General features: G+C 53.9%; 37 protein-coding genes (2 of these 37 running past the window's edge). 15 read left to right on the top strand and 22 right to left on the bottom strand.

Annotated features, from left to right (window positions below):
- Together BLX24_RS14325 and BLX24_RS14320 are read left to right on the top strand one after the other, a co-directional pair.
- Window positions 1–66 carry the end of a YicC/YloC family endoribonuclease gene (locus BLX24_RS14325; RefSeq protein ID WP_071503826.1) on the top strand. Its footprint begins 825 nt before the window's first position, so 66 of the gene's 891 nt are visible here — the last part of the coding sequence; the start codon falls outside the window, past its left edge; the stop codon is at window positions 64–66.
- An 8-nt stretch (window positions 67–74) separates the two neighbouring features.
- The gene (locus tag BLX24_RS14320; RefSeq protein ID WP_071503825.1) at window positions 75–716 is read left to right on the top strand and encodes a DNA-3-methyladenine glycosylase; all 642 of its coding nucleotides are present in this window, start codon (window positions 75–77) and stop codon (window positions 714–716) included.
- A 33-nt stretch (window positions 717–749) separates the two neighbouring features.
- Here the strand turns inward: BLX24_RS14320 and BLX24_RS14315 are convergent, their stop codons facing one another.
- From BLX24_RS14315 to ispF, 4 genes are all read right to left on the bottom strand, one after another.
- Window positions 750–1,307 (bottom strand): GNAT family N-acetyltransferase, encoded by a 558-nt coding sequence (locus BLX24_RS14315; RefSeq protein ID WP_071503824.1) that lies wholly within the window; start codon window positions 1,305–1,307, stop codon window positions 750–752.
- A 92-nt stretch (window positions 1,308–1,399) separates the two neighbouring features.
- Entirely contained in the window at window positions 1,400–2,506 is a 1,107-nt protein-coding gene (locus tag BLX24_RS14310; protein WP_071503823.1) for a mandelate racemase/muconate lactonizing enzyme family protein, read from the bottom strand.
- Between the two features lie 39 nt (window positions 2,507–2,545).
- Window positions 2,546–3,664: an amidohydrolase family protein gene (locus tag BLX24_RS14305; protein ID WP_071503887.1), complete on the bottom strand. Its 1,119-nt coding sequence runs from the start codon at window positions 3,662–3,664 to the stop codon at window positions 2,546–2,548.
- Between the two features lie 199 nt (window positions 3,665–3,863).
- Window positions 3,864–4,343: a 2-C-methyl-D-erythritol 2,4-cyclodiphosphate synthase gene (ispF, locus tag BLX24_RS14300; RefSeq protein WP_071503822.1), complete on the bottom strand. Its 480-nt coding sequence runs from the start codon at window positions 4,341–4,343 to the stop codon at window positions 3,864–3,866.
- Between the two features lie 116 nt (window positions 4,344–4,459).
- On the opposite strand from ispF, the gene BLX24_RS14295 reads away from it, so the two are divergent.
- On the top strand, window positions 4,460–6,343 hold the full coding sequence (locus tag BLX24_RS14295) for a DNA polymerase III subunit gamma/tau (protein WP_071503821.1): 1,884 nt from the start codon (window positions 4,460–4,462) through the stop codon (window positions 6,341–6,343).
- A 142-nt stretch (window positions 6,344–6,485) separates the two neighbouring features.
- On the opposite strand, the gene BLX24_RS14290 is transcribed toward BLX24_RS14295, so the two are convergent.
- Window positions 6,486–7,595, bottom strand: coding sequence for a tetratricopeptide repeat protein (locus tag BLX24_RS14290; RefSeq protein WP_071503820.1), 1,110 nt, complete (start codon window positions 7,593–7,595; stop codon window positions 6,486–6,488).
- A 165-nt stretch (window positions 7,596–7,760) separates the two neighbouring features.
- Between BLX24_RS14290 and BLX24_RS14285 the strand changes: the two genes are divergently transcribed.
- The 8 genes from BLX24_RS14285 (at window position 7,761) to BLX24_RS14250 (ending at window position 19,069) form a co-directional block, all read left to right on the top strand.
- Window positions 7,761–9,005 carry a M16 family metallopeptidase gene (locus BLX24_RS14285; protein ID WP_071503819.1) on the top strand — a complete coding sequence of 415 codons (1,245 nt, stop codon included), beginning with the start codon at window positions 7,761–7,763 and terminating at the stop codon, window positions 9,003–9,005.
- Window positions 9,006–9,080: 75 nt separating this feature from the next.
- Window positions 9,081–9,461, top strand: a complete 381-nt coding sequence (locus BLX24_RS14280) for a RidA family protein (RefSeq protein WP_071503818.1) — start codon at window positions 9,081–9,083, stop codon at window positions 9,459–9,461.
- Window positions 9,462–9,622: 161 nt separating this feature from the next.
- On the top strand, window positions 9,623–12,079 hold the full coding sequence (gene thrA / locus BLX24_RS14275) for a bifunctional aspartate kinase/homoserine dehydrogenase I (protein ID WP_071503817.1): 2,457 nt from the start codon (window positions 9,623–9,625) through the stop codon (window positions 12,077–12,079).
- A gap of 123 nt (window positions 12,080–12,202) precedes the next feature.
- On the top strand, window positions 12,203–13,363 hold the full coding sequence (locus tag BLX24_RS14270; protein ID WP_071503816.1) for an alpha/beta hydrolase family protein: 1,161 nt from the start codon (window positions 12,203–12,205) through the stop codon (window positions 13,361–13,363).
- Between the two features lie 713 nt (window positions 13,364–14,076).
- Complete coding sequence (locus BLX24_RS14265; RefSeq protein ID WP_071503815.1) at window positions 14,077–15,504, top strand: Gfo/Idh/MocA family protein; 1,428 nt, start codon at window positions 14,077–14,079, stop codon at window positions 15,502–15,504.
- Window positions 15,505–15,519: 15 nt separating this feature from the next.
- Window positions 15,520–16,905: a putative oxidoreductase C-terminal domain-containing protein gene (locus tag BLX24_RS14260; RefSeq protein ID WP_071503814.1), complete on the top strand. Its 1,386-nt coding sequence runs from the start codon at window positions 15,520–15,522 to the stop codon at window positions 16,903–16,905.
- 112 nt (window positions 16,906–17,017) lie between these two features.
- A complete protein-coding gene (locus tag BLX24_RS14255) occupies window positions 17,018–18,145 on the top strand; it encodes a Gfo/Idh/MocA family protein (RefSeq protein WP_374755006.1) in 1,128 nt (375 codons plus the stop codon).
- Window positions 18,146–18,253: 108 nt separating this feature from the next.
- Window positions 18,254–19,069 (top strand): ThuA domain-containing protein, encoded by an 816-nt coding sequence (locus BLX24_RS14250; protein ID WP_071503886.1) that lies wholly within the window; start codon window positions 18,254–18,256, stop codon window positions 19,067–19,069.
- Window positions 19,070–19,171: 102 nt separating this feature from the next.
- Here BLX24_RS14250 and BLX24_RS14245 read toward each other — a convergent pair whose 3' ends face one another.
- From BLX24_RS14245 to BLX24_RS14235, 3 genes are all read right to left on the bottom strand, one after another.
- Window positions 19,172–20,950 (bottom strand): RagB/SusD family nutrient uptake outer membrane protein, encoded by a 1,779-nt coding sequence (locus BLX24_RS14245; RefSeq protein WP_071503812.1) that lies wholly within the window; start codon window positions 20,948–20,950, stop codon window positions 19,172–19,174.
- Window positions 20,951–20,982: 32 nt separating this feature from the next.
- A complete protein-coding gene (locus tag BLX24_RS14240; protein ID WP_218160696.1) occupies window positions 20,983–24,204 on the bottom strand; it encodes a SusC/RagA family TonB-linked outer membrane protein in 3,222 nt (1,073 codons plus the stop codon).
- A gap of 110 nt (window positions 24,205–24,314) precedes the next feature.
- On the bottom strand, window positions 24,315–24,953 hold the full coding sequence (locus BLX24_RS14235) for a DUF3826 domain-containing protein (protein ID WP_229201804.1): 639 nt from the start codon (window positions 24,951–24,953) through the stop codon (window positions 24,315–24,317).
- A 407-nt stretch (window positions 24,954–25,360) separates the two neighbouring features.
- On the opposite strand from BLX24_RS14235, the gene BLX24_RS14230 reads away from it, so the two are divergent.
- Window positions 25,361–26,239 carry an AraC family transcriptional regulator gene (locus BLX24_RS14230; protein WP_071503809.1) on the top strand — a complete coding sequence of 293 codons (879 nt, stop codon included), beginning with the start codon at window positions 25,361–25,363 and terminating at the stop codon, window positions 26,237–26,239.
- Here the strand turns inward: BLX24_RS14230 and BLX24_RS14225 are convergent.
- From BLX24_RS14225 to BLX24_RS14210, 4 genes are all read right to left on the bottom strand, one after another.
- Entirely contained in the window at window positions 26,232–27,161 is a 930-nt protein-coding gene (locus tag BLX24_RS14225; RefSeq protein ID WP_071503808.1) for a dihydrodipicolinate synthase family protein, read from the bottom strand. The two genes, BLX24_RS14230 and BLX24_RS14225, sit on opposite strands and share 8 nt — an antisense overlap.
- Window positions 27,162–27,192: 31 nt before the next feature.
- Window positions 27,193–29,232, bottom strand: a complete 2,040-nt coding sequence (locus tag BLX24_RS14220; protein WP_071503807.1) for an aceric acid hydrolase — start codon at window positions 29,230–29,232, stop codon at window positions 27,193–27,195.
- 148 nt (window positions 29,233–29,380) lie between these two features.
- Window positions 29,381–30,457 carry a winged helix DNA-binding domain-containing protein gene (locus BLX24_RS14215; RefSeq protein WP_071503806.1) on the bottom strand — a complete coding sequence of 359 codons (1,077 nt, stop codon included), beginning with the start codon at window positions 30,455–30,457 and terminating at the stop codon, window positions 29,381–29,383.
- A gap of 106 nt (window positions 30,458–30,563) precedes the next feature.
- Window positions 30,564–32,558, bottom strand: a complete 1,995-nt coding sequence (locus tag BLX24_RS14210; RefSeq protein WP_083421980.1) for a heavy metal translocating P-type ATPase — start codon at window positions 32,556–32,558, stop codon at window positions 30,564–30,566.
- A gap of 18 nt (window positions 32,559–32,576) precedes the next feature.
- On the opposite strand from BLX24_RS14210, the gene BLX24_RS14205 reads away from it, so the two are divergent.
- Complete coding sequence (locus BLX24_RS14205; RefSeq protein WP_218160695.1) at window positions 32,577–33,209, top strand: Uma2 family endonuclease; 633 nt, start codon at window positions 32,577–32,579, stop codon at window positions 33,207–33,209.
- 38 nt (window positions 33,210–33,247) lie between these two features.
- On the opposite strand, the gene BLX24_RS32710 is transcribed toward BLX24_RS14205, so the two are convergent.
- The 3 genes from BLX24_RS32710 to BLX24_RS32135 all read right to left on the bottom strand — a co-directional run bounded on the left by BLX24_RS32710 (window position 33,248) and on the right by BLX24_RS32135 (window position 38,190).
- Window positions 33,248–34,522 carry an efflux RND transporter periplasmic adaptor subunit gene (locus tag BLX24_RS32710; RefSeq protein ID WP_229201803.1) on the bottom strand — a complete coding sequence of 425 codons (1,275 nt, stop codon included), beginning with the start codon at window positions 34,520–34,522 and terminating at the stop codon, window positions 33,248–33,250.
- Complete coding sequence (locus BLX24_RS14195) at window positions 34,519–37,764, bottom strand: efflux RND transporter permease subunit (protein ID WP_229201802.1); 3,246 nt, start codon at window positions 37,762–37,764, stop codon at window positions 34,519–34,521. The genes BLX24_RS32710 and BLX24_RS14195 overlap by 4 nt, the downstream gene beginning before the upstream one ends.
- Window positions 37,765–37,857: 93 nt before the next feature.
- A complete protein-coding gene (locus BLX24_RS32135; protein ID WP_143092672.1) occupies window positions 37,858–38,190 on the bottom strand; it encodes a DUF6660 family protein in 333 nt (110 codons plus the stop codon).
- A gap of 121 nt (window positions 38,191–38,311) precedes the next feature.
- Here BLX24_RS32135 and BLX24_RS14190 point away from each other — a divergent pair, with 121 nt between their 5' ends.
- Window positions 38,312–40,384: a glycoside hydrolase family 97 protein gene (locus BLX24_RS14190; protein WP_071503805.1), complete on the top strand. Its 2,073-nt coding sequence runs from the start codon at window positions 38,312–38,314 to the stop codon at window positions 40,382–40,384.
- Window positions 40,385–41,562: 1,178 nt separating this feature from the next.
- Here BLX24_RS14190 and BLX24_RS14185 read toward each other — a convergent pair.
- The 3 genes from BLX24_RS14185 to BLX24_RS14175 all read right to left on the bottom strand — a co-directional run bounded on the left by BLX24_RS14185 (window position 41,563) and on the right by BLX24_RS14175 (window position 48,588).
- The gene (locus tag BLX24_RS14185) at window positions 41,563–44,952 is read right to left on the bottom strand and encodes a glycosyl hydrolase (protein WP_071503804.1); all 3,390 of its coding nucleotides are present in this window, start codon (window positions 44,950–44,952) and stop codon (window positions 41,563–41,565) included.
- 69 nt (window positions 44,953–45,021) lie between these two features.
- Entirely contained in the window at window positions 45,022–47,475 is a 2,454-nt protein-coding gene (locus BLX24_RS14180; RefSeq protein ID WP_229201801.1) for a glycoside hydrolase family 2 TIM barrel-domain containing protein, read from the bottom strand.
- 12 nt (window positions 47,476–47,487) lie between these two features.
- The gene (locus BLX24_RS14175; RefSeq protein ID WP_071503802.1) at window positions 47,488–48,588 is read right to left on the bottom strand and encodes a glycoside hydrolase family protein; all 1,101 of its coding nucleotides are present in this window, start codon (window positions 48,586–48,588) and stop codon (window positions 47,488–47,490) included.
- Window positions 48,589–49,007: 419 nt separating this feature from the next.
- On the opposite strand from BLX24_RS14175, the gene BLX24_RS14170 reads away from it, so the two are divergent.
- Complete coding sequence (locus BLX24_RS14170) at window positions 49,008–49,970, top strand: phytanoyl-CoA dioxygenase family protein (RefSeq protein WP_071503801.1); 963 nt, start codon at window positions 49,008–49,010, stop codon at window positions 49,968–49,970.
- A 151-nt stretch (window positions 49,971–50,121) separates the two neighbouring features.
- Here the strand turns inward: BLX24_RS14170 and BLX24_RS14165 are convergent, their stop codons facing one another.
- From BLX24_RS14165 to BLX24_RS33395, 4 genes are all read right to left on the bottom strand, one after another.
- Window positions 50,122–52,875, bottom strand: a complete 2,754-nt coding sequence (locus BLX24_RS14165; protein ID WP_071503800.1) for a family 78 glycoside hydrolase catalytic domain — start codon at window positions 52,873–52,875, stop codon at window positions 50,122–50,124.
- Window positions 52,876–52,901: 26 nt separating this feature from the next.
- Window positions 52,902–55,067: an alpha-L-rhamnosidase-related protein gene (locus BLX24_RS14160; RefSeq protein WP_071503799.1), complete on the bottom strand. Its 2,166-nt coding sequence runs from the start codon at window positions 55,065–55,067 to the stop codon at window positions 52,902–52,904.
- Between the two features lie 24 nt (window positions 55,068–55,091).
- On the bottom strand, window positions 55,092–55,979 hold the full coding sequence (locus BLX24_RS14155; RefSeq protein WP_071503798.1) for a sugar phosphate isomerase/epimerase family protein: 888 nt from the start codon (window positions 55,977–55,979) through the stop codon (window positions 55,092–55,094).
- Window positions 55,980–56,178: 199 nt separating this feature from the next.
- A protein-coding gene (locus tag BLX24_RS33395; RefSeq protein WP_218160694.1) for a sodium:solute symporter family transporter crosses the window boundary here: on the bottom strand, window positions 56,179–57,671 show its 3' portion. The gene runs 1,462 nt beyond the window's last position; 1,493 of the gene's 2,955 nt are visible here — the last part of the coding sequence; the start codon falls outside the window, past its right edge; it ends in the stop codon at window positions 56,179–56,181.

The following is a 57,671-nucleotide window of genomic DNA, read 5'->3' as shown; positions in this document are numbered from 1 at the left end:
CGGTTTGTGGTGCAGATGAAAGATGAGCTCGAAAAAATCAAGGAGCAGACCATGAATGTCATCTAACGTAATTCATGACAAATCAGCTGACAGGTGGTGGTGCGGTTACCCGTGCCACCACTTCTTTTTATGAGGAATACGACACGCTCACCCTTGCCCAACGGCTGCTGGGCTATGAGCTTGTCCACGAAAGTCCGGAAGGGACAACGGCCGGTATTATTGTTGAAACGGAAGGCTATCTGACCGGTGATCCGGCCTGTCATGCCTATCGCCGGAAAACGCAGCGGAATGCGGCCATGTTCGGCCCTGCCGGTACGGTTTATGTCTACCAGATTTACGGCATGTATTACTGCCTGAACGTAGTGACCGGCCCCGAAGAGGTCGGCGAGGCCGTTCTGATCAGGGCCTTACAACCAACCGAAGGGATTGACCTGATGGCCATGCGCCGGAGCGAGGCCGCCGGCCGCCTGTTCGACCCGGCCACACGGAACGGGCTGCGCGATTTGTGTAACGGCCCCGGTAAGCTGGTCATCGCCATGGGCATTACGCAGCCGGCTCATAACTTTTCGTCGCTGGAAACCGGTACGCTGGCCATCCGCGGCCCCGTCCTGACCGGTTTTGACATGGTTACGACCACCCGCATTGGCATCACCCAGGGCGCTGACCTGCCTTACCGGTATTATGTTAAAGGCAACCGGTTTGTCAGTAAATGGTAAAACGGAATGGTCGTCGCGCGATGATAGTTCATTTTACAGCGTCCAGTCCCAGACAACGATAATCCAGGTCTCGTTCAGGTTTTCGTCGTAGAAGCGGCTGATGGGCCTGAACCCGACCCGCTCGTGCGCACGCTGGCTGCGGGTATTCCGTTCTGAGATATCAGTCACAAACACATCAAACCGGTCGCTGTAGGTTTCGCGGTGAAACTGATACAACTTATCAAAAATGCCCTGCCCCCGATAGCCTTCACCGACACAAATCTGCCCCATAACATAATACCGCTGACTGCCCAGCGACCGGCCATTGTATTCCAGCGAGTCCAGGCGGGCAAACAAGGGCACCAGTTCGGGTACGGATTCACCAAACTGCGACAGCATGGTGATGGCATACCCCACAACCGTATCGCCGTCTTTGGCGATTACATGGGGAGCAGCCTCGTTCATTTTCCGGAGCACATCAGGATCGTGCTCCACCGTCACAAAGCCTTGCTGGCTCTGGATATCGGCCGGTAAATTTTTGGTCAGGTTCTTCTGTTGCAACGTCAGAATACCCTGTAGGTCAGCTTCCGTTCGGGCAAGTGTAATCTGCATGGTTGTTACGGGACATATATCATGGACAATGGAAAACGAATAATGGCTTGGGGGCCCGTTATGCTTTCACATTGTCTATGATACATTTTTCATTATTCACTAAAAAACGTTTCTTTTTCGCAATTGGCCACGAAGGCAGGATCGACGGTAGCACCCAGACCCGGCACGTCGGGTAGAGTAATATGGTAACCGGCGTAGGTTGCCCCGCCAACGACGGGGTCGATGGCATGTTCGAAATGGGCGTCCAGATCGTAGAATGTCACATTCCGGCGCGCAGACGCAAGGTGAGCCTTAGCGGTAATACCCAACCGCGACTCCGACATACAACCGATCATGCAGCGGGTCGCGGCGGCTTCAGCAATACCGATGATCCGCAGCGCATCCAGAATACCGCCGCTTTTCGACAGCTTGATGTTGAAGTAGTCAACGGCTTCTTCGCGGACCAGCCGAATGGCATCGACCGCGTCGAAAAGCGATTCGTCGGCCATAATAGGGACGGGCGAAGCCTGCCGCACCTGCCGCAGACCACGGATATCATGCCGGCGGACGGGCTGTTCGCAGTATTCTACGTTCAGGTCGCCGATGGCCTTAAGCACCGCCGAGGCCGTGACCACATCCCACCCCTGATTGGCATCCGTCCGGACCGGAATATCGTCGCCGATGGCTTTCCGGATGGCTTCGACCCGCCGGATATCGTCGCGGCGGTTGGTGCCCAGCTTAATTTTAACGGCTTCTCCCCCGTTCGCCTTGATCCGCAGCGCGTCTTCCACCATGCGTTCGGGCGTATTGATGTAAATCGTTTCGTCGGTAACCAGTTCGCGTTTGCTACCGCCCAGAAACCGGTACAACGGCATGTTGGCTGCCTGTGCCGCTACGTCATACAGCGCCATGTCGAAGGCCGAGCGGGTCGTCGGATGGCCGGGCAGGTAGCGGATTAATGCTTCCAGGCAGCCTTCTATATCGAGCGGATCGCGGCCAACGAGCAGTTTCGCCATGTCGCGGGCAGCGGCCAGTCCCGACGCCTGGGTTTCGCCGACAATCATCCAGAACGGCGACCCTTCGCCCCAGCCGGTAATGCCTTCATCGGTTTGTATCTGTACCAGCATATTGCGGGCCGAGTCAATGGTACCCAGCGAAATGGTAATCGGCGCTTTCAGCGGAATATCGTACCGATAAAGCGAAATCGCGGTAATTTTCATAAATCAATCGGGTAGGTTGCCGTAGTAACAAACCTATAATCAGTCAGGGAACTGGCTTTTGTCGATATTCGGGATGATCCGCAGTGCGTTTTTGTAATACACTTTTTTCAGGATACTGTCCGGCAGCCCCATCCCGTACATGCGCCAGAACGCATGGTATTTTTTGTGGTACGGGAAGTATTCATCTTCGGTCTCCAGCACGCGGAAATACGTGGCATACTCCGACGGCACCCATGAGTCTTTTCCGAACAGAATCCGGTCCTGATACTTCTCAAAGAATTTCTTTGCCGCCCGTGGCTGACGGCCCAGTTCGGCAATTACGGCCCCGATTTCGACCAGTGTATTGGGGTAAACCTTCATCACACTGTCTAGTTTTGCCAGATCGTTCGGATACCAGCCCATGTGCGCGTTGATAAACGTCGTTTTCGGGTGTTTGCGGAACACACTGTGCTGCTCCGTCAGCAGTTTCTCCCAGGGCACCGGATCATTCGCTCCACGGCGGCGGCCCGGATGCAGTTTCAGCTCCAGCCAGCGCTCGTTGTAACGATCCATCGGGTCCCAGAACGACTTAGGGTCGGCCGTATGAATCAGAACCGGAATACCGAGTTCGCCGCATTTGGCCCAGATCGGGTCGAGGCGCGGGTCATCAACGGCCACCCGCTTACCGTTGCTGTCTTTTACATTCAGACCCAGGCTTTTGTAGATTTTCAGGCCCTGTGCACCGTTTTTCACATCGGCTTCCAGCTGCTTCACGGCCTCTTCTGTCCAGCCGGGTTTGCCAATGCCGCCAAAGAGAATGTTGGTAAACAGGATAAACCGTTTCGGGCTGTTTGCACGAATACTGCTCACCGCATCATTAAAGAACTTCGTACTCGCTTCTTCGGCGCCCCAGCCCCGCCCGCTCAGGTTGACCATTACCTGCAGGTTAAGTTTGTCCATATCCTGAAGCAGGTTTTTCAGGCTCGCGGCGTCCATGTTACCCTGATGATTATGCACATCAATAAACGGAAATTTGGCCTTTGTGAGCTTATGCTCAGGCACTTTCAGGGTCGAGACAGGATCGTATTCTTCAAAGCCAAGGGGTTGTTCAATCGGCTGTTGGGTCGTTTGAGCCGAGCAGGCTGCCGACAGTAAGCAAAGCAGCAATAGACGGTACATCATGTTTTGAGCAGTTAACAAGGAGCAAAATACTACTTTTTTCGTTTTGAAGGGCGGTATCTGCCAGAGGTATATTAGTCTCTACGTATGGGGTTAGTGGTGGCACGACTGGTCCGTGGCTGGCATTTGGCCAATAAAATACCAGTCGTGCCACCACTCCCTCAGTATCCAGTATCAGCCATCCAGCACCATCCAGCCGTTATCCCTTCACAATCAATGCGACGCAATGCGCGGCGATGCCTTCTTTACGGCCGACGAAGCCCAGGTGCTCCGACGTGGTCGCCTTAATCGAAATATCGTCTTCCGGAATCTGCATCACCCCCGCCAGACAGGCTTTCATCGCCGGAATATGCGGATTCAGCTTCGGTTCCTGCAAAACAACCGTTACGTCAACATTTGAGACCTCGTAGCCCGCTTCCCGAACCATCCGCAGCACTTCGGCCAGCAGCACTTTACTGTCAACCCCTTTCCAGCGCGGATCCTTATCCGAAAAATGGTAGCCGATATTGCGCATATTAGCAGCCCCGAGCAACGCATCACAAATAACGTGACAAACCACATCCGCGTCGGAATGGCCGTATGCCCCGTGTGTATGTTCAATCTGAATGCCGCCCAGCCAGAACGGGTGGCCTTCTACTAACTTATGGACATCATATCCCTGTCCGACCCTTATTTTCATGTTAAAATCTGTATGCAATGAATATGCGGTAAAAATACACATTTCCCTACCCCTCCGTTCACCTCCACTATCCAATCTGATTTGAAAAGCCGCCCCCAAAGTATTAATTTTGATGTATGGAAAATTTCGTGGTCTCCGCCCGCAAGTACCGTCCAGCCACCTTCGATACCGTAGTCGGGCAGGAACATATTACAACAACGCTTCGTAATGCTATCCGTACCAATCACTTAGCTCAGGCGTTCTTGTTTTGCGGTCCACGGGGCGTCGGCAAAACCACCTGTGCCCGGATTCTGGCCAAAACCATCAACTGCCAGAACCTTACCCCCGACATTGAAGCCTGTGACGAATGCGAATCTTGTGTCAGTTTCAAGCAGAATGCTTCGTTTAACATTCATGAGCTCGATGCTGCTTCCAATAACTCCGTCGAAGATATCCGGAACCTGATCGATCAGGTCCGTTATCCGCCCCAGTCGGGTCAATACAAGATCTATATCATCGATGAGGTGCACATGCTGTCGCAGGCGGCCTTCAACGCCTTCCTGAAAACACTGGAAGAACCGCCATCCTACGCTATTTTTATTCTGGCCACCACAGAAAAGCACAAAATCCTGCCGACGATTCTGTCGCGCTGCCAGATTTTTGACTTTAACCGGATTCAGCCGAAAGACATTGCCGACCACCTCGGCCGTATTGCGCAGAAAGAAGACATTTCGGTAGAGTACGACGCTCTTGAGCTGATTGCCCAGAAAGCTGACGGCGGGCTCCGGGATGCGCTGTCGATGTTCGATCTGAACGTTACGTTCTCAACCGACCGGACCCTGCGCTACAAGGAAGTGCTGGATAACCTCCACATTCTTGACTACGACTACTATTTCCGGCTCACGGATGCGCTCCTCGAAGGCAACCTGACCAAGACCCTGCTGACCCTCGACGAGATTCTGCGTAAGGGCTTCGATGCCCATCAGTTTGTGGTTGGCCTTAGCCGGCACTTCCGCGATTTGCTGGTCTGCAAGGATTCCGCTACCGTACAGCTGTTGCAGGTGACCGAAACGGTCAAGGCGAAGTACCTGGCCCAGTCGGCCAATGCCCCGATGTCGTTTCTGCTGTCGGCGCTGAGCATCGGCGGGCAGTGCGACATGAACTACAAACAGGCAAAAGACCAGCGTCTGCACGTTGAGTTGTGCCTGATGAAGCTGGCCAACCTGCGCCACGTACTCAACTGGGATGCCATGCCTGAGCTGCCGCTCAACGGCTCTTCGGGCGGCACAACGATACCGGCAGCCGATCTGTCGACGGTAGCTGTTCCGGCAGCGGCCGAAAAAAAAAATGACAATGGTCACGCCATAGCCCGGCCAACGCCTGTAGAAACGCCTTCGGTTCTGCCACCCGGCGGCTATACCAGCGAACCGGTTAATGGGTATGGCCGGTCAACCATACCTGCTCCGGAGAAAACGACAGCGGGTAGTGTGGTGGCAACCAGCGTTGCCGTGACCGACAGCGTGGTTCTGGAAAAGCCGGTCATTCAGCGTCCGGCCAGCAGCCGGCTGCGCTCAACGGTCAGCCTCAACAGCAAACCGCAGGCCGCAGAGCAGCAACAGGCCGAACAACAAACCATCAGCAGCAGCCGTCCCGATAAGCCGTTCAATTTTGACGCGCTTCAGCGCACCTGGCATGCTTTTGCGCGTCTGCGCAAGCAACAGTTCGATTCTATGTCGGAGGAGTTGATGTTTAACCGGGAGATCACGCTCGAAGGGACAACGGTTCACATTGCGCTGGATAACAACATTCAGGCCAACCTTATGGTCGACCTGAAACCGGAATTACTCGCCTACCTGCGCGATCAGTTGCAGAATAAGCAGATTCAGGTTGAACACCGTGTGGTGGTGCCCGACACCAAAAAAATGATTTATACGCCCCAGGATCGTTTTAATTACCTGGCCGCTAAAAACCCGGCTCTCCTCGATTTACGCAATGCCCTGAATCTGGACGTGGACTTTTGATTAAAGAGCGAGTGAGTGAAAGAGCGAAAGAGCGACTTGTAAAGCCGGCATTAGCAACACCGCGCAGCGGCCACCCTTTCTGCGCTGCGGCGGGCCGCTCTTTCATTCTTTCATGCTTTCGCTCTTTATCTCTTTCATTCTTTCACTCTTTAATAAAGCCTTTCGCTTCGCGGATGGTTGATTTGTATTCGGCGTAATCGAGGGCTTTTTTGTAAAAGGCTCTGGCTTTGCTGCGGTCGCTGGCCCGGGCGGCAATACGGGCTAAACCGGCATTGGCAAAGGCATAATACTCTTTTGTGTAGTTGTCGTAGTACGGCATTTTAAGAGCAGCCTGATAGAGCGCAGCGGCCTCGGCATCTTTCCGCTCCTCTTTTTCAAACAACATGGCTTCCAGCACCTTTACCGGCATCGGCACAAACTTATGGTGTAATCCTTTCAGCCGATCCAGCCATTGCGCTGCCTCGTCATACCGGCCGGCCAGTATCAGACTCTCGGTGTAACGGATAACAAAAAGTGCATTCTGCGGGTGCTTTTCTGCCAGTTGCTTCGCATAAACGGCCGCCTTCGCAAACTGACTTTCATGTTCCAGATAAATATGTGACAGATAAAAGCACGTCTCAATCCGTGTAAATATAGCCCGCTTACTGGCTACGTCCATTTGCCGGAGCCCGAGCGCCGTATCACCGTCCTGAAAAAACAGCATAACCGGCTTTACAATCGGATGATCCATCGGAAAACGTTCAACATAATAGTTGTACAGCCCCGTCGTAAAGTAAAATTCAGGATTTTTCTCCATGAGTCTGAATCCCTGACGCATATAGCCATAGGCTTTTTTGGCCTCATTGACCGCCTTCATCGTTTCCCCCTCATTGTATAGTTTCAAGGCCAGATAGCTATGCGCGGTAAGGGCAAAGAACACCCCTTCCGGATCGTCGCTGTCCTTTTCCAGCATTTTCTGCGCGCTGGCCAGCGCCTGGTTGCAGGATTGAGTAAACTGACCGGCATAGACCGGATTATCTTTCAGCGGCATGTATTGCCACTGTAGTTTGGTAGCCTGTAGAATCGGTCCGATCGGATGATTGGGATAACGGGCACGCAACTGCTTCATATACAGATCAGCCTCCGCAAAATCATAGCTGTAAATGTTGTCCAGCGTTTTCTGAATAGTCTGCTGAAGGTAAGTATCGGTCGTAATCTGTCCGTATGAAAGAACAGGAAAAAGGAATAATAAGAAGAGAAAAAATCGTTTCATTAGTTATTGTTTAATCCAACCGGACCAACAGGGTATTTTATTCAACAACCTGCCTTCCGGTCTTAAAAGAAGAGAACCTTCCGGTATCGTTTTCAGAACTGGCGGGAAGGCTTTACATTTGCTGACTTCGGTTTTAGTAACGACACCTTTGTCCGAATAGTTTAGATGATTCATTACGAACATTTCGTTTTAGCAAACGGCTTGCAGGTGTATGTCCACGAGGACGCCAGTACACCGATGGCTGCTGTCAATATTTTATACAATGTCGGGTCACGCGATGAAGACCCGGCCCGTACGGGATTTGCCCACCTGTTTGAACACCTGATGTTCGGCGGATCACAGCATATCCAGAGCTACGATGAGCCGCTGCAAAAAGTAGGAGGCGAAAATAACGCATTTACCAGCCCCGACATTACCAATTACTACATTACGCTGCCCGCCGCCAACCTGGAAACCGCTTTCTGGCTCGAATCGGACCGGATGCTGAGTCTGTCGTTCGACCCGCAGGTACTGGATGTGCAGCAGAAGGTGGTCATTGAAGAGTTCAAGCAGCGTTACCTGAATCAGCCATACGGCGATGTGTGGCTGAAACTCCGGCCTCTTGCCTACACCCAGCATCCCTACCAGTGGGCAACGATCGGTAAAGACATCAGCCATATTGAAAACGCGACCATGGACGACGTTAAATCGTTCTTTTTCAAATACTACCTGCCCAATAACGCCATTCTGGTGGTGGCTGGTAACGTTACCGTCGAAGAAGTAAAGCAGCTTTGTAAGAAGTGGTTTGAACCGATTGCGGCCGGGAATCCGTATGTGCGTCAGCTGCCACAGGAACCGCGCCAGACACAGGCCCGTTTTCTGGAAACAACCGCCGACACGGTTCCGCTGAACGCCCTGTATAAAGTATGGCACATGCCTGGCCGCTTCGATACCGGCTTCTATAACGCCGACCTGCTGAGCGATATTCTGGGCCGTGGAAAATCATCACGCCTTTACCAGAAACTCCTGCGGGATCAGCCGCTGTTTAATAACATTTCGGCCCATATTTCGGCCTCACTTGACCCCGGGTTGATGATCGTCCAGGGAACCCTGAACGACGGCGTATCGCTTGAGGAAGCCAATGCCGCCGTCGAAGACGTCATTAGCACCCTGGCACAGGAATCAATCGCGGAAGAAGAAATAACGAAAGTAAAAAATCAGGCGGAGGCTACGCTGGTCTTTTCGGAAGTCGAGCTGCTCAACCGCGCCATGAATCTGGCATACGCCGCCAATGCCGGTGATGCCGCCATGGTCAACGAAGAAGCAGCAAAAATTCAGGCCATCACACCGGACACGCTCCGCAGCATGGCTCAGGAAGTGCTCCGGCCCGACAACTGCTCTACGATGTTCTACCGCCGGTCGGCCAACTAACGATAAATCCTTCAGGCATTTTTTGACAGGATTAATTAATTGGGTTAATCCTGTCAAAAAAACAATTCCCGCAATATGAAAGCCATCTACCTGCCCGATCAGCCCCGTCCGAAGGGGCATTATGCACCGGCAATGGTGCATAACAACACGGTTTATGTCTCCGGCCAGCTGCCTGTCGACAAGCAGGGCGCTATTCAGTTGGGTACGCTGGAAGAACAAACCGAGCTGTGTCTGCGCAATATGGAAGCTGTCCTGAAAGCGAGCGGCAGCGATTTACAGCACGTCCTGAAAACAACCATTTACATCAGCGACATTACTTACTGGCCCTCCGTCAATGAGGTCTATGCCCGCATCATGGGCGATCACCGGCCGGCCCGTGCCATCGTACCGGCAGGCCCGCTCCACTACGGCTGTCTGGTCGAAATTGAGTGTATTGCCGCTTTATCCGGAAACTAACCGCCGGTTGACGAACCTACCTCTCCTTTTTCCGCTATCTTTGCGCACCAAAGTTTTGAATGCCGGTGATTGCCAACTCTCTGGTTTAACAACCTGACAGACCTATTGAATCGCTTTGCCCGGCCATTCTATCATTCAGTCATTCTATCATTCCCCACTGCATGAACGTACTTAAATTTGGCGGAACATCGGTAGGCTCAGTTGAGAGCATTAAGCAGGTTATCAATATCATTGAAGAGCATCGCCGGAACGATACGGACATTGCCGTGGTCTTCTCCGCCATGGGCGGCGTTACCAACCAGCTGATTGAAATCGGCCGTATGGCTACCAACGGCAACACAGACTATTCGGAGCTGGTGCGGCGGATTGAAGACCGCCACTTCAATGTCGTGAAGGCGCTCATCCCTGTAAAAGAACAAAGCAAGGTATTTGCCGGTATTCGGGGCGTAATCAACGAACTCGAAGATTTGCTACGGGGGGTGTCTCTGATCCGGGAACTCTCGGCCCGGACACTCGACCTGATTACGAGCTTCGGTGAGCGGCTGTCGACCCTTGTCATCACCGAATGCATCAAAAGCCGTGGTCTGGCGGCTCAGTTCTGCGACGCCCGGACAATCATCAAAACCGATGACCAGTTCGGTCATGCCGAAGTAAACTACACGCTGACCAACCAGCTGATTCAGGATTATTTCGGCAAATCAACGGCGCTGCAACTGATCACAGGCTTCATTGCCTCGACAGAAAAAGGAGAAACGACCACCCTCGGACGCGGTGGTTCTGACTATACAGCCTCCATCATCGGTGCGGCCCTGAACGCCGATATTATTGACATCTGGACGGATGTCGACGGCATGATGACGGCCGACCCGCGCAAGGTGCCGAACGCCTTTAATATCCCGACTATTACCTACGCCGAGGCCATGGAACTGAGTCATTTCGGAGCCAAGGTGATTTATCCGCCGAGTTTACAACCGGCCTTTGCCCGGAATATTCCGGTTCGGGTGCTGAATACCTTTAATCCGACCCACGAAGGTACGGTAGTCAGCCGCACCGCCGAGCGCCGGCAATATACCATCACCGGTATCAGTTCGATTGATGACATTGCACTGGTTAACGTACAGGGGTCCGGTATGATCGGGGTGGCCGGTGTATCGGCCAAACTCTTCGGCGTTCTGGCCCGCTACCGCATCAGTGTTATCCTGATTTCTCAGGCCTCGTCGGAGCACTCGATCTGTTTTGCCATTGACCCTAAATCGGCCGAACGCGTCAAAGCCATTCTGGACGATGAATTTTCGGTGGAGGTGACACACGGCCATATCGACAACATTACCATCGAACGTGACCTGTCGGTAATTGCGACCGTTGGTGAGGGGATGAAAAAGTCGTCGGGTATTGCGGGTAAGCTCTTCTCGGTACTGGGGAAAAACGGGGTTAATATCGTGGCCGTTGCCCAGGGTTCGTCGGAGATCAATATCTCGGTCGTTATCAATAAGAACAACCTGTCGAAGGCGCTGAACGCCATTCATAACGTGTTTTTCCAGTCAGAAGCACGGGTACTGAACCTGTATCTGGTAGGTACTGGCCTGATTGGCAGCACGTTGCTCCGGCAAATCCGCGATCAGTTCGAGTACCTGCGCACTGAGCGGTTGCTGAAGGTTTGTCTGGTAGGCGTATCCAACACAAAGAAAATGCTGCTGGCGCCCAAAGGTATCGGACTCGACGACTGGCGCGAGCGCGTACTGACGGAAGGCGTCACTACCTCACTACCGGCTTTTGTTGAGCAAATCAAATATTACAACCTGCCGAACTCGGTTTTCATTGACTGTACGTCGGACAAAGACATTGTGCAGTTCTACGAGTCGCTGCTCGACGGCAATATTTCGGTGGTTACTCCGAATAAAGTCGCTAACTCCGGTCCCTACAGCGAGTACCGCCGCTTACAGCGGACGGCGCTGAACCGGGGTGTCAAGTTCCTGTACGAAACCAACGTAGGTGCCGGTCTGCCGATTATCAATACGCTGCAAGGCCTGATGACCGCCGGTGACCGCTTCCTGAAGATCGAAGCAATTCTGTCGGGTACGTTATCCTACATTTTCAATACCTTCCGATCGGGCAGCAAGTTTGTTGATGTCGTACGCGAAGCGAAAGAGAAAGGCTATACCGAACCGGATCCGCGCGAAGACCTGAGCGGTATGGATGTGGCCCGTAAAATCCTGATTCTGGCACGTGAGGCCGGTTTTGCCCTGGAGCCGGAAGACGTTACCATTAAAAATCTGTTGCCACAGGCGTGCATCGATGCCCCGTCGATTCCGGCGTTTTTTGATGAACTGGAAAACAACAATGCCTACTTCGAAAGCCTGCTGACCGAAGCCGAAGCCCAAAACGAGAAACTTCGGTATGTCGCTACGTTTGAAAACGGCAAGGTAGAGATTGCCCTGAAAACCGTCGGAGCCGACCACCCGTTCTATAGTTTGTCGGGAGCGGATAATATTGTGTCGTTTACTACAGAACGCTATAAAGAGCGGCCGCTGGTGGTAAAAGGCCCCGGTGCCGGTGCCGAAGTAACGGCTGCCGGTGTCTTCGCCGACGTAGTCAGTATCGGTAGCTATCTGGCCTGACCGGCTTAGTTTCCGTGGAGAAGCAGTCATTCTGAATGACTGCTTTTTTTATGGTCTTAATATCAGGATTATCAGTATTACGTAAAAGCAACGGCCTTTTTGCATTCAGACTATGTGCACTTTATGAAACTGATCCTAACCCTACTTTGCCTGCTGCCCCTGGCAGCGTTTGCCCAGACCCCTCCCGCCCGGACCGACTTATGTCAGGGGGCTTACTTTACGGAAGCACAGGGAGACAGCGCCCTCAAGGCATTTGCCAAAACGTATCATGATAAAAAAAGCTGGGAAAAGCGGGCCGCACTGATCCGGCAAGGCATCCGCGAGGGCATGGGTTTACCCGATAAGCCGAATTTTGCTCCGCTGAAACCCATTCGGCATAGTGTCAGGCAGATGAACGGATACACGGTCGAAAATGTGGCATTTGAAAGCGTCCCTGGCTTTTACGTAACCGGCAACCTGTATCGCCCCACCAACAGCAAGGGAAAAACAGCGGGAATTCTTTGCACTCACGGGCACCTGGGGACCATGGACAGCCGTTTCCGCGACTATGTCCAGCAACGCTGCGCGACACTCGCCCGCATGGGGGCTGTTGTGTTCACGTATGACATGTTAGGCTACAGCGATTCGAAGCAGACCGAGCATAAGATTCCGAATGCCCTGAAACTCCAGACGCTGAACAGCCTCCGTGCGGTTGATTTTCTGGTAAGCTTGCCGGATGTAGATCCGAAACGTATAGCGGTTACGGGTGAATCAGGCGGCGGCACGCAATCGTTTATTCTGACGGCTCTGGAACCGCGTATTGCGGTGTCGGTACCGGTTGTGATGGTATCTGCTCATTTCTTTGGAGGCTGCACCTGTGAGAGCGGCATGCCGATCCACAAACGGCCTACCCACCAAACCAGCAATGCCGAGATTGCCGCCCTGGCAGCCCCCCGCCCCATGCTCCTGGTATCCGATGGCAAAGACTGGACAAAAAATACGCCCGATGTAGAGTATCCGTATATTAAAAACATCTATCGTTTTTACCATGCTGACGATCGTATTGAGAACGTCCATTTGCCAACGGAAGGACATGACTATGGGCCCAACAAACGTGAAGCAGCTTATCGCTTTCTGGCCAGACACCTTAAGCTTAATCTGAACCGTGTGCTGACAGATGGCCGGATCGATGAGGCACCGAATTCGGTGCTGACTGCCGCTGACCTTCAGGTTTTTGACAGCAATCATCCCAGACCCGCCAATGCTATCATTGGCAACAATGCCGTAAATAATTTACTTGATTAATTATTTCATTAACACAATGTGACACTTGTCGATAAAGTACTTACATATAACACAGTTAGCGACATTAGATTTTTTTTTTGAAAAGTCTTTATCCCTTAAATTGGAGCATTGCATACATCCGATTAAGTACAATAGATAAATTTCGCAGAAATACGACAAAATAGAATTAACTAACAATCAATCATTTACTGATAAATAAAAAAAAGTACGCTATTTCCCTGTAGCTTTTTAGGGAAATATGTACTTTCTTAGAAGTGCAATCCGGCTGTAACCGGCCGGGTAGTCATAAACGTTATAGTTGGGAAACAACCACCAGTCTTTAGGTGGTTGTTTTTTTTATAAAACTATATGATTTCAAATAGGGTGCAAATATTTTTTTTCAGTCAGAAAAAATAGACCATTATCCGGTTTATAGTTTACTCATAACCAGTGTTTCACAAAAATCAGGCCACTTTCTTTTTGTAATAAATGTACAGCACCTGCCGCATGGCATTAATTTTGCTAAATGGTCGTTTTTCAGCATCAGGTATACGTACTTTTTTTTTCCTGACTAATTTCCCGCAATCCGTTAACTATACGTTTTTACATTGCCGGCGGATTTATCGCTGATCTGTATTTTTAACAAATAATGGCAGATAGTAAATCCGCTCATTTTTCGTCTTTTCGGAGCAAATAGAGTATGCAACGGTAAATCCCTCTATTTCCCCTTACCGATGAGTCTGAATGAACAACCAACCTCTATAAACCGGCGGAAATTTCTGGATCTGAGCACAAAAGGTGTGCTTGTTTCAGCAGCAGCCCTTACCGGTTTTCCAACAATTGTACCGTCGTCCGTTTTCGGGAAAAATGCACCCAGTAACCGGATTAATGTTGGCGCCATCGGGACAGGCCGTATTTCCCGCGGGCACGACATACCCGGCGTCTGGCAATACGATAATGCCCTGATCATGGCCGTCTGCGATGTCGACAGCCGCCGTGCCGATGATGCGAAAAAACTGGTGAACGGATATTATGCCAAAAAGACAGGTAAAGACGCGTATGACGGCGTAACGGCTTACACTGATTACCGCGAACTGCTCAATAACAAAGATATTGACGCGGTACTGGTCAGCACACCCGATCACTGGCATGCCCCGATTGTGATTCATTCAGTAGGCGCCGGAAAGGACGTTTACATGCAGAAACCGGCTTCGCTGACCATCTCAGAAGGCCGTATGATGGCCGATGCCGTAAAACGCAGCGGCCGGATTGTGCAGGTTGGCAGCCAGCAACGCTCATCAAACCAGTTCCGGTATGCCGCTGAGCTGGTACGAAACGGACGGATCGGTCAGTTAAAGACCGTGTATGTCGGCCTGCCCGGGGATCCCTCCGGTGATGCGGAAGCCGAAATGCCGGTCCCCAAAAATCTGAATTACGATATGTGGCTCGGCACAACGCCCGAGGTCTACTATACCGAAAAACGCGTTCACCCGCAGGTTGGTTACGACCGGCCCGGCTGGTTACGCTGTGAGCAATTCGGGGCCGGGATGATTACCGGCTGGGGCTCGCACCATATCGACTGTGCCCACTGGGCCATGAACACCGAACATACCGGCCCGATTGAAATCTGGGGCAAGGCCGATTTCCCGAAAAGCGGCCTGTGGGACGTTCACGGTATTTTCCGGACGGAAGCCCTCTACGAAAACGGTGTCCGCATGGTTGTCAGCAATGAATTGCCGAACGGTATTAAATTTGAAGGAACAGATGGCTGGATTTTTGTTTCGCGGGGCGATGCCTCAGTAACAGCCAGCGACCCGGTTGCCAAACAACAGGCCGCCAAGGCCCTGGATGCCAGTGATCCTAAACTGCTCACGTCAGTGATTGGCCCGAATGAAACCCATCTGACGGTCAGCAAGGAACACCACGGCAACTGGCTCGAAAGCATTGTGAGCCGTAAAGAACCGATCGCCCCGGCAGAGATCGGTCACCGCTCCTGCTCGGCCTGTTTGCTGCATCATGCGGCGATGAAACTAAACCGGAAACTGTACTGGGATCCGAAAAAAGAGCAATTCAAAAATGATCCGGAAGCGAATGCACTGCTGTCGCGTCCGCAACGGAAAGCGTACGCCATTCACCCCCTGGCATCTGCAAAAAAACGATAATTTAATACAACCAAGATGAAGTTTTCCCACGTAATGGGCGGCATGGTATTAGCTGCTCTGTTTGCTGCCTGCCAGTCGTCGAAACCAGGCGATGAAATGACGCATTTAATTACCCTCGACCCCGGCCATTTTCATGCGGCGCTGGTTCAGAAAACCATGTTCGACGGTGTTGACCCGGTCGTACATGTCTATGCGCCGGACGGACCGGACCTGCAGATGCACCTCGACCGCATCAACGGCTATGATACCCGGGCCGAGAATCCGACACACTGGAAAGAAGAGGTCTACCGCGGCACCGACTACCTCGAAAAAATGATTGCCGACCAGGCATCGGCCAACAAAGCGAAAACGGTCGTGGTGATGGCGGGCAATAACCGGCTCAAAACTGATTATATCCAGAAAACCATCGACGCGGGCTTTAACGTACTGGCCGACAAGCCAATGGCGATCAACGCTGAAAACTTCGACAAGCTGAAAAGCGCCTTTGCTACTGCGGAGAAAAACAAGGTGTTACTGTATGACATCATGACCGAGCGCTACGAAATCACGACCATGTTACAGCGCGCGTTTTCGATGCAGGAAGCCGTTTTTGGTACGCTCGAAAAGGGTACGCCCGAAAACCCGGCCGTAACGAAGGAAAGCGTACACCACTTCTACAAAAACGTATCGGGCAGCATCCTGACGCGGCCGGCGTGGTTTATGGACGTGGCGCAGCAAGGCGAAGGCATCGTTGATGTTACTACCCACCTGGTCGACCTGGTGCAGTGGGAGTGCTTTCCTGAGCAAACGCTCGACTATACGAAAGACATCAGCCTGACTACGGCCCGCCGCTGGACAACCGACATGACACGGAGCCAGTTCTCGGCCATCACCAAGCTGAATGCCTTTCCGGATTACCTCAAAAAAGACGTCGTAAAGGACAGCGTGCTGCAGGTATTCTGCAACGGTGAGATCAATTATCAGATCAAGGGAATTCACGCAAAAGTGTCCGTTATCTGGGCCTACAAAGCCCCGGAAGGTACCGGCGATACCCATTATTCGATCATGCGCGGCACAAAAGCCAACCTGATTATCCGTCAGGGAGCAGCCGAAAAGTACAAGCCAACGCTGTATATCGAACCGGCCAACGGCAACAAAGACCTCGATGCCTCGCTGAAATCCGCAATCGCCGCCATTCAGAAGGAGTTTCCGGGTGTTGACGTAAAAAAGAATGCACAAGGTTTTGAGGTAATCATTCCGGAGAAATACAAGGAAGGCCACGAAGCCCACTTTGGCCGGGTAGCGGAGAAATACCTCCAGTATCTGAAAGAAGGCAAACTTCCTGCCTGGGAAGTCCCCAACATGCTCGCCAAATACTACACAACTACGCAGGCGTTAACCTTAGCAAAAAGCAAAAAATGATTAAATGATTGAGTGATTGAATCTGCCCGCCTGTGCCTTTTATTCAATCACTCAATCATTTATTCACTCAATCACTGTAATGGATAACCGTCGGAAATTTATAAAGGAATCAATGGCTACGGCTGCGAGTCTGGCCATGTACGGGGCATTGCCGCAGCAGGCGCTGAGTGCTCCGAAAATTACGGTTGAACGGCCGGAAGCCTCTTTGCTGACGGCACCGAAAGCGGGGCGTATTAAGTTTGCCGCTGTCGGGCTGAACCATGGCCACATTTACGGCCAGGTGGAGGCCGTGATCCGGGGCGGCGGCGAGCTGGTTTCGTTCTATGCGAAAGAAGCGGATCTGGCCGACGCCTTTGCCAAACGCTATCCGAAGGCAAAACGGGCCGCCAGCGAAGAGGAAGTCCTCAACGACGCCTCACTGCAACTGATCGTCAGCGCCGGTATTCCCGACGAGCGCGCGCCGCTGGGCATCCGCGTCATGAAAGCCGGTAAAGACTACCTGGTCGATAAACCGGGCATTACGACGCTCGACCAACTGGCCGAAGTGCGCAAGGTGCAGAAAGCGACAAAGCGCATTTACTCAATCATGTACAGCGAACGGCTCGAAAACAAGGCTACCGTTAAGGCCGTAGAACTGGTGAAAGCCGGCGCCATCGGAAAGGTAATCCAGACAATTGGGCTGGGGCCGCACCGCATGAATCCGAAAACGCGGCCGGAGTGGTTTTTCGACAAGAAGCGTTTCGGCGGTATTATCTGCGACATTGGCTCACACCAGTTCGACCAGTACCTGATGTTTACCGGTTCAACACAGGCCGAGGTGGTCGCGTCGCAGGTTGGCAATACGCACTACCCGCAGTACCCGAACTTCGAAGATTTCGGGGATGTGATGCTGCGCGGCAACGGAGGCATGGGCTACATCCGCGTCGACTGGTTTACCCCGGACGGGCTTAAAACCTGGGGCGATGGCCGTCTGACCGTCCTTGGTACCGATGGGTTTATTGAAATCCGGAAGAACATCGATATCGGCGGCCGCGAAGGGGGCAATCACCTGTTTATTACCGACCACAAGGAAACGCGCTATATCGATTGTAAAGACGTTGATCTGCCGTTTGGCCGGTTGCTGGTCGATGACATCCTGAACCGGACCGAAACCGCAATGGCGCAGGAGCACTGCCTGCTGGCGACCGAGCTGGCGCTGAAAGCCCAGAAAAATGCGCAGAAAATTCAGTTAAAAGCATAATCAAACCACGGAGTTTCGCAGAGTTTTTACACGGAGTAGCACAGTTTTTCCCTTTGTGTCACTCTGTGCAAAACTCAGTGTTACTCCGTGGTTTTCAACTTTTCTCCCATGATCCGTCTCATTCTCCTGCTCTTTGCCCTCCTGTTGTTTCAGTCCGCTTCCGCTCAGGTAAACTGGAAGAAAGTACAGGTGCTGGTATATACTAAAAACGGTAAAGGCTATGTCCACGATAATATCCCGTCGGCCGTTAAGGCGCTTCAGAAACTGGGCACTGAACACGGGTTTGCGGTCGATGTGTCGGACCAGCCCACTGTGTTCACCGAAAGCAACCTGAAGCAATATACCCTGCTGGTTTTTCCCAGTACAAACAACGATGTCTTCGACACCGATGCCCAGCGGCTGGCGTTCCGGCGGTATATCGAAGCGGGTGGCGGCTTTGTGGGCATTCACTCCGTGATGGGTACCGAACGGAACTGGACGTGGTTTAAACGCATGATTGGCGGAACATTTGCCTGGCATCCGAAATTTCAGAAAATCCGGATTGAAGTCCTCGACACAAAGCATCCGTCAACGCAGGGAATACCACAGTCGTGGGAGAAAGAAGATGAGTTTTATTTTACCAAAGAAATGTATCCCGGCCCGACCGTCATCATGGCCAGTGACCTCACTTCGCTCAACGGTGATGAGCCGGAAAAGGTCAAGGCATTCGGTGGTAGCTTTACGCATCTGTACCCATCAGTCTGGTACTACAACTACGACGGTGGCTATACCTGGTGCACCACTCTGGGCCACGCCAAAGAAGATTATGAGAAGCCAATGTTTATGAAACACATTTTCCAGGGCATTCAGTACGTGGCTTCACAGGTTAAAAAAATTGATTTCAGTAAGGCCTATGCCGACTCCCGCGACACCCCGCTGCACTAAACAAAAACAGATAACGTCATAATAGCCTGACGAGGCAAATAAAAAAGACCCCTACGGCGAGCGCTGTAGGGGTCTAACGTTATGAATATACCAGAATCAAACTTATTTCAATGGGTCAAAGGCACCGCCCCAAACATCATTCTGCACCAGTTTAGGGTTGTTATCAATCGCCTGCAACGGAATCGGGAAGAAATAATAGGCCGGCTTCCAGTTGATGGCATATTTCGTGTCCATCTGCTTGAAGGTAATCGTAAAGTAGTTGGCATACACATCATCCAGTTTTAATCCATCACGGGTTGTGGCGAAGTCAGCCGGTACACCGGTTGTTTTCAGGTTGATGGTCACCCCTGTACGGCGCTTGCCGTTCAGGACCGTTTCAATCTGTTTCCAGCGGCGCAGATCCCAGAAGCGTTTGCCTTCAAAGGCGAACTCAATCTGGCGCTCATACATGATGGCGTCAAACATTTCAGCGCGCGTCATGTTGGCTTTCAGCCCATACAGGCCATCGGTACCGGCTTCGATACCGGCCCGTTTCCGGATAGCTTTCAGCTGCGTATAGGCTTCGTCGAGCTTCCCGATACCCGTTGCCGATTCGGCCAGGTTCAGCAACACTTCGGCAAAGCGGATTTCGATCCAGTCAGTACCGGAAAACTGCACCTGGCTGGCTTCAACCGTCGGGTTAATGGCTTTACGGGTATAGAAACCGGTGTTGCTCGCTGTTGACTCTACCGTTTTGCCACCGGCATAGTATGTCCACAGTTTAAAGTTTGCGTTTCCGTTCAGCGGCCATGTAGCGCCGTTGTAGGCGATTGTTTTGTCGAAACGGGGATCGCGGTTTTTATAAAACTGCTGGTCAGCATACGTATATTTTGTTGACTCGCCCGGCTTCTTGCCGTCCAGCATCGGATAGGCTTTCACCATTTCCCAGGATGGCTGGTTTGAGCCGCCGCCTGTACCCGTATACCGGGGGCGTGTCGCGTTATCATAGCCATTGTTTTTCTTTGCCTGGTCGCCGGAAGACGTGTTAAAGCCCGTCACCATAACGGCTTCAGGGTTGTTTTGCTCCTGAAACCACAGCTGGTCGTATGAGCTGTGCAGGGCTGCCCCGTTTGCGACCAGAATATCGTAGGCCTGTTTGTTGGCATCATACGCCGCCTGCCACCTATCGGTTGCATCGCCGGGGTTAAACTGCGGACTGGCGGCATACAGGAGCGCACGGCCTTTAAACGCCGCCGCTGCACCTTTGGTCAGCCGACCCCAATCCGTTGCCGGGTTTGGCCACTTGCCGGGCAGGTATTTGATGGCTGAATCCAGATCGGCAACCACCTGTTTGTAGTTTTCAGATGTCAGGTTACGCGGGATGTAAGCAGCGTTACGGGCCTCAACCCCAACCGCATCCAGCGGGGTCAGTACCAGCGGCACACCGCCATACAGCTTTACCAGCTCGAAATACCGCCAGGCACGGAAGAAATAAGCCTGTGCCAGCAAGCGGTTCCGGGCTCCCGTCTGAATCGACCCGTTTTTCATATCCTGAATAAACGAGTTGATGGTCCGGATTTTACCATAACTGTTCGACGGGCTCAGGGCCGTTCCGAAGTCGGTTACGTCGGCCGTTGTCAGCGTCCCTTCGAGGTACTTACTCTCGCCGTATGACTCATCGGTGAAACTGCTGCCGCCGATGCCGGAGATCATCGTAACGCCCCCCCACGTCGGCAGGTTCTGGTCGTAGATATAGCTTAAGCTTAAAGAGGCCAGCGTTGAATCTTTAAAAATCAGATTCGGATCGGCAGAGGCCAGGTCTGTTTTATCGAGTACATCCTTACAGCCTGATAAGGCAAGCATGGAACACACCGCAGACAGAACGATATATTTCTTTTTCATTGTTTCTGAGTTAATGACGTTTTACGGTGACCTTACAAACCAATGTTCAGACCGGCAGAGAATGAGCGCAGTACAGGATACGCATCGAAGCTGCCCGAATACGTTTTGTAGTCATACGGGTTATACAGGTTCAGCGGGTTGGTAGCGACCAGGAATACCCGGGCGTTGGTCAGGCCAAGGCGCTTTACCAGATCCGGCGACAGATCATACGACAGGTTTGCATTCCGGACTGACAGCTGGAATGAGTTCCGGAACCAGAAGTCAGAATCGAGCTGGTTCTGACCGCGATAGTATGGGCTGCCATACATGCCGTTCGGGTTCTCCGGTGTCCAGTGATCGGTCAGGAAGGCAGGCAGATTCGTGATCGCATTGACCTGCGCACTGGTGTTCCAGCCGCGGGCTACGCTCTCTACCATCGCCTGTCCGCCAAACGAACCACCCATGGTGAATGAGAAACTCAGACGCTTGTACGTTGTCGAGAAGTTCAGTCCCAGACCATAGTGATTGTCTTTTTTCTTCGTCAGCCACTCTTTGTCTTCTTCCGTAATTTTGCCGTCCGGCGCACCGTAGGTAATTGACCCGTCAGGGTTAATTACTTTCAGACCACGCACGTCCTGATAATACAGCATACCCAGTTTAGGGGCCGTGCCTTCGATCGTATAGTTCGGATATTTAGCCAAGAGCGCATCCAGATCAGCCTGGGTCCGCAGCATACCGGCATACCGGTAGCCCAATACCCCCTGATCCGTTGATTGACCGTTCGGATCGCGGTATGTACCCAGGAAGCCTTTATCGGCATCAACTTTCAACTGCTTGTTATCACTCCACGACAGGAACCCGTTGATCCGGTACGACCAGTCTTTGGTGATCCGGTTGGTCCAGCCCAGCGACAGTTCAGTACCGAACCCATCTACCGAAGCAAAATTTTCAGATGGCAGGGTAGCCCCAATCACCAGCGGCACCGACGACGACAAGGCCGTCAGCATGTTGTAACGGTGATCGTAGAAGGCATCCAGCCCTACCGACAGGCGGTTATTCAGCAACTGCGCATCCAGACCCACGTTGAATTTTGTGTTGTCATCCCAACGGGCATCCGGGTTGGCCATGGCGTTTTTCGTAGAGAACACAATGCTGCGGTCCAGGTTACCGCCGAATACGGCACCTTTACCGGTTTGTGCTACCGAGTAGCTTGATAGCCAGTTATAAGCCTTTGTTGCATCTCCACCCAGCATACCGACCGACGCCCGGATTTTCAGCATGTCGATGAACCGGACACGGCTGCGGAAGAACGGCTCTTCTGAAATAACCCAGCCGGCCGACAACGACGGGAAGGTACCCCAGCGCTTATCCGGTGCAAAGTTGGTCGACGCATCGCGGCGGATGGCAAACTCAAGCAGGTATTTATTGGCATAGTTGTAGTTCAGACGACCGGCATACGATAACGTACCGGCTTCTGACTGCGTTTCGGTTACCGTGTTTGTCCCCGTACCGAAGCCCATGTTATCCAGACCACCCGCAATGATGCTTTCAATCATAGCGGCCGTTCCGTCAGATGAGTTTTCTGACTGTTCGAAGAACGCAATGGCCGAGATCGTATGACGGCCAAACTGGCGGTCATAGTTCAGATACCCGTTGAACTGATAAGCATCCGTATAGGATGGGTTAATCCGGACGCGGTCGCCGTTGTTGAGCGACACAATGCTTTTGACACCACCACCATAGATGTGCTTGTTGGTGCCGGTCATGTTCATCTGGTACACGTTGTATTTGGTACCATACTGCTTACCGAAGCTGTTGTCCATGGTTTTGTTGTACAACAACCGCGCCCGCAAGCCTTTCACAAACGGTATTTCATAATCCAGTGTCAGGTTTACGTTCAGCCCCGTGTTACGGGTGGTCGTATAGTTACCAGACCGCTGCACCTCAAAGAAATGGAAGTTTTCGTTTGATGAGCCGGTTGACGCTGTGGTCAGAACCGGCAGGCCATCCACATAGGCCGGCTTAAACTGTGCCGTATACAACAAGCTCTGCATGTCCTTTTCAGGGTTTTCGCTGCCCTGCTTCAGGAAGTACATTTTTTTGTTGTACAAATCTCCGGCAATGGTCATACCGGCTTTCAGCCCTTTTGCTACCTTCACATCAGCACTCGCGCGGAATGTCCATTTGTTGGCATCGATGTTATCGAAGTTGGCGTCCTGTTTGTTATAAGAGATACCGGCAAAGTACGTTGCCCGCTCCGTACCACCGCTTACGTTCAGGGCATGACGGGTTACGGATGATGGCTTCCAGGCCATTTTCAGCCAGTCGGTATTGTTGGCCTTGAAATAATCCAGCTCGTCCTGCGTATAGATCGACGCATCCGTAGCGGATTTTCCGCCGGCAAAGTTGTAGTCATTCGTGTAGGTAGCCAGCTGGTAGCCGTTCATCATTTTCGGCAGCATGGCCGCATCCGACGTACCGTATGAGGCGCTGTAGCTGATTTTCGGTGCGCCTACCTTACCACGCTTCGTCTGCACGACGACGACACCCTGGTTCGACCGCGCTCCATAGATCGCTGCCGCCGCATCTTTCAGGACTGAGATGGCCTCTACTTCCGACACGTCGAGGAGGTTGAAGTCTTCTTCTGTCCGGACCACGTTGTCAATCACATACAATGGACGCAGGGTACCACCGTCTTTCGACAGAATGATCGGGTTCCGGACCGTAATCTGGGCATTATCGCCCGGACGGCTTGTGCCACCCGACACCCCGACACCCGGCAGCTGCGAAACCAGCGCGGCCGACAAACTACCGACCGGCAGGTCCTGAATATTCTTCATATCGACCGTGGCCACGGCACCGGTCAGGCTGATTTTTTTCTGGGTACCGTATCCGACCACAACCACTTCGTTAATCGAAGCCACATCGTCGTCCAGCTGCACATTCAGCACAGCCTGACCGGCTAGCGGCACTTCCTTCGTTTTGAAGCCTACCGAACTGATAACCAGAACTTCATCACCTTTAGGCACCTCCAGTTTAAACGTTCCTTTGGCGTCGGTGACCGTACCTGATTTCGTACCCTTTACGAGGATATTCGCACCGGGCACCGGCACACCCTGCGCATCTCTGACCGTACCCGTTACAGAAACGGCTACCGCTTTTGTCCGGGTTTTAACCCGCAGGGCAGCCGCAGGTTGTTCCTTTTTCTCAGCATGTGCTCCGCCTGCCACAAACAGGGACAGTACGAGCGACGTGCAGGCCATCCTGGCTCTCATGACTGAGCATAAATGAGCAGGTAAAGAAAACTTCATAGTAGTCGGCAGTTTTATGTTTCCTCCAGGGAAACAAGGTTGGTTGATAATAAATCAGAAAGGCGGGTTGCCTGTTATTCGTGTTTTTTTGCGGCTTCCGATGCCTTGATGCGGGCCTCCCATTCCTGACCGGCTTTTTTCATGTCGATTCCGGCAGCGGAGAGGTAGTTATTAATCTTGCCTTTATATTTCCCGAACCACGCATGCTTTTTCTCCGACGACTCAGCATCCATCGCGCGCTCGCGTGCTTCCGTTAACCAGGCCAGAATCTGGCTTTTCTGCGTATCGGTCAGGTCCGGCAACATGTCCTGATAGCCTTTGTAGGTGATAGGCAATACGCCGTAGGTCATTCCGTCTTTTACCTGCTCGATCTGGGCCGGCGATAAACGGGCACTCAGCTGATTAAGGTAGTTCGTGTGCTGTTGGCTTAACTGCTGACTGAGCGTTTCGTCCAGCTGCTTCAGATGAGTGTCCAGTTGCTCCTTATCCGCCTGAAATGTCTCCTTTGTGTTTTTCAGGGCGGCTTTGTGCGTATCATGAATGGTATTCAGGGCACGGTACTGCCCGACGATGATTTGTTTCACCGCTTTGTAGGCTGCGGAGTCGCCGATTCCAAGCGTGGCTACAATTTTATCCGAGCGGGACGCTAACACGTTTGCGTAGGCAGCTTCTTTGGCTGCATCGGTCGATTGGGCCGAAACAGCAAGAGACAACAGGCAAAAAAGGGCAAACAGACAGGATTTCATCACCGTTAAACACTATTTTTCTACAATACAGTACAAATTTCAACTTATTACAACCGAGATTAATACAAGTTTTTATCAATTTATTATACGAAATTACCATAGCCCCCAATTAGATTATTATATTTGTACTACTCTGCACCTTTAGATTCATATTTAATGTGTTCGGGGTTCCGAAACAATCTGAATACGGAGAGCTACACATATAATACCTGATAATCAGCGTCTTACACAAAAGACCTATTTTGTCTTTGTATAAATTCGCATTAAAAGTGAGTATATTTCAGGTAAAATGTATGAATTTTGGCAGTCAGAATTGATTTTACGCACTTGCACAAGATAATAGAATCGAGCCTGTATTTTACCCCTGAGCCAGTATGAAACCCTTATTCCGTAAATTAACCGTTAAGCACGAAAGCTCGTTTACGGTGCGACACGATGAACTGCCGCACTTTAAAAATATCTGGCATTATCACCCCGAATTAGAGCTGCATTATATTCTGAAAGGAGAAGGTGTCCGGTTTATCGGGGATAAAATCAGCAACTTTTCGCATGGCGAAATTGTACTGGTCGGCGAGAACCTACCCCATACCTGGCGGAGTAGCGACGAGTATTTTCAGGGGAATCCCGACCTGAACGTGGAGGTGATTGTGATTCAGTTTTTGCCCAACTGTCTGGGGGAAGACCTGCTGAAACTGCCGGAAGCATACCTGATTCCGAAATTATTCGAGAAGGCGAAGAGCGGCATGGTCATTACCGGCGAAACGCGGGACAAACTGGCCTCACTCATGAGCGCCTCACTGACGGCAACCAACCTCGACCGCATTATTCTGCTGCTGTCGATTCTGAAAACGCTGGCCGAAACAGACGAATACAGCACCATCGTGACGGGGCAGCACGTCTTTTACCAATCCAACGAAGCAGATACAATCCGCCTCAATAAGGTGTGTAACTATACGCTGTCGAACTACAAAAAAGACATTACGCTCGAAGAAATTTCGTCGATCAGCAATCTGAGCGTCACATCGTTCTGCCGGTATTTCAAGCTCATGACCAACAAGTCGTATTACGACTTCCTGATTGAAATCCGGATCAGCCATGCGTGCCGGGCACTGGTCGAAACAAAAACCCCAACGGAGGTCATTTGCTTCGAGTGCGGGTTTAATAACGTCTCGAATTTTTACCGGCACTTTAAGAAAGTTACCGGCCTGACCCCGTTGGAGTATAAACGGAAATATCTGAACAAGATTAAATAGCCAGTTCGAGCTGGATGGTCTCTTTCAGAGCGTTGAAATCCAGCAATAACTGATCGACACGTGCCTGAATGGCTGGCGTAAACGTACCTACCTTGCGGCGGGTGTAGGTCGATAAGGCAAATCCGCGCTGTTGGAGGAAATACTTCGACACGGTCGGATATACCTCATGAATGACATCCATGCTGTCGATCATAAACTGCTGCACCCGTTCCACTTCGTCGGCCAGCGCTTCCTGGTTGTAATGTTCGCACAGCCAGACAATCAGTTCCGGAAAGAAGTTACCCTGAATACACGACAAACCCGCCGCCCCTGCCTTCAGCGACTCTACAGCATGCACCATGTAGGCATCATACAGGCCAAACGCCGGGTTCTTTGCCAGCGCCAGTTTCTCACGGATCAGACTGATGTCCAGACAGGTATCCTTATGATAAATCACCCGTCCGGTATCCACAAACTGCCCTAGCTGACGCGGGGAAATCAGGCGCTTATACGGCACCGGACATTCGTAGAAACCAACCGGCACCTGCCCGGTCTGGTCGAGTAACTGAAAGACATTTTCTTCAAAAACGGAATCCGGATCCTGCTCACCGGCCAGCAAGCCCGTAATCAGAATCACCGCATCAACACCCAGATCAGCGACTTTGCGGACAAACTCAGCCTGCCCGGCGATGGGACCGCCGAAAGTACCCGTTGCCACCACCGGTACCTGCCCGGCCGACACCGACAGCACATGGCGGATGACCTGCAACCGCTCGGCTTCGGTCAGCTCAAACATCTCACTCGACAGGCAGTTGGCAAACAAACCGGCCGAGCCCGACTCAAGGTAAAATTCGGTCAAGGCAGTCAGCGCCTTGTAGTCAATTGCCCCGTCTTCGTGAAAGGGCGTAAGCATTACCGGAATAAATCCTTTTGTTGCATTCATAAGGGTTCTTTGTTGTGGGTGGCAGGAGCAATCAACGTATGAGCGGAATCCAGACTTCCATCTCCGATTTACCACGGTTCGCCCACGCGAAATACGGAATCAGACGAACCGGCGTCGGTGCCGGTGCGCTGTCAGCTACTTCACGGTACAATTGGTTACTCCAGTCCGTTTTAGTCAATACGTTCGCAGTGCCCGTTAAGGCCATTACCGGCGTCTGATTGATCGTCATTGACTGCGGTTTTAATCCCGATTTCAGCGATAAGGCCAGCTGATTTACCTTAACCGAGGGGTTATCGACCGATTCAAGGCAGTAGACTACCGGCCCGCGCTTCACGGCCACCTGATTGCGGGTTTCTTCGACCAGCGGATTCGATTCCAGCAGCGCTACCGGCATCGGCAGGCTGAGCTCAACTTTATCGCCAGCTTTCCAGTTCCGGCGAATGGCAAAATACTCTCCTGACTTTACCGCACCGGCCACCACCGACCCATTGACTTTTACCGAAGCGCCCTTACACCAGCCCGGAATCCGGACAAATACGCCGAACGGACTGGCAGGTGCTTTCTCGATCTGCACCGTGATCTGACCATCCCACGGATAACTGGTTTCCTGCCGCAAACTCAGCGATTCGCCGTTAGCCAGTGCCGTATTCAGCGTGTTGGCCCCGTAGAGGTTCAGCCAGATGCCCTGATCCGACACGCTGTAGGCATAATTGCTCACCTCGGCAATGGTGCGTACCGTATTCGGCGGGCAGCAGTTCGATAAGCGGATGTAGGGCTGACGCCCTCCCGTCCAGCGCAGCTGATACGGATAATTATCGGAAGCACTCAGCGGATTGGTGTAGAAATAACGGGTTCCGTCCAGGCTTACACCCGATAAGATGCTGTTATACAGGGCCAGTTCCATCACATCGGCATACCGGGCCTGCCCGGTAATCTGGAGCATGCGGTAATTCCACAACAGACTACCGATATTGGCGCAGGTTTCGTTATGGGCCGAATGGTTGGGCAGCTGATAGGCCTTGCCATAGGCCTGATGTACTTTCTGCACGGTATCCGGTTTATACGACGTTCCTTCGGGCGACACGCCATCGTACAGGGCCCCGCATCCGCCGGTCACGTACATTTTGTGATTCACCACATCATCCCACATCAGGTCGAGGGTTGATAACAAGGTACTGTCGCCTGTTTCGGCGAAAACATCAGCGGCACCGGCAAACAGGTAGTTGGCCCGCACCGCATGCCCGATTACCTTTTTCATCTGCCGGAACGGAACGCGGTCGGAGTTATCGTCGGTGCCGTCGGTCAGGCCCCGGATATCGATCAGTTTTTGGGCGAGTGCCAGGTATTTCGGGTCGCGGGTGGTCCGGTACATTTCGGTGATACCCATGTAGTGCGACGGGCAGATGGCATTCCGCGCCTGCTCCGGCGACGCCGTGTTGTAAAAACCAATCAGAAAGTCGGTGGCTTTCCGGGCAATGTCGAGCAGGGTCGTTTTTCCGGTTGCCCGGTAATGGACGCAGGCGGCCGTCATCAGGTGTCCGAAGTTATACGCCTCAAAACTGAGCTTATCATCGAACATTTTGGTATCGCCCGTTTTCTTCTGCTGGATAATGGCTTTGGTATAGATATATCCGTCGGGGGCCTGCGCTTTGCCGATTACGGCAATGGCCCGATCCATTTCCTTGTCAATTTTCGGGTCTTTAGTCAGGGCATACATGCCCGCCATCGACTCCAGAGTTTTGTAGAAATCACCGTCGTGGAAGGAAGGTCCTTTGAAATTACCGCTTTCCAGACCGGCCGCTATCTCAAAATTCCGGAACGAATGGCTGATGGTCGGGCTGGTGTAGGTATTCCAGAGTTGCGGCACCATGGAGTCACGGCAAACGCGGAAACGGTCGGCCCAGAAGCCGGTTGTCCAGTTCACCTGCTGCATATCAACGCCCCGCAGCCGGACAAATTTACTCTGCGATGAATTGACCAGCGCTTTAGTCTGGGCACCAGCCGGCAGGATTACCAGCGCCGAAACGCACCCTTGCGCAAAGAGACGAAAAAAACGGGTTCCGAAAGACATGGGAATACAAATAGCATAAAACCCAAAATTAATGGTAATAAACCCTTACCGCGTATGCTATTTTCCCCGAAGATTGTAGGATGTTATCTTAAAAGGCGTTTTGGTCTTCCCCAGCCTTCCGGGAAGTGCAGCACTTCCCGGAAGACTGTTACTTAAACCTGACCGGCAACTGCCAATACGCCCCGTAGGGCGCAATCTGATCCCGGATCTGACGGATCAACGGTTCAGGATATCCGGCAAAAAAGGAGCAGTCAAGCTGGAGGTGCGTAGGCTTTACAGCCCGCTTCCAGACCCCGATTACCTGCCCGTCAACGACAATAATCGGCCAGAAGATACCATTGCCGGTCATCGCCTGCCGGACATGAACCGGATTGATCGACGCCGATCGGTCGGTATAACTAACCATGAACTCGTCAAACGCCGGTAAGAAGTGAATATGCTGATCCGTTAACTGCTGTTTATCCACGGTTTCGGGGGCCATCCAGTAGGTAATGTCCTGTATTGTCTGCGACACCAGTGCCGGTCCGGCCAGCTGAATGGCTTTGCGGGCGTCGGTACTACCCAGCCCCGACCACCAGACAAAATCGCGCAGGGAGGCCGGTCCGTGGCTCGCAAAATAACGCGTGGCCAGTTCGGCCAGGGCTTCGTCGCGATCCAGCCGCCTGACCACCGGTACACGCTCACGCAGCAGCCCGTAAGTATGCGCTTTGCCCCGGCGCGGCCCGTTACAAACCAGTCCGGTCAGCTCGGCCCAGAACATAATGTTTGCCGACCGGAGATCGTTGGTCGGAATACCATGCTGCTGCAACAACGTCATGATTTCCTGCCGCGTCAGATACTGCTGCCCGTCGAGCGCCTGTTCAATGAGGCCACCGCTTTTCTGTAAAACAGGTTCATCCAGTTCCTGTTTGCGCAGGTACCCGGCCAGGGCTCGTTTGACATGCGGGGCTGTCAGGTCGAGCAGCCAGTAAATGTCATCGGCTGCCACAAAATGCCACGTCGGCCGCATGATGTGGGTCCGCACGATCTCCCCCCGATCCAGGGCGGCTTCGATCTGTGCTTCTGTACTGCCCAGCAACCGGGCACCAATGCCCCATTTGGCCATGTCATAATCCTGTGCCTGCATAGCTCCCATCCAGCGTACTACACCGGAAACGGATGTATGATCTGACTGTATCAGTTGCTGGCTGTGTAGCCGCTGAATCGCAATGGGGTTTGGGTTCATGCCGTATTTGCCACAAAGGCGCTAAGAAAAGAAGAAGCACAAAGGTCTTTAAAAACAGATAAAAACGTAGTGCTCCTTCGGTTCTTCCCGCCTTCGTGGTTATCCGTTATTTTTTATACGCCAGCAACCGCAGCGCATTGAACACCACGACCAGCGTTGAGCCCTCATGGGCAATAACCGCCGGACCTATCCGTGCAATGCCGAGGATGGTCAACGGAATCAGGATCACGACCATGCCCAGGCTGATAATCAGGTTTTGTCTGATGATTCGCCGTGCCGACCGGCTCAGGCCAATGGCAAACGGCAGTTTGTCTAATAGATCCCCCATCAGCGCAATGTCGGCGGTTTCCAGCGCCACATCCGAACCGGCAGCCCCCATGGCAATACCAACCGTGCTTTTGGCCATCGCGGGGGCATCGTTCACCCCGTCGCCGATCATCGACACTTTGCCTTCCTGTTGCCGCAGTTCATCCACCGCTTTCACCTTTTCCTCGGGCAGCAGATCGCCGAAGGCATCGGTTAACCCTACCTGCTGTGCAATGGCATTGGCTACCTGCTGGTTATCACCCGTCAGCATCACCATCCGGCGAATCCCCAGCTGTTTCAGCGCTGCCAGCGTCTGTTTCGCTTCCGGACGGGGAGCATCCATGACACCGAGTATCCCTAAAAAAACCTTGCCTTTCCGGACAATCATCACCGTATGGCCGCTGGCCTCCAGCTCACCGGCCTGTTTCCGCACCTCATCAGTCAATGTTTTCTGTTCATCGAACAAGGCTTTATTGCCGATAAAAACGGGTTCGTTATCGACTTCGGCCTGCACCCCCCGGCCGGTCAGCGCTTTCAGGTTTACCGCTTCCGGCAATACCACATTGCCCAGCCGCTCTTTACTGCCGTTGACAATGGCCGTTGCCAGCGGGTGGTCGCTCAACCCTTCAACGGCCGCAGCCAGGGCCAGCAAGGCCCGTTCATCGCCGGACAGGGTTACCACTTTCTGCAGGGTCGGCTTACCAATGGTCAGCGTACCCGTCTTATCGAAGGCCAGGGCCGTCAGATCACCCAGATCTTCCAGCGGACGGCCTCCTTTGATCAGCACACCATCGCGTGCTGCACGGGCAACGCCGCTTAATACGGCCGACGGCGTAGCAATGGCCAGCGCACACGGACTGGCTGCTACCAACACGGCCATGGCCCGGTAAAAGCTGGCCGAAAAAGGTTCGTCAATCACCAGAAAGGCGAAACACAAGGCCACAACCAGGATGAGCACCGCCGGTACAAACCATTTTTCGAAGCGGTCGGTAAATTGCTGTGTCGGTGATTGCTGCGACTCCGCTTCATTCACCAGTTTAATCAGCCTTGCCAGCGTAGAGTCACCGGCGGCTTTGGTCACGCTGACGTCAAGTACCGCTGTTCCGTTGATCGTTCCGGCAAAAACGCGGTTTTCGGGTTTAGCCTTTGCCAGGTCTTTACTCCCATCAGCCACCGGCTGTTTATCGACGGGAACACTCTCACCCGTGATCGGGGCCTGATTCACCGAACTTGTTCCTTTAATCACAACCCCGTCGGCAGCAATCTTGCTATTGGGCTTTACGATAATGACATCACCTACCTGTAACGCACTGACATCAACTTCGGTAGTGGTTCCATTCCGGCGGACGACCGCAGTTTTGGCGCTCAGACCGGCCAGTGCCGTAATCGACTTACGAGCCCGGTTCATCGCATAATGTTCAAGGGCATGCCCGATGCTGAACAAAGCCAGCAATAAAGCTCCCTCGGCCCATTCGCCCAGCGCCCCGGCTCCGCCTGCGGCCACCAGCATCAGAAAATCAATCTCGAACTTGCCCTGCCGGATGGTTTCGATCGCTTCTTTGGCCGTAAAAAAGCCGCCAAAAAAGTACGCCAGCCCATACAACGTCAGGCTGACCCAGGCCGGTATACCACCGGCAAACGAGACCCCAAAGCCAATCGCGAGACTGAGCGCACATAAACCGGCAAAGATCAGTTCGGTATTCGGACCAAACATGCCGCCATGGTCGTGATCGTGTTCATGTTGATTAGTAGCCGGCGGGGTGGCTGACAGCTTATCTGTTTGTCCGTTTTTCATAGTTCGTTTGTGTTACTTATGGAGGCCGTACACCGACGGCTCTCTTTAACAGAATTTCTTATCTTTGTTAAGGTCGAAAACAAAAGCATTATGGTGGCAGAAACGAAACGTTGGTTATTTACAGTTGATGCTTATCATCGCATGGCAGAAACGGGTATTTTGTCGGAAAATGACAGGGTTGAGTTAATTAAAGGTGAACTGATTAACATGAGTCCAATCGGCGTAAGACATGCTGCCTGTGTTAACAAACTAACCTATTTATTAGGGCAGTTTATTGGACAAAAAGCTATTATCAGTGTCCAGAACCCAATCCGGCTGAACCGTTACTCAGAGCCGGAACCCGACATTATGCTACTCCGGCCCCGCTCCGATTTCTACGCCAACGCACACCCTACTGCCAATGATGTGCTCTTACTGATTGAGGTCTCTGAAACCACCCTGACCTACGACCGAACGACAAAGCTTCCGCTATACGCGCAGGCAGACATTCCTGAGGTCTGGATAGTTAACTTAGCTGAAAATCAACTGGAAGTATATCAGACACCGACAGAAGCGACTTACCAGCATCGTCGTTTTCTTAGCTTAACCGAAACAGTATCAATCGCTCAGCTATCTATTCCGGAACTTGCCGTCAGGGATATCATTCCTTAAGATCAACCCCTTAGTACATCTTTGCTGATCATGCATCGCTAATGTGCATGGCCTTCTTCTTCCCCGCTGGCGGCTTTAAGCGTTGATAAGAGCGTATAGGCTCCCTTGACGACAACTTTACTTTTGCGGACATCGACCGTTTTGGGCAGAATGACCTGTGAATAGCCATTTTCGGTTACGCCCCGGCGAACAGCCACCCGCCGGAACGTCTGCCGGGGCTCTTCATGAGCGTCGTGGTCGTCGTGCGCTTCGGTCTTTCCGGCAGAGGTTTCGTGCTCATGGTCATCTTCTTCGGGCATTTTTTCGTCAGTCACGACAAAGATGTACTCCTTCCCTTCCAGCGAAACAATGGCCTCTTCGGGTAAGGCCGTTACCCGGCTAGCCCCCAGGTCAAGGGTCGCCTTCAGAAACGCGTTGGGGACCAGCCGGCCATCGTGCTGATCAAGCCGGGCCACAATGCCGGCAGCCCGATGATCGTCCAGCACCGGATTGATGTAGGTAATACGGCCGGTGCGCTCCTTGCCGGCTTCGCTCGCCAGTTGTATACGAATGCGCTGCCCTTCATGCAAAGCGGGCAAATCCTTTTCGAATACCGTCAGCGCGGCATAAATCCCCTGCGTACTCATCACCGTGGCTATAACATCTGCGGGCTGTACATGTTGGCCGGCCGTCACTAAAACCGAGGTAACTGCCCCCGAGACCGGCGCAACCACCGTATAGGCCGTACTGAATCTGCCCTGCAAAACCTGCTGCGCCGACAGACCAGCCAGTTGCATCCGCTGGCCCAGGCCGGTTACCCGCGCCCGTGTTGCCTGCAAATCGGCCCGTGTCTGCTGTAGTACCTTCACGGCGCTGACATTTTCGCGGCTCAGCTCCTGCTGCCGGGCATATTCAGCTTCCAGATAAGTCAGGCGGCTGTGATTTTCGGCGTACTCCTGCTGTAGCTGAATCAGATCCGGATTCTCAATCCGCGCCAGCACCTGCCCTTTCCGTACGGGCTGACCGGGCAGCAGCGGGACACTCCGGACAAAGCCGCCCTGCAATGCCGATATGTTGACCTGACTTTGTGCCGGGACGGCCAAACGGCCATTCACCTGCAATGATTGCCCCAGATTCCGGTAACTGACCGCGCCCACCTCAACCCCGCCGATCCGCAGCTGATCGTCGGTCAGGGCAACCAGCTCCGTGGGGGCATGGTTATGTTCAGCCGCTTCTTCAGCAACCTGTTTTCCGCCGTTTTCCGGCGACTTATCGGTCTGACAGGCTGTACCCAAAAACAGCCCGATTACCATCAAGTTAGTGATAATTCTCATGATTGTACGGTCTCTTCAGAAATGGCAGATTTGTGTTTTGCGTTTGACTGTTCCCACCAGTACAGGCAGGGTAAGACCAGCAAGGTCAGCAGGGTAGCCGAGATTAACCCGCCAATGACGACGGTCGCCAGCGGGCGTTGTACCTCGGCACCGGCGGTGGTGGCCAATGCCATGGGCAGGAAACCCAGTGAGGCCACGAGCGCAGTCATCAGAACGGGGCGTAAGCGATTGGCGGTCCCTTGCAGGATGCGGTCTGTAAGCGGCAGATCCGTATTGGCTTTCAGGTAGTTGAATTCCCCCATCAGCACAATACCATTCAGCACAGCGACCCCGAACAGGGCAATAAAGCCCACACCCGCCGAGATACTGAACGGCATACCGCGCACCCATAACGCCACGATTCCACCGATGGCTGCCAGCGGAATCGACGTAAAAATCAGCAGGCTTTGCCGCACCGACCGGAACGTCAGAAACAAGAGCAGAAAGATCAGCCCGAGCGCTACCGGCACGGCTATGCTCAACCGGTCTTTGGCTTCCTGTAAATTCTGAAACTGCCCTCCGTAGGTAACGTAATACCCGGCAGGTAACATCAGCTGACCGGCCATTTTCGCCTGCAGGTCGTTTACGACACTTTCGACATCACGCCCCCGCACATTAAAGGCTACCGTAATTCTGCGTTTGGCATCGTCGCGCTGCACCTGATTGACGCTGTTCTGAAACGATACCTTCGCAATCTGACTCAACGGAATGGCCTGACCATCAGCCGTTGTAATCAGCAGGTTCTGCACATCATCGAGTCGCTGACGGCTCTGTTCCTGCAACCGCACGACCAACTCAAACCGGCGTTCGCCCTCATACACCTGTCCCGCCGACGCACCCGCAAAGGCCGCCTGTAAATAGCGGTTAGCGTCTTCAATCGACAGGTCGAAACGGGCCAGTGCCTCCCGGTCGAAGGTCACGACAATCTGCGGCAGGCCGGATACCTGTTCAACGTAAAGATCAACCGCCCCATCAACCGTACCGGCAATCCGGCCGATGCGGGCGGCATAGTCGGCCAGCACGTTGAGGTCTTCGCCGTAGAGTTTCACGGCAACATCCTGTTTTACCCCCGAAATCAGCTCGCTGAACCGCATCTGAATGGGTTGCAGAAAACCAAAACTAACGCCTGATACCTGTTTCAGGCTGGCTTCCATTTTTTCCATCAGCTCTTCGCGGCTACCGGCCGAGGTCCACTCACTGCGGTCCTTCAGTATCACCATCAGATCGGTGGCTTCAATCGGCATGGGATCGGTCGGGATTTCGCCCGCGCCGGTTTTTCCGATGGTCTCAATTACTTCGGGGAAATTTCCGGTCAGTATACGGCCCGCTTTTAGTGCCGCATCACTCGACTGTGCCAGCGACGAACCCGTCATCACCCGCGTTTCGACGGCGAAATCGCCCTCATCTAACTGCGGGATAAACTCTCCTCCTAGCTGCGCAAACAGTAACAGCGCGCCGGTAAACAACGTAATGGCCATGCAGGCAACCCACCGTTTATGGGCCAGTGTCCAGCGGATAACCGGATCATAGAGTCGATGGAAAAACGCCATGATCCGGTCTGAAATCGTCTTTTTATCCGCCGGGTACAGCTTTTTGCTTAACACCAGCGACGAGACCATGGGCACATAGGTCAGCGACAGCACAAAAGCACCGAAGATCGCAAAGACCACCGTCTGCGCCATTGGCCGGAACATTTTTCCCTCAATACCCACGAGCGCCAGCAACGGCAGATACACAATCAGAATGATGATCTCACCAAAGGCCGCCGACGACCGTATCCGGCTCGCCGCCTGATAGACGTCTTCGTCCATCTCAGAAGAGGTCAATGAGTGATTGAGCGAATGAGTGAATGAGTGATTCCGGACTGTCCCTTGCCCTACGCGCTCTTTCTCCGTACGACGGTCCGGTCTCTCGCTGTTTCGCCGTACGACGGCCCGGTCTTTCAGATGATGTAGCGTGGCTTCGACGATGATGACGGCACCATCGACGATCAGGCCGAAGTCGATGGCACCCAGGCTCATGAGATTGCCGGATACGCCAAAGACATTCATCAGCGAAACCGCAAACAGCATCGCCAGCGGAATAACGGAGGCCACGATCAGCCCCGCCCGCCAGTTGCCCAGCATCAGGACCAGGACAAAGACCACAATCAAAGCCCCTTCGATGAGGTTCCGCTCTACGGTACCAATGGCCCGGTTTACCAGTTTTGTACGGTCGAGAAACGCATGAATCTCAACGCCTTCGGGCAGCGATTTACGGATCTGGGCAATGCGGGTCTTGACGTTGCCGATTACCTCCGACGAGTTTTCGCCTTTGAGCATCATCACAATGGCACCGACCACCTCTCCGTCGCCATTTCGCGTCATTGCTCCATAGCGGATGGCATTACCCAGCTGTACCTGCGCAACATCACGGACTTTCACCGGCATACCGCCGGGCGTTCGTTTCACGACAATTTTGCCAATATCGTCCAGGGAGTTAATTAACCCTTCCGACCGGATAAAATACGCATTCGGCCGCCGGTCGATATAAGCCCCGCCCGCATTCTGGTTATTTTTTGACAAGGCCGTAAACAGTTCATCCATGGTTACGCCGGCCGAACGAAGCCGCTGTGGGTCAACGGCTACTTCGTACTGTTTCAGCAAGCCGCCAAAGCTGCTGACATCGGCTACCCCCTTTGTTCCCAGCAGTTGCCGGCGCACAATCCAGTCCTGAATGGTGCGGAGTTCCATGGGCGAATACTGCTTTTCAAAGCCGGGTTTCGCCCGCAGGACGTACTGGTAAATTTCGCCGAGCCCGGTCGTCACGGGCGACAACTCAGGGGCTCCGGCATGTTCCGGAATCTGCGAACGGACCTGCTGTACGCGTTCAAAAACCTGCTGCCGAGCAAAATAACCGTCAACGTCATCGTCAAAAACGATGGTTACGACCGACAGCCCGAACCGGGAGATCGACCGTACTTCGACCAGATCAGGCAAGGTAGCCATGGCCTGTTCAACGGGAAAACTAATCAGCCGTTCGACGTCGAGTGCCGAAAGGGCCGGACTTTGGGTGATTACCTGTACCTGGTTGTTGGTAATATCAGGCAGAGCGTCAATCGGCAGCCGGGAAAGCGAATAACTTCCCCAGATGACCAGCGCCAGGGTAAAAACCCCGATGATGAGCTTATTCTGAATGGAATAGCGGATGATAGCATCCAGCATGATAGGAATGGGCTAAGATAAAGACTGAGACACAAGCCCGTTTTGGCCGTAACCGGTCAGATTACGGATTTGTATGGGCACACTAATCCTGTCTTAGCTGATTTTGGGTGGTTGCCAGAGGGATAAGGCAACTTCGGAAAAGAATATCCCACGTAGTTCGGGGACTTTATTTAGGGGTAAAACGGGTGGTGTAAATGAGAAGGCGAACGGAACCAACGGGCTGATTACGGTTCCGCAGCACGCACAGGTACACAGTGGCGAGCAAAGATCGCCGGATGCCTGATGCTGGTCATGATCATGCCCGTCGGGCATAATCTGTGTGGGCAAGCCCGTGTTCACCTTTACATGCAACGCCCCGTCGGCGCAGGGCAGCACCGAGAGTGTTAACAGATAAAGACCCATAAGGAGGCAGAACACCGGCTTCATAGCGCAAAGGTAACGTCTGCGGATGTGCAACCGGTAGTCAAAAAGGAAAGAGTTTATGACGTATTCCCCATTCCCCGCAAAAACCTTATCTTTCAGCCGGTTCTCTTAACCTATCTTATCGATGAAACGAATCTTATGGATGGCCTGCCTGCTGCTCGTCAGCAGGCAGAGCCACGCGCAACGCACAACCGCCATCTCGTCGCCCGACCGTGCCTTCCGCCTCACAGTAGCCACTACTGCGCAAGGTCAGCTCACGTACCAGCTTACGTACAAAAACAAACCCGTCATTCAGCCGTCAACGCTCGGATTTACATTCAGCAAGCCGGCTATGACACTGTCGCGGTTTTCAATCGTCAGCATCGATTCATCCCGCCACGATGAGACCTGGCAACCCGTCTGGGGCGAAGTCAGTCAGATCAGGGACCATCACCACGAGCTGGCCGTTACGGTCCGGTCGCAGACAGCCACACCGGTGGACATGCTGGTACGGTTCCGCCTGTTCAACGACGGACTTGGTTTCCGGTATGAATTCCCGAAACAAACCAACCTGAGCCACTTTGTGGTGGCCGACGAACTGACGCAGTTCGCCCTTACCGGCGACCATAAAACCTTCTGGATTCCGGGCGATTACGACACGAACGAATACCTGTATAACACCACACCGATCAGCCGGATTGACGCGCTGGCGGCAGCACGGAAAGAGAAAGACATTGCCTTACAATCGCTGGCGGGGCCGGATGTTATCCAGACGCCGTTACTGATGAAAACGGCGCAGGGTGTCTGGATCAGCCTCCACGAAGCGGCCCTGCTGAATTATCCGGTGATGCAGCTCAAGGTCGACAAGACAAACTTCCGTTTGCAATCGACGCTGGTGCCGGATGTAATCGGAAATAAGGCGTATTTACAGACACCCGCCCAAACGCCGTGGCGGACCCTGGTCATCAGCGACAAGGCGGCCGACCTGCTGGCCTCAAAACTGATTCTGAACCTGAATGCCCCACCCGCGTTCAGCGATGTTTCCTGGATTAAGCCCCAGAAATTTATCGGTGTCTGGTGGGAGATGCATACCGGCAAGGGAACCTGGGAAAAAGCCGGCGGCAAACATGCTGCCAACACGCAGAACGTAAAAAAATACATTGATTTTGCCGCGAAAAACGGCTTCGACGGCGTACTGGTCGAAGGCTGGAACCAGGGCTGGGAAGACTGGTTCGGCAACTGGAAAGAGAACGTCTTCGACTTTGTTTCACCGTACGATGATTACAACATGGATGAACTGACGGCCTATGCGCAGCGGCAGGGGGTTCGGCTGATTATGCACCACGAAACGTCGGGATCGGTCACCAACTACGAACGACGCATGGACCGGGCCTATCAGTACATGGTTGACAAAGGCATCAATACAGTCAAAACGGGGTACGTGGGCCGCATCATTCCGCGCGGCGAACACCACGACGGGCAATGGATGGTGAATCATTACCAGTGGGTAGCGGCCAAAACGGCGGAGTATAAACTGATGGTTTCCAGCCACGAATCAGCGCGGCCAACCGGTCTGCACCGGACCTACCCCAACTGGCTGGCCAGTGAAGCGGCCCGTGGAAATGAGTTCAACAACGCGCCTACCCTCGGGCTGGTGCCGGAGCACGAAACGATACTGCCGTTTACGCGCCTGATGGGCGGGCCGATGGATTACACTCCGGGCTTTTTCCGGTTCAAGCTTAACCAGTTTGAGCCGACGCGTAAACAGGAAATCCGGACAACCCTCGCCAAGCAGCTGGCCGATTATGTAACGATGTACAGTCCGCTGCAAATGGCCGGCGATCTGCCCGAAAACTACGAACCACACCTGGATGCGCTGCAGTTTATCCGTGATGTACCGGTTGACTGGGACGATACCCGTATTCTGGCCGCCGAGCCGGGCGATTATGTCACGATTGCGCGGAAAGCCAAAGGCAAACCCAACTGGTTTATCGGCGCCGTCACCGACGAAAACAGCCGGACGCACACGGTAGCGCTCAGCTTTCTGGAGCCGGGTCAGGCCTACGACGCCACGATTTACCGCGACGCTGACAACGCCGACTGGAAGACCAATCCGGCGGCTTATGTAGTGGAGAAAATGCCGGTCACCAACCAGACAACACTCACCCTCAAGCTAGCCAAAGGCGGCGGCTGCGCCATCAGCATCATGAAGCGGTAAGGACACACCCTATAGCCGGTTTCGTACCTACGGCACGAACGGGAATATTCCCCATGCGGTTGCTACCGACGCTGCGCTGTTGGGTCCCTAACGGGACGAAAAAACGCAGAGGCCCAAACCAAGCTCCGTAGGAGCGCAACAAACTATAGCTGGTCTCGTACCTACGGCACGAACGGGAATATTCCCCATGCGGTTGCTACCGACGCTGCGCTGTTGGGTCCCTGACGGGACCAAAAAACGCAGAGGCCCAAACTAAGCTCCGTAGGAGCGTAACAGCGCAGCGTCGGTAGATGTCGGTAGAAACCCCGAACGACCAACCAAGCTCCGTAGGAGCGCAACAGCGCAGCGTCGGTAGATGTCGGTAGAAACCCCGAACGACCAACCAAGCTCCGTAGGAGCGTAACAGCGCAGCGTCGGTAGATGTCGGCAGAAAACACGAACGACCAACCAAGCTCCGTAGGAGCGCAACAGCGCAGCGTCGGTAGATGTCGGTAGAAACCCCGAACGACCAACCAAGCTCCGTAGGAGCGTAACAGCGCAGCGTCGGTAGATGTCGGCAGAAAACACAAACGACCAACCAAGCTCCGTAGGAGCGTAACAGCGCAGCGTCGGTAGATGTCGGTAGAAACCCCGAACGACCAACCAAGCTCCGTAGGAGCGTAACAGCGCAGCGTCGGTAGATGTCGGCAGAAAACACAAACGACCAACCAAGCTCCGTAGGAGCGTAACAGCGCAGCGTCGGTAGATGTCGGTAGAAACCCCGAACGACCAACCAAGCTCCGTAGGAGCGTAACAGCGCAGCGTCGGTAGATGTCGGCAGAAAACACAAACGACCAACCAAGCTCCGTAGGAGCGTAACAGCGCAGCGTCGGTAGATGTCGGTAGAAACCCCGAACGACCAACCAAGCTCCGTAGGAGCGTAACAGCGCAGCGTCGGTAGATGTCGGTAGAAAACACAAACGACCAACCAAAATCAACAGCTCCGTAGGAGCGTAACAAACCATAGCCGGTTTCATACCTACGGCACGAACGGAATATCCCCCATACGGTTGCTACCGACGCTGCGCTGTTGGGTCCCTGACGGGACGAAAAAACCGTTACCCGGTGCGGCCCAAAACAGTGGTGGCACGACTGTGAGTCGTGCCACCACTATGCTTCTATGCCCCGAACCCTATGCCCTACTCTTCCCCCACCAGCAACCGGACGGGCCCTGATAAACCGGCGGGCAGGAGTGGTTTGCCGCCTAGCCGGAATGGGGCCGTGGTGTTCGTGATCCGCAACGGGGCAAGCAGGTGACTGTCACCAATCAGCCGGTTAGCCCAGGTATTGGTGACGGCAATGGTCAGGGTATTTTTACCGGGTTTCAGGTACTTACTGACCTCAACACGGTACGGAAACGTCCAGACAACGTCGCACGGCTGCCCGTTCAACGTCACATCGGCGAGGTTGTCCACCCGCCCTAAATCCAGCCAGACAGGTTTTTGGGCTTCACCAGACCAATCAAACGCTTGGGTGTATGTGGCGGTACCGGAGTAGTACCGGATGCTGCTGTCCGGATGCTGGCTCCAGTCCGTCAGCGCCGTAAAGGTTTGTGGTATAGATGGACCGCCCAAAGTGGCGTCAAAAGCGACCTGCCAGCTGCCGGTCAGTGTCATCACCGGTTTGTAGTCAGTCCGATTCCGGCCGTTCCGGTACTGTGCAGTAACCGGTTTGGTAAACACTACGAATACAGAGGCATTTGGTTCCAGACGGAGCGTCAGCTCGGTACGCCCATTGACGGTTTTCCACTCACCGGCCATTTGCCAGGTATCGGTCACGGCATCGTAGAACTCCGGTTGTTTGCCGGTCACCCGAAACGACACCCGCACGTCACGGGCCCGCTCCTCCTGATTCGCCAGAAAGTAAATATCTGTCGGGCCATCGACGCGGTGTGTCCAGGCGAGATGCCGGGCATAGGCCCCCTTGTCATCCTTAAACTGTATATCCGGCGCAATACCCAGTCCGGCAAATGTTTCGGGCATAAACGGAGTCTGCACCACACGGCCTCGCCCGACTGTTTTCACCCGGATTTCTGCCGCCCCGTCGCGAATCGTCGAGAAGGGTCCGCTCCAGAGCCGGTCCGCCAGTTTCCGGACTGCCTCCGGAGCACTTTTACCGGCCACCAGCGCCGGTGCTTCCCCGACCAGTATCGTAGCCCCGGCCTCCACCAGCGCCAGCAGTTTCGTTGCCGTTTCGGGGGTCATATACCGGTTGTTGATCTGCAACGGATTCCTGCGCGGCAGAATCAGCAGCCGGTAAGCGGTCCCGTTGGCAAACTGCACGGCATTGCCCGTCACCGACGCCAGCGTATGCAGGGCATCCGGCCCGAACGAGTCATAAGCATAGCCGCGCAGGGGATCAACCCAGTTTTCGGGATCAGCCATATTAGCCGAATGCGACACACCGGCCGGTTTCTGACGCATGGGTTCTCCCACATTAGCCAGCCGGCGCTGTTCGGCCGCTACTACATCAGGGCCGAAAACACCGGGCAGGGTGCTAACCAACCGATCCGGCAAAACAGACCGGGACGGCACATCATCGCCCGTAAACACGGCGACATCCGCCACCGGCCGGCCACGCTGCAAAAGCGCCTGGCACCGCTGCGCGTAATCGACCCACGCCTTGCCCGGTTTCCACCACGTTTGATCGCGCTGAAAATACAGGCCGACACCATCAAGGGTCATGCCCGGTTTCCGGTCCAGCCACGGGTTATGGGTAAACACATGATACACCAGTTTATTGATCCCGAGGGCATAGTTACGATCCTGCACCGTTTTCAGCATACCGGGGTGCTCGCTCCAGTCCATCCGGACGGTGGTAAATCCCTCGGCCTGTACGATATTTTTACCGTAAATGTGGGCCGCCGACACGGCATCCAGCATGTCATTCGGTTTATCGTGGGTCGGGCTGTTGAGCCAGAACTCGCCCATCGGAATATCCACCATGCGGTAGTGCGACAGCCCGTCGCTGACCATGGTCGGGGCTACGCTTTCGGCCGTGAATGCTACGCCCTGCGCCTTCGCCAGCCCCGCGAGGGTTTTGTAAAATACATCCACAGTCAGCTCCGCCACCGTGCACCGGACATCGTACAGCACCTGCTCCGACGCTTCGGCACTGCCAACGGGAACGCCCGCCATCACCGGCAACCACGGCAGGAGGTCATAGCCCCACCGCTTCCGGAAGGCTTCCGCAAAGCCTGCCGACCAGTTCTGACTCCCGCACTCCCAGCTATCGACATGGAAGGTCGTCAGTGCATCGCGGTCGGGGCCGAGCTGCCGCAGGGCTTCACCGTACCAGCGGTCAAACTGCAACCGGATGGCGTCCGGATTGAATTTATCACACTCCAGCCCCTTCGCGGCCCCGCCGGTCGCATTCGTATGGCCGGTCGAGGTGTGGCCCATGCGCAGGATTGTCCATGCCCCTGCCGGTGCCTGCCAGGTCAGTTGTCCGGTGGCATCCATGTACTTCGTCAGGTTCAGCAGTCGCCCGGGCGGTACGCAATCTGCCACCGGAATCTGACGGCTCGTACTGCGCTCGCTCACCCGCCAGACGGCTGCCGATTTCCCTTCGAACTGGTCTATCCGCGCTTCTGCCGACGGAATCAGGCCAATCAGCTTGAAGCCGGGCTTCCATTTGGCGGCATCCAGGTCCTCAGCCCCCGGCTCCGAACCGGCTTTGTCGTAGGTGAACCGGAAAAACCGGGCGGTGACCGGAGTTATGGCGTGGGTCAGGTCGGCATCCGTATCCTGCCAGCCATGCCGTGGCGGCGTCAGGCGACCTACAGACCGGAATGTTTTGCCATCATCGCTCACCTCGATCTTCAGGCGGTGGGCCTGGTAGTTGTTGCCGCCCGTCCGGATCAGCACCGACCGGCAGGTAAACGGACGGTCATAGGCAAACTGAATCCAGCAGGTCGTGTCGCTCCGGAACGCTTCCTTATTGGCAGGATTGACCAGAAACTGCGGCGACACGCCCGCCTTGTTTGAGGTCACTACCGGCGCGGGCGTTTTATCCTGCCGGTTAGGATACGCATAAACGGCAATATCGCGGTAATAGCCTTCAATGGTTGTTGGCTGTGGCAGTCTGAGCGTTACACCCTGTCCCCCCTGTACCGTTGTGGTGCTATACACAACCTTCTGCATCGACAATTCGGGGGTGATCCAGGGCCCGCCGGCCAACGCAAAGCCATCACTCACGTGCATGCCCATGTGCAGCCCCAGCCGTTTAGCCTCGCGCATGCTGTGGCGGACCATCTCCCACCAGCGCGGGCTGAGTTGCTCCGTGGCCGGCGAAAAGGTTGGCGGGTTCGTCGCCCCTTTGATCGGCATCAGGTAAGCGCCCCCGATACCGGCCTGTTGCATGGCCTCCAGATCGGCCGTGATGCCTTCTTTAGAAACTCCCGCCTGCATCCAGTACCAGAACACCCATGGTCTGGACGCATCCGGTTTCGGTACCGGCTGGGCCCATACCGAATGTCCAACCAGCAGGCAACAGAGTAATAAGCGTATTCTTTTAGTGAGAATGGACATACTAAGAAACCGGAATTGTTTAGCTTACCTTTTCTCTTATGTGGCTATGTGGTAAACGAGGCAATGAACTCATTTTTTAGTCTCAATTATGATTTCAGCGCTTTGTAAGCCTTCGGAAACAGCCCGTAGCCGAACAGTACCCGACGTTTCAGTAGCTTGCACAATGGCCAGACACAGGCCGTTATAGGCCCGCCGGTAACTGGCTTTAAAGGGCTCAAGGCTGGCCTGATAGCCATTGTCGACACCAGCTATGGTGGCAGGGCCCGCCAGATCAAAATTGATCAGATGGGTCGCATCGGGCACCAGATTTCCGGCTTCATCCAACACGCGGACGGTGATGTAGGCCAGGTCTTTGCCATCGGCAGAAATGGCGGTACGGTCGGCAAGCAGCTCGATTTTAGCCGCCTTTCCGGCCGTCCGGATTTCGCGTATCTGCACCACCTGTCCGTTTTTCCGTGATACGGCTTTCAGCGTACCGGCCTCAAACGGTACCCGCCACATCACGTGCAGATCGTCCCCGGTTTTGCGGCGCACACCCACCGATTTTTCGTTCAGGTAAAGCTCCACCTCATCAGCCTGATTATAATAGGCCCACACATCGACAGGTTTGCCTTTGGTCCAGTTCCAGTGCGGAAACACGTGCAGTACCGGTTGGTTGGTCCATTCACTTTGGTAGAGGTAATACACATCTTTCGGAAAACCCGCCAGGTCCAGAATGCCGAAATAGGAACTCCGCGCCGGCCACGGATACGGATGCGGCTCGCCGAGGTAATCGAAACCCGTCCAGACAAACAGCCCCGCGATGTGCGGGTATTTTTTTACCACTTTCCACGTCTGTTCGTGGGTAGAGCCCCAGTAAGCCGCCTCGTTGTCGTAAGCCGAGGCAGTCCAGTCGGGGTTACCTTCCGTAAAGTCACCTTTGGGTTTGCCCCACATCCGGACCGAGTCAGACGGCATGTCGTAATGGCCCCGCGTCTGTAACGACGAGCCTGTTTCTGAGGCCAGTACGGGTATATTGGGGAACAGTTTCGGGAAGTCAGGGTAGGCCGTATGCTTATAGTTGAAACCCAGTACATCCAGTGCCCCCGACTGGTAAATAAAGTTTTTTCCGGGCACGTTTTCCGTCAGGGCCGAGGTTACGGGGCGGGTTGGGTCCAGCGCCTTTACGATACCGGCCAGCTCGCGGGCTATCGTAATCCCGGTCGAATCGAACTGCTCCCGAATCTCATTACCAATGCTCCAGAGAATAATGGACGGATGGTTCCGGTCGCGTTTCACCATCGTTTCGAGGTCAATCCTGTGCCACTGATCCCAGTCGAGGCCATAATCACGCTTCGACTTCTTTTTTTTCCACATGTCAAATGCCTCGTCCATCACCAGAAAGCCCATCCGGTCGCAGAGGTCCAGGAACTCCGGTGCAGGCAGGTTGTGTGCCGTACGGATGGCATTACAGCCCATGTTCTTCAGCAGTTCGAGTTGCCGCTGCATGGCCCGTACATTCACGGCAGCTCCCAACGCGCCAAGGTCATGGTGCAGGCAGACCCCGTGAATTTTGGTCGGTTTGCCATTGAGCGAAAAGCCCGTTGCAGCATCAAACCGGAAGGTCCGGATGCCGAACTGCGTCGTATCCCGATCCACAAGCCCCCGTTCGGTATACAACTCCGTGACCAGCGCGTACAGATCCGGCTGTTCTACCGACCACAGCAGCGGACTTGCTACGATCAGCTGAACGGGTACCGGCAGGGCTGTGACGCTGTCTTTCAGCAAATTGTTTTTCTGTTCCTGTTCGGCCACAAGTTTTCCCTGCGGGTTCAGCAAACGCGTCCGGACCGACACCCGCTCCGGCGCGGCGCTGGTTTTACGTAAGGTCAGCTGCAATTTTACCGTGGCTTTTTTCTCCGACACCACCGGCGTGCTCACAAATGTCCCCCACTGGTCGATGGCTACGTCCGACGTCAGCACCAGCCGTACGTTCCGGTAGATACCCGAGCCGGAATACCAGCGCGTATTGGGTTGCGCCGAGTTGTCGACCCGAACCGCCAGCACCTGCGGACCGGAAGTCAGGTATGGCGTTACGTCGTAGCGGAACGAGCTGTAGCCACTGGCGCGCGTTCCGAGCGAATGCCCATTGATCCACACCTCGCTGTGCCGGTAAATGCCGTCGAATTCAACGTATACCCGCTTACCGGTAGCTGTAGCGGGCAGCGTAAACGTCTTGCGGTACCAGCCAATACCGGTCGGTAAAGCCCCGCCCTGGGTAGTGGTCAGGTGATGCTCGCTGAACTGGCCTTCAATGCTCCAGTCGTGCGGCAGATTCAGTGTCCGCCAGCCGGCATCTGAAAATGCCTTGTCTTTGGCTGCCGGATAATCGCCTGAGGCAAACCGCCAGTCGTTGGTGAAGTCAGTCACCAGCCGGGGCGGTTGCTGCGCCATTGCCGGCAGTAATATACTGAACAACAGCCCGATCAGAGTCATTAACCGGCAATAGTATGTCAGTGGTTGTGTAGGGTTCAGGCGGGTCATACCGGAGATTGCTTACTTTGCGACAAACGTTTTGGTGCTTTTGCCCATGTCAACCGAAGTGGCCACGGCAATGCCGCGTTGCTCCTTTTTGTTGACGGCGCAATAGAAGTGATAGACGACACCCTTGTGTTTCAAAACATACGGTTTGTGGGCATAGAGGTTGTCATACGGTTCGGAAGGCTTCATGAGGTCCTCACCTGTCCAGTCGGTCCAGTGAATCAGGTCTTTTGAGGCAGCAAACCGGTCGAAGCCGTCTTTGCGGCCCTGCCAGAAGGCGCCGAAATAAAACATCACCCACGTATCACCTATTTTCTGCAACACCGCATCGCCCGTAATACCGACCGGATGCTGCATAACCGGCTCTTTCTCAAAGCGCTGCCACGTCGCCATGTCGTCAGAAACGGCCATACCGATGCGTTCAAACCAGCGCGTTTTAAGGTTGTTTCCGGCCGAATCGCCGTTGGCGTTGTAATACATCACAAACCGGTGGCCCGTCAGCCGGTCCTTGTCTTCGATGACCGAACTTTTAAACAGCTTGCGGTTTTCCCACCAGCGGGTGTCGGGGTCTTTGGCCGTAAAAAGCGGTTTGGGTTGCCGCTGCCATTCGTGGATCGTTGCCGGATCTCGGGTTGTGTGAGCCATGCCGATGGAGAGGTCACCGGCCTCATACCCTTTTGCCGAACCGCCGAAGTACGACATCCAGTATCTGCCTTTAAACTTCCGGAGGGCATAGCTGCCTCCCCATTTGGTATCGATCAGGGCATTGTAGCCTGCCTTCTGATTACCATCCCAGTTGGTGGAATCGGTAAAAGACATCAAACGGCCCAGCGTTTCCCAGTGCAGGAGGTCCCTGCTTTTGGCGAGCCATGTTTCATACCCCCGGCCACCGAAAATAATGTAGGTCATGTACCACTTCCGGCCCTTGCGGAACACAGTCGGGCAATCCATTTTCTGGCTGTTATCGGGAGGTGTCAGCACGAGTCCGTATTTGTACGGGGTTTTAATTTCCCCATACAGGCGCTGCATATCGGCCTCCGGTATCGGGGCAGGCTGGGCAGCCAATCGCTGCATGGTAAGATAAACGAGTATAATCCCTGCACGTAGACGCTTCATTTCTGGCCGTAGAAGAGGGACAAAACCCCTTCAGAATACAAAACTATCCCCGAATGAGCGCATGCCCGTCTACAATCTTTTCGTTTGATTGTAGGATCTTATTATGAGGAGCGATTAACTTCCCGGGAAGCTATTCAGGCTTCCGGAAAAGCGGCGTCATCCTTCCGGAAGCTTATGGCCCCTCTACAACAAACAGGTCTGCTCAGTCACAGTTACTACCCAAAAACAGGCATTGTTTTTTTTAGCCCCGCCTGACCGGATGCCAATAAACACAAAAAATTGTTCATATATTTAAGTAATTATAATTCCTGATGCATTCAATAGAAAATTCTTTATTACAATCATCTGTTCATTTAAATTAGCCTGTTATCCGGAATTGAATCAGTCATTTTACATCAAGTCGTTTAAAAACTATATTTATGAATAAGACAGCCATCGCGCAGCGAATGAATTTACCATGGGTTGAATCACCATTCTTTGAAAACCTGATAAGCCAAAAAACACTGGATCTGCAACAACAGAAAATGGCCTTTGATTTTCATAATGAAGGCTATATAGTGCTTCCGGGGATGATTGACAGTAAGCTCATTGACCAGACTATTCAAGACATAAAGCACGAATATCCTGACCGGTTGGGCGAGGAACCTTCACGACATCAGGATTTATGGAAAAAATATGAAAGCGTTCGTGCCATAGCGAGTGCAGATGCGATATTCGATGTATTACGCTTTTTGTATGAACGGGAGCCTATCCCATTCCAGACGTTAAACTTTAAATTTGGCACCCAGCAAAGGGCTCATTCAGATACAATTCATTTCAGTTGTGTACCAGCACGGTTCATGTGTGGTGTGTGGGTGGCGATGGAAGATACAAATGCGAATAACGGTCCTCTCTTCTACTACCCTAAATCGCATCGCAACGAAGAGTTCAATTACTATAATATTGGTATTGAAGCCCAGAAAGACTATGCGGAATACCATGAGTACGAAGACTTTATGGAAGCCTTTATGGATTCGGGCCATTATGCTCCCCAGCAAATTCATCTCAACAAAGGAGATGTACTGATCTGGTCATCTAATTTAATTCACGGCGGAGCCCCTATCTTAAATCCGGAAGCTACCCGATGGTCACAGGTTACACACTATTTTTTTGAAGGATGTATGTATTACTCCCCGCGATTGTCAGACATGTTCGCCAACAACCTTAATCTACGGCACGTAGTGAACATCAAAACCAGGCAGATCGTCCAGCACAGTGACAAGGGGAAACCGATTGAAACAATTAACACCGGTAACTTCAAGTATGCCGTTAGCCGTCAGTTCACCTTACGCACACTTGCTAAGGAAGTCATAAAAAAAATAATCGGGAAAAAGCCTTTCTAAACTATGCTTCACCCGGAAGTCAGTATAAACTGACAACTTTATGAAGCTTTTCTTTTCACTAAACGATTTAAGAAAATTACCATACATAGGGCGGTCTGATTAGTATTTTTTTCTTCTTGCCGGGAATTGATGCTCTCGATGGGGAGAAAAATTATGGCAGAATTCTCGTCCGGAACCGATATGTCCCCGACCCGATCCGGACCTGCGCGCGGCCATTGGCGTGGCTGACCGGCTTGATGGCCCTCCCACCCTCCAGCACCGGACGGCTGCCGTCGGCAGGCAGATAGACCGTGGCGGTGGTGTTGGCCGGAATGACAACAGTCATCTCAAAGGTGGTGCCGGTGCGTTGCCAGGCGCACTGAATCCGGCCGTACGGTGATTCGTAAGACGCCTGTGCCCGGGTCACATCACCCACCGGCTGCGGATAAATCATAGTCTGCTTAAACGCGACCGATGTTTCGTCCTGCTTAATACCCACCAGACCGGCATAAAACCATTCCATCAGGTGGCCCAGCATAAAGTGGTTGTTCGACACCGTCGGCAGGGCCTGCCACGATTCCGTCAGTGCGGTGGCTCCTTTCGCCAGCTGATAGCCATAGCCTGGCACATCCGACCGGTTGTTCATCGCATAAATAACGTCCGACCGGCCTGCATTTTCGAGCGCCCGCAACAGGTAGCGGTAGCCGATATCGCCGGCGGTCAGGCTGTTGTTCCGGCTCCGGATGTCTGCAACCAGATTCTCAACAACGGCCGCTTCGTACTGCGGCTCAACTAGTTTCATGAACAGCGCCATGGCATTGGCCGTCTGACTGTTGGTTGCGTATTGTTTCGTTTCCCTGTTAAAAAACGTATTATTAAACGCCTGGCGCACCTCGTCTGCCAGTGCCTTATATCGCCGTGCGTCGGCCGTTTTCCCCAAAAACGCCGCAATCTGCTCCATAATAGTCAGATCGTAATAATAGATAGCCGTGCCGGTCACGCCCATCGGTGTCAGTTGCGAGACGCCCGGCGGTTTGGGGCCCAGATCGTACCAGTCGCCCAGTCCCTGCGACAGGATGTGGTTATTGGCCTTCGTGCTCAGGTAAGCAATATAGCGCTGCATCATCGGGTAGCTGTCGGCCAGTTCGTTTTTCTCGCCGAACCATTGATAGAGGTACCAGGGCACAATAATGGCACTGCTTCCCCACTCCGGTGAATCACGGAAAATACCGCCCCCCCAATCAAATTTGACGTATTCCGGCGCAATTTCCGGAATCAGTCCGTCGGGAAGCTGCGAGGTGCGCATGTCGTGCACGGCTTTTTTCAGCAGGCTGGCAATGTCGTACTGGTAGCGTACCGACGCCCCGACAAGGTGAAGTTCTTCCAGCCAGCCGAGTTTTTCGCGGTGCGGGCAGTCGGTAAACACACTGACCATGTTGCTCTTAATGGCCCAATCAATCAGCGTGTTTGTCCGGTTGAAGAGGTCGTTGGAACTGGAGAAATCACCGATGCGGGCGGCGGCGTTCCGGATGTGTAAGCTCTTGATAGCAAGCAATTCAGGATGACTCGCCGGATTGACGGGACTCATATGCACCTGCGCATACCGGAACCCGTAGTACGTAAACTGCGGACGCCATGTCTCAACTCCCGCGCCTTTCAGCACGTAGGTAAAAATAAACGGACTGCCGCTTGCCTTCTGATTGACCGACCCATCGGCTTTGAGCAATTCGGCCGGATAGATGCGGACCGTATCGCCGCGATGCCCCCGCACCGATACCTCAACGATGCCCGACGCATTCTGCCCGAAATCAATCACCCGATCACCCGAAGGCAGTATCTGACTACCTTTCGGCTCAAACGTTTCGGCCACCGTCAGCGGCTCCTGACTCTGGGCGATGAGCGACGGCGGGCCATCGGTCAGCAGCACCGGCCGCCAGCCTGTTCCGGAAAAACCGGCCTGATCCCAGCCAGCCTGTTCCAGGTTAGCGTCATAATCTTCACCACCGTAAATGCTGGAAAACGTAATAGGCGACGGGGCCGTTTTCCAGGAGCCATCGCTCACCACATCGGCTGTCGTGCCATCCTGATACGTGATGGCCAGCCGGCAGATCATTTTCGGATAACCGAACATTACTTTCAGCTTCCGGTAGCGGCCCTTGACCGGCGGCACGTAATAAAAGCCGTTGCCCAGCATGGCCCCCAGCACATTTTCCCCCGCTTTCAGCTGACGCGTCAGGTCAAAGGCAACGTACTGCGCTTCTTTGTCATATTTGGTCCAGCCCGCATCCATGAAGTGATCGCCCACTTTGCGGCCGTTCAGGTGCAGGTCGAAATGGCCTAAACCAGCCATGAACAGGGTCGCCTGCCGGACCGGTTTGCTAACCGTCACCGTTTTACGGAATAGTGGCAGCACATTTCCGCCCGTTACGATGTCTTTTTTGCCGTCGGTCGGCAACGGATTGACCAGCGAGTCAGCCAGTTTTTCGTACGCAATCCAGCGCGCCTGTTTCCAGTCCGACGGCTGCAGCAGACCCATTTGCCAACTGCTCACCGCACTCCACGCCGACTCATGCTGCCGGTTATCCCAAACCTTTACTTTCCAGTAATACGTTTGGGTGGCAGCGAGGGGTTTCCCGTCATACGGCACCTGAATCGATGCATCTGACAGTTGCCTGCCCGAGTCCCAGCAAGTACCTTTACCGGCCTGTAAGGCTTCCGGCGAATCGGCGACCAGAATCCGGTATGCCGTCTGCATCACATTACGGCTATCGCTCCTGAGTTGCCAGCTCAACGAGGGCTTCAGCGTCTGCACGCCCGCCGGATTGCTCCGGTATTCGCACCGCAACCCACTAACCTGCACCGGCTGCGCCACCGCCGTCAACACGCTGAACAAACCCGCAATCAGCAGGAAAAACCGGTTACCCATTTGTTTCTCTTTTTGTCAGACTGAGCTTACAACTGATACGACACTACGTAATGCTTACCCTTTTCGACCGTCAGTTCGTACTGTCCGTTGCCGGTGGCCCGCACCTCGCCCTGCCGGCAGACGGGCCTGGTTTTGCTGCTGAACCGCAGCGTTCCCGTACCGGCATTGGTACCGGTCACGGCTATTTCTTTGGTGCTGCACGCCAGTGTTACTTCCCCATCGGGTGTCGGGACTTTGCCCTCCATCCACTGTAAACCGCCTAATTTCGGTTCAATCAGGTAGGTTGCATAGGCCGGTGCGGTTGGTTTCACCCCCAGGTAATACTTCCCGAGGAGGTAAATCGGGCTGGCGCCCCACGCATGGCACAGGCTTTTGCCAAACTCACGGCCATACATCGCATAGTGTTCTGCCCCTTTTTTGGTGGGGTTGTATTCTTCCCAGAATGTCGTCGCACCCAGCTTCAGCATGCCGCCCCAATAGGCTTTCATTTCGTTCAGTACATACGGCTGCTCACCCATCGCACAGAGCGCTTCCAGTTCGTAGAAACGCATGTATGGTGTCGTGATTTTCTGGATGTTATTGTTTAGCAACACGTTCTGTTTCACGCCCTGCTTCTGCGCCTCGGTAAAGTAATTGAAGAAAATACCGAACATATTGGCGTAGCGGGTCACGTTCTCCGTCGGCACGCCATCCACGCGGCTATGCACCAGCGCCTGTTTCTGCTCATTCCAGTAATTGGCAAACAGTTTGGCTTTCACATCAGCGGCCAGCTTGCTGTACATCGCTGCGTTCGGAGCGTCGTTGGCAATCTGCGCACACAGCGCCATTGTTTCCAGGCTACGGGCAAACAACAACTGCTCAAAACTCACTTCGCCCTTTTTGCTCAGCCCCTCGGCCCAGTCGATAAACACCCAGTCGCCGGCCAGCCCTTCGAGCAGTCCGTTTTTGTTCCGGCGGCCAAGGCAGTAGTTCATCAGGCTCTGCATCCGCGGATAAAACTGCTTGATAAACGCTTTGTCGCCCGTGTGCTGGTAGTAGTCATAAATGCCGATAAACCAATACAGGGTGTAATCCATGATGGTGTTGATGTGGCTCGTGACCGGATCTTTGCCCCGCAAGGCCAGCAGCGTCCGCGTGACCGACGGCGAATCGAACATCAGGTAGTAGTTCATCAGGTAGCTCTGGTTGGCATCGCCCGACCAGATCCAGCGGTCGCGCTTAATGCCGTCGATGAAAAACTCGCGGGTGTTCAGGTGCAGGGTATAGGCCGCTACGTCGTAAATTTTATTGATTTCTTCATCGGAGCACCGGAAACTGCCCCGGTCAGCTACCGGCAGGTATTCGTACAACATCGACACCGAGTCGATGGATACACTGCCGTCGACCTGTACATTCACGTAACGAAACGCCTTGGTCAGCTCCATCACCGAGTCCCGTTTGGCCGGCTGACTGATTTCCAGATGGTCCAGCGTCTCGCAGGTTGCGGTCGTGCGGGCTTCTTCGGCCGACTCTCCGTAGTAAATATCGACATTGCCCTTACCGGTCAGGCCATGTAGTTTAATCTGGCCAAAGGTTTCTTTTCCGAAATCGAGGAAAAACGACTTGCCCGTCCGGGTGGTTTTCACAGCCGGTTGCGGCTTCGTCGCCAGCCGGAATTCCGACGGCGGCGTATTGATATTATCGAAGTTCCAGGACCCCGCCAGCAGCCAGGTCGTCCCCGACTGATCGGATGCTTTGCCGGTCTCATCGATCCATTCCTTGTCTTCAAACGTCACCAGCCACGTATCGTCCGACACCACGTTTTTACCCTTCACGTAGATGGCCGGCACGCGATCCTGACAGAACACTTTCAGGCTCAGTTTATGCTTGCCAGCCGGCACCCGAATCCGTTTCGGATAGCCGGGAAAGGCCTTGCCGTCGATTTTGACATTGTATTTACCCTCTACGGCAAGCGCCACCTCTTCGGCTTCGGTCAGGTCGAAATCCTTGTGAAAGTCAATGAGGTTGTAGTGGCTGTCGAGTTTCCAGAACGGGGGCAGAAACGTGCCGCGTTCGGTCCGGCGGTTCTGCATGTTGTTGCCCAGCCAAACTTCGAAATCGCCGGGATACCAGATCCAGGTTGCCCGTTTCTGGGCAAATGCCGGAGCCAGCAGGTATAAGGCCATAAAGCCTGTAAAAAGGTATTTTTTCATATAAGGTTGGTTTAGGGTAGTCTTTCAGGGTTGGAAAACAGATTTCATATAGGCCGTATTGGCGCCGAAGTTCTTTTTTACGTTGCGGGGGTCATTGGCGTCGCGGGAGCGTTCGATCACCAGCCAGCCGCTCCAGCCCATATCGTCGAGGGTCTGCTTCACCTTCGGCATATCGAGCCGGGTGTTGTTTTGCAGCCAGACCCCGTCATCGTCGGTGCAATGAATCTGACAGATCCGTTTGCGGCCCAGAATCCGGAGTTCGTCGTACAGGTCCCGGCCCGATTTCAGCGGATTCGAGAAGTTGAAGTAAATCTGAATGTGCTTCGAGCCGATCTCGTTCAGGAGCTCAACCTCGCCACGGGCATCCAGCGCCGTTTCGATCCCGACAATTACGCCGGCCTTCTTCGCCATTTTCCCGACCACTTTCAGCCGTTCGACAATGGCCGGCCGCAGCTCCGGATTTTTCACCAGATCGCCCTGCACCCCCAGCGGCAGAAACGCCACCTTGACGCCCATCGCCTGCATGGTGTCGAAGCAATCCTGAATCATCCGCTCGTAGGTCGGCCGGGTTGCAAACGACTGGGCATAAAAACCCGTCATACCGATTGAACAGATAGCCAGGTTCAGCTCACGGGCCTTGTCCAGAAACTGCTGCCGGATTTCAGGTTTTGCCAGCTGGTTGTCAAAGGTCTCCCGATTGCCCAGCCCGCCCATGTCCAGTTCCAGGCCGTCGGCTCCGATTTCTTTCGTCAGCGGTAAGGCGCCCAGTTTCTGTCGTTTCAGGATCATCACATCTACCACGGCAATTTTATAGTGCTGCGCTTTCCGGGCCCAAAGCTCCGTGTGGTTCAGCAACAGGGCCGCTGCGACGGCGGCGCTGCGGGATATAAATCCGCGACGGGTCAGGTTCATATAGTGGTTATCATGTCGTTCTGCAACGTTTTTTCATCATCTAACCCCAAAGTGAAGTTTGGGGACTCACCGCATGCCCCTCTGATACCGGCCAGGCCTGTATTCGGGAAACTTGCGCCATACTCCCCGGACTGAAGCCCGGGGTTAATTTGTGCCGGCCCGAAAAACCTCAGCTCCGATTAGGGCAGAGCCAGGGCCCTTACTTCCCGACCTGCTTTTCAAGATCAGCAAACGAATGAATGGCGTTGGCCGGCAACTGCTCCTCCTTCGCACCAAAGACATACATGGCCGGAAACGGCTCAATGGTCACTGCCGACTCATCGATTTTCCCTGCCGGACTTTGTACCGCTTTCAGATTCAGGCCCAGATGACGGGCCAGAAAGGCATACATCGCCGCCCGCTTATTTGCCCCGTAGTCGTGGCCCTCCTGCGGGAAATGGGCATTTTCGAGTACGTTGGTCTGGCCATAAAAGCCATAAGTCCGTTGCAGAAAAGGCAGTTCGGTGTCGGGCACATGCTGCGTCCAGTCTTTGCCGTCGCTGATGACCAGCTGCGGGCGCGGAGCTGCCATGGCCGCAATCTCCACGTTGTTGGTGCCGCCCTCACACAGGTGTACACCCATCCCGCTCTCACACGGGCACCCGCCGCTGTGGTACGACGACAGCATGGCCACCGGCACACTTACCGCAATCCGGTCGTCGAGGGCCGTCATAAGCATCGTCTGACTACCACCGCCCGAGGCACCGCTGATGGCTACCCGCTTCGGATCGGCGTTCTGCTGCGTCAGCAACCAGTCCAGAATCCGCATGCCGTTCAGGATCTGCATCGTCTGGGCCAGGCTCCGGCGATGGTCTTCGCCTTGAAACTGCAGGGCCGATTCGCCCCAGGCAAAGAGGTCATAGCTGAACGCCATGGCCCCCATCCGCGCCAGCGTCGCGCAGCGATACTGACAATCGGACCGGTAGCGGCCGTCGCCGAAATGGCCATCCGGGCTTAGCACCACCGGCATCGGCCGACTGGTATTCAGCGGCTTGTACAACGATCCGCACACATACACGCCCGGTATCGTTTCAATCGCCACATTTTCAACGGTATAGCCTGCATACTGCCGCTTATTGGTGATAATGGGCCGGCTGTTTGGTTTGGCAGGCATCTGATCCAGCTTCAGCGACGCCCGCAGACAGGTTTTCAACGCTGCTTTTCGGACCTCCCAACCTGCCCGGTCACTGTAGAGGGAGGCAAGGTAGTCAAGTTGCAGTTTGCCTTCTTCAGGCGTTTTGAGATGGTATTGGTAAGCCTGAAGTTTATATTTTCCGTCGCCTTCTTTAGTAACGGTAATGTCCTGCGAGGCAAAGACCGCCAGCAGGGTTTTATCGACGTCGGGCCGGAACCGCCAGCCCGCGTAGGTCACGTACCGGTCTTTCACCAGCTCTTCGGGGTAGCGGATTTTGATGGCATACCGCTTTTCCAGCTGCGCAATCACGGCCTTCAGCGGCTGCCGGAACGCATCGTCGGCCGTCTGCGCCGTGACCGACAGGCCTGCGCCGGTCATCAGCAGCAGCACCACGAGCGTCTTCACGCGGGTTGAAGCCGCCTGCGCCGCCCCGGCTTTTTTTCCGTTCCGCCAGCCCCGATACAGCAGGTTCTCGTCAAGATCTGGTTTCGGGAAAAACAGGCTGGCCAGATACCCGA

Origin of the sequence: Arsenicibacter rosenii (assembly GCF_001870735.1) — a bacterium.
GTDB classification, from domain to species: Bacteria; Bacteroidota; Bacteroidia; order Cytophagales; family Spirosomataceae; genus Arsenicibacter; species Arsenicibacter rosenii.
Note: the sequence above shows the minus strand (reverse complement) of the source record. Positions and strands in the feature narration are given on the sequence as shown.

Excerpts from the sequence above, each read along its gene's own strand:
- BLX24_RS14290 (WP_071503820.1), bottom strand. The coding sequence starts at position 7,595 with ATGAAACGATTTTTTCTCTTCTTATTATTCCTTTTTCCTGTTCTTTCA.
- BLX24_RS14210 (WP_083421980.1), bottom strand. The coding sequence starts at position 32,558 with ATGAAAAACGGACAAACAGATAAGCTGTCAGCCACCCCGCCGGCTACT.
- BLX24_RS14175 (WP_071503802.1), bottom strand. The coding sequence starts at position 48,588 with ATGAAGCGTCTACGTGCAGGGATTATACTCGTTTATCTTACCATGCAG.
- BLX24_RS14310 (WP_071503823.1), bottom strand. The coding sequence starts at position 2,506 with ATGAAAATTACCGCGATTTCGCTTTATCGGTACGATATTCCGCTGAAA.
- BLX24_RS14160 (WP_071503799.1), bottom strand. The coding sequence starts at position 55,067 with ATGAAAAAATACCTTTTTACAGGCTTTATGGCCTTATACCTGCTGGCT.
- BLX24_RS14270 (WP_071503816.1), top strand. The coding sequence starts at position 12,203 with ATGAAACTGATCCTAACCCTACTTTGCCTGCTGCCCCTGGCAGCGTTT.
- BLX24_RS14190 (WP_071503805.1), top strand. The coding sequence starts at position 38,312 with ATGAAACGAATCTTATGGATGGCCTGCCTGCTGCTCGTCAGCAGGCAG.
- BLX24_RS14315 (WP_071503824.1), bottom strand. The coding sequence starts at position 1,307 with ATGCAGATTACACTTGCCCGAACGGAAGCTGACCTACAGGGTATTCTG.
- BLX24_RS14250 (WP_071503886.1), top strand. The coding sequence starts at position 18,254 with ATGATCCGTCTCATTCTCCTGCTCTTTGCCCTCCTGTTGTTTCAGTCC.
- BLX24_RS14280 (WP_071503818.1), top strand. The coding sequence starts at position 9,081 with ATGAAAGCCATCTACCTGCCCGATCAGCCCCGTCCGAAGGGGCATTAT.
- BLX24_RS14305 (WP_071503887.1), bottom strand. The coding sequence starts at position 3,664 with ATGTACCGTCTATTGCTGCTTTGCTTACTGTCGGCAGCCTGCTCGGCT.
- BLX24_RS14285 (WP_071503819.1), top strand. The coding sequence starts at position 7,761 with ATGATTCATTACGAACATTTCGTTTTAGCAAACGGCTTGCAGGTGTAT.
- BLX24_RS14165 (WP_071503800.1), bottom strand. The coding sequence starts at position 52,875 with ATGGGTAACCGGTTTTTCCTGCTGATTGCGGGTTTGTTCAGCGTGTTG.
- ispF (WP_071503822.1), bottom strand. The coding sequence starts at position 4,343 with ATGAAAATAAGGGTCGGACAGGGATATGATGTCCATAAGTTAGTAGAA.
- thrA (WP_071503817.1), top strand. The coding sequence starts at position 9,623 with ATGAACGTACTTAAATTTGGCGGAACATCGGTAGGCTCAGTTGAGAGC.
- BLX24_RS14220 (WP_071503807.1), bottom strand. The coding sequence starts at position 29,232 with ATGTCTTTCGGAACCCGTTTTTTTCGTCTCTTTGCGCAAGGGTGCGTT.
- BLX24_RS32710 (WP_229201803.1), bottom strand. The coding sequence starts at position 34,522 with ATGAGAATTATCACTAACTTGATGGTAATCGGGCTGTTTTTGGGTACA.
- BLX24_RS32135 (WP_143092672.1), bottom strand. The coding sequence starts at position 38,190 with ATGAAGCCGGTGTTCTGCCTCCTTATGGGTCTTTATCTGTTAACACTC.
- BLX24_RS14185 (WP_071503804.1), bottom strand. The coding sequence starts at position 44,952 with ATGTCCATTCTCACTAAAAGAATACGCTTATTACTCTGTTGCCTGCTG.
- BLX24_RS14155 (WP_071503798.1), bottom strand. The coding sequence starts at position 55,979 with ATGAACCTGACCCGTCGCGGATTTATATCCCGCAGCGCCGCCGTCGCA.
- BLX24_RS14225 (WP_071503808.1), bottom strand. The coding sequence starts at position 27,161 with ATGAATGCAACAAAAGGATTTATTCCGGTAATGCTTACGCCCTTTCAC.
- BLX24_RS14230 (WP_071503809.1), top strand. The coding sequence starts at position 25,361 with ATGAAACCCTTATTCCGTAAATTAACCGTTAAGCACGAAAGCTCGTTT.
- BLX24_RS14255 (WP_374755006.1), top strand. The coding sequence starts at position 17,018 with ATGGCTACGGCTGCGAGTCTGGCCATGTACGGGGCATTGCCGCAGCAG.
- BLX24_RS14240 (WP_218160696.1), bottom strand. The coding sequence starts at position 24,204 with ATGAGAGCCAGGATGGCCTGCACGTCGCTCGTACTGTCCCTGTTTGTG.
- BLX24_RS14295 (WP_071503821.1), top strand. The coding sequence starts at position 4,460 with ATGGAAAATTTCGTGGTCTCCGCCCGCAAGTACCGTCCAGCCACCTTC.
- BLX24_RS14180 (WP_229201801.1), bottom strand. The coding sequence starts at position 47,475 with ATGACCCGCCTGAACCCTACACAACCACTGACATACTATTGCCGGTTA.
- BLX24_RS14215 (WP_071503806.1), bottom strand. The coding sequence starts at position 30,457 with ATGAACCCAAACCCCATTGCGATTCAGCGGCTACACAGCCAGCAACTG.
- BLX24_RS14320 (WP_071503825.1), top strand. The coding sequence starts at position 75 with ATGACAAATCAGCTGACAGGTGGTGGTGCGGTTACCCGTGCCACCACT.
- BLX24_RS14195 (WP_229201802.1), bottom strand. The coding sequence starts at position 37,764 with ATGCTGGATGCTATCATCCGCTATTCCATTCAGAATAAGCTCATCATC.
- BLX24_RS14245 (WP_071503812.1), bottom strand. The coding sequence starts at position 20,950 with ATGAAAAAGAAATATATCGTTCTGTCTGCGGTGTGTTCCATGCTTGCC.
- BLX24_RS14205 (WP_218160695.1), top strand. The coding sequence starts at position 32,577 with ATGGAGGCCGTACACCGACGGCTCTCTTTAACAGAATTTCTTATCTTT.
- BLX24_RS14260 (WP_071503814.1), top strand. The coding sequence starts at position 15,520 with ATGAAGTTTTCCCACGTAATGGGCGGCATGGTATTAGCTGCTCTGTTT.
- BLX24_RS14170 (WP_071503801.1), top strand. The coding sequence starts at position 49,008 with ATGAATAAGACAGCCATCGCGCAGCGAATGAATTTACCATGGGTTGAA.
- BLX24_RS14265 (WP_071503815.1), top strand. The coding sequence starts at position 14,077 with ATGAGTCTGAATGAACAACCAACCTCTATAAACCGGCGGAAATTTCTG.